The organism is Mycobacterium sp. NPDC003449 (assembly GCF_053588415.1).
Window position 1 is genome coordinate 1 of sequence record NZ_JBSFPX010000016.1, and the last position, 56909, is coordinate 56909.

The 56909-nt window shown below is 67.9% G+C and carries 53 protein-coding genes (1 of these 53 running past the window's edge); 23 read left to right on the plus strand and 30 right to left on the minus strand.

Features of this window, described 5'->3' with window-relative positions; translation table 11 throughout:
- Positions 1-39: 39 nt before the first annotated feature.
- Genes ACWDTP_RS07145 through ACWDTP_RS07160 form a run of 4 tightly spaced genes read right to left on the minus strand, consistent with a single transcriptional unit; the run spans position 40 to position 3782 of the window.
- Positions 40-1197 (minus strand): sulfotransferase family protein, encoded by a 1158-nt coding sequence (locus ACWDTP_RS07145; RefSeq protein ID WP_450017992.1) that lies wholly within the window; start codon positions 1195-1197, stop codon positions 40-42.
- A gap of 6 nt (positions 1198-1203) precedes the next feature.
- Positions 1204-2283, minus strand: coding sequence for a quinone oxidoreductase family protein (locus ACWDTP_RS07150; protein WP_450017994.1), 1080 nt, complete (start codon positions 2281-2283; stop codon positions 1204-1206).
- Positions 2284-2301: 18 nt separating this feature from the next.
- A complete protein-coding gene (locus tag ACWDTP_RS07155) occupies positions 2302-2943 on the minus strand; it encodes a TetR/AcrR family transcriptional regulator (RefSeq protein WP_450017996.1) in 642 nt (213 codons plus the stop codon).
- A 56-nt stretch (positions 2944-2999) separates the two neighbouring features.
- A complete protein-coding gene (locus tag ACWDTP_RS07160) occupies positions 3000-3782 on the minus strand; it encodes an AraC family transcriptional regulator (protein WP_450017998.1) in 783 nt (260 codons plus the stop codon).
- A gap of 87 nt (positions 3783-3869) precedes the next feature.
- On the opposite strand from ACWDTP_RS07160, the gene ACWDTP_RS07165 reads away from it, so the two are divergent.
- The gene (locus tag ACWDTP_RS07165; protein ID WP_450018000.1) at positions 3870-4562 is read left to right on the plus strand and encodes an O-methyltransferase; all 693 of its coding nucleotides are present in this window, start codon (positions 3870-3872) and stop codon (positions 4560-4562) included.
- A 49-nt stretch (positions 4563-4611) separates the two neighbouring features.
- Here ACWDTP_RS07165 and ACWDTP_RS07170 read toward each other — a convergent pair whose 3' ends face one another.
- Positions 4612-5418: a GntR family transcriptional regulator gene (locus ACWDTP_RS07170; protein ID WP_450018002.1), complete on the minus strand. Its 807-nt coding sequence runs from the start codon at positions 5416-5418 to the stop codon at positions 4612-4614.
- A gap of 85 nt (positions 5419-5503) precedes the next feature.
- On the opposite strand from ACWDTP_RS07170, the gene ACWDTP_RS07175 reads away from it, so the two are divergent.
- Genes ACWDTP_RS07175 through ACWDTP_RS07190 form a run of 4 tightly spaced genes read left to right on the plus strand, consistent with a single transcriptional unit; the run spans position 5504 to position 9536 of the window.
- Positions 5504-6904 (plus strand): MmgE/PrpD family protein, encoded by a 1401-nt coding sequence (locus ACWDTP_RS07175; RefSeq protein ID WP_450018004.1) that lies wholly within the window; start codon positions 5504-5506, stop codon positions 6902-6904.
- 9 nt (positions 6905-6913) lie between these two features.
- Positions 6914-7801 (plus strand): isocitrate lyase/PEP mutase family protein, encoded by an 888-nt coding sequence (locus tag ACWDTP_RS07180; RefSeq protein ID WP_450018006.1) that lies wholly within the window; start codon positions 6914-6916, stop codon positions 7799-7801.
- Entirely contained in the window at positions 7792-9039 is a 1248-nt protein-coding gene (locus tag ACWDTP_RS07185) for a 3-isopropylmalate dehydratase large subunit (protein WP_450018008.1), read from the plus strand. The genes ACWDTP_RS07180 and ACWDTP_RS07185 overlap by 10 nt, the downstream gene beginning before the upstream one ends.
- A gap of 8 nt (positions 9040-9047) precedes the next feature.
- Positions 9048-9536, plus strand: coding sequence for a LeuD/DmdB family oxidoreductase small subunit (locus ACWDTP_RS07190; protein ID WP_450018103.1), 489 nt, complete (start codon positions 9048-9050; stop codon positions 9534-9536).
- 79 nt (positions 9537-9615) lie between these two features.
- On the opposite strand, the gene ACWDTP_RS07195 is transcribed toward ACWDTP_RS07190, so the two are convergent.
- The 6 genes from ACWDTP_RS07195 to ACWDTP_RS07220 are packed head-to-tail and all read right to left on the minus strand — an operon-like array spanning position 9616 to position 16638.
- Complete coding sequence (locus ACWDTP_RS07195) at positions 9616-10974, minus strand: dihydroorotase (protein WP_450018010.1); 1359 nt, start codon at positions 10972-10974, stop codon at positions 9616-9618.
- Between the two features lie 14 nt (positions 10975-10988).
- Positions 10989-12485: an aldehyde dehydrogenase family protein gene (locus ACWDTP_RS07200; protein ID WP_450018012.1), complete on the minus strand. Its 1497-nt coding sequence runs from the start codon at positions 12483-12485 to the stop codon at positions 10989-10991.
- Complete coding sequence (locus ACWDTP_RS07205) at positions 12478-13482, minus strand: amidohydrolase family protein (protein ID WP_450018014.1); 1005 nt, start codon at positions 13480-13482, stop codon at positions 12478-12480. Before ACWDTP_RS07205 ends, ACWDTP_RS07200 begins: the two co-directional genes overlap by 8 nt.
- Positions 13479-14096 (minus strand): cysteine hydrolase family protein, encoded by a 618-nt coding sequence (locus ACWDTP_RS07210; protein WP_450018016.1) that lies wholly within the window; start codon positions 14094-14096, stop codon positions 13479-13481. The genes ACWDTP_RS07205 and ACWDTP_RS07210 overlap by 4 nt, the downstream gene beginning before the upstream one ends.
- A complete protein-coding gene (locus ACWDTP_RS07215) occupies positions 14093-15340 on the minus strand; it encodes an alpha/beta hydrolase family protein (RefSeq protein WP_450018018.1) in 1248 nt (415 codons plus the stop codon). The genes ACWDTP_RS07210 and ACWDTP_RS07215 overlap by 4 nt, the downstream gene beginning before the upstream one ends.
- Positions 15341-15363: 23 nt before the next feature.
- Complete coding sequence (locus ACWDTP_RS07220) at positions 15364-16638, minus strand: MFS transporter (protein ID WP_450018020.1); 1275 nt, start codon at positions 16636-16638, stop codon at positions 15364-15366.
- A 162-nt stretch (positions 16639-16800) separates the two neighbouring features.
- On the opposite strand from ACWDTP_RS07220, the gene ACWDTP_RS07225 reads away from it, so the two are divergent.
- Genes ACWDTP_RS07225 through ACWDTP_RS07240 form a run of 4 tightly spaced genes read left to right on the plus strand, consistent with a single transcriptional unit; the run spans position 16801 to position 21529 of the window.
- Entirely contained in the window at positions 16801-18066 is a 1266-nt protein-coding gene (locus tag ACWDTP_RS07225) for an MFS transporter (RefSeq protein WP_450018022.1), read from the plus strand.
- Between the two features lie 27 nt (positions 18067-18093).
- A complete protein-coding gene (locus ACWDTP_RS07230) occupies positions 18094-19749 on the plus strand; it encodes a thiamine pyrophosphate-binding protein (RefSeq protein WP_450018024.1) in 1656 nt (551 codons plus the stop codon).
- A 59-nt stretch (positions 19750-19808) separates the two neighbouring features.
- Positions 19809-20813 (plus strand): asparaginase, encoded by a 1005-nt coding sequence (locus ACWDTP_RS07235; RefSeq protein ID WP_450018026.1) that lies wholly within the window; start codon positions 19809-19811, stop codon positions 20811-20813.
- A 44-nt stretch (positions 20814-20857) separates the two neighbouring features.
- Positions 20858-21529, plus strand: coding sequence for a GntR family transcriptional regulator (locus ACWDTP_RS07240; RefSeq protein WP_450018028.1), 672 nt, complete (start codon positions 20858-20860; stop codon positions 21527-21529).
- Positions 21530-21604: 75 nt separating this feature from the next.
- On the opposite strand, the gene ACWDTP_RS07245 is transcribed toward ACWDTP_RS07240, so the two are convergent.
- The 5 genes from ACWDTP_RS07245 to ACWDTP_RS07265 are packed head-to-tail and all read right to left on the minus strand — an operon-like array spanning position 21605 to position 26416.
- Positions 21605-22171, minus strand: coding sequence for a pentapeptide repeat-containing protein (locus ACWDTP_RS07245; RefSeq protein WP_450018030.1), 567 nt, complete (start codon positions 22169-22171; stop codon positions 21605-21607).
- Between the two features lie 2 nt (positions 22172-22173).
- Positions 22174-22782 carry a GTP-binding protein gene (locus ACWDTP_RS07250; protein ID WP_450018032.1) on the minus strand — a complete coding sequence of 203 codons (609 nt, stop codon included), beginning with the start codon at positions 22780-22782 and terminating at the stop codon, positions 22174-22176.
- Entirely contained in the window at positions 22763-23128 is a 366-nt protein-coding gene (locus ACWDTP_RS07255; RefSeq protein WP_450018034.1) for a DUF742 domain-containing protein, read from the minus strand. Before ACWDTP_RS07255 ends, ACWDTP_RS07250 begins: the two co-directional genes overlap by 20 nt.
- 34 nt (positions 23129-23162) lie before the next feature.
- Positions 23163-23570 (minus strand): roadblock/LC7 domain-containing protein, encoded by a 408-nt coding sequence (locus ACWDTP_RS07260; protein ID WP_450018036.1) that lies wholly within the window; start codon positions 23568-23570, stop codon positions 23163-23165.
- Positions 23567-26416 carry an ATP-binding protein gene (locus tag ACWDTP_RS07265; protein ID WP_450018038.1) on the minus strand — a complete coding sequence of 950 codons (2850 nt, stop codon included), beginning with the start codon at positions 26414-26416 and terminating at the stop codon, positions 23567-23569. The genes ACWDTP_RS07260 and ACWDTP_RS07265 overlap by 4 nt, the downstream gene beginning before the upstream one ends.
- Positions 26417-26883: 467 nt before the next feature.
- Here ACWDTP_RS07265 and ACWDTP_RS07270 point away from each other — a divergent pair, with 467 nt between their 5' ends.
- Positions 26884-27348, plus strand: a complete 465-nt coding sequence (locus tag ACWDTP_RS07270) for a tRNA (cytidine(34)-2'-O)-methyltransferase (RefSeq protein ID WP_450018040.1) — start codon at positions 26884-26886, stop codon at positions 27346-27348.
- 87 nt (positions 27349-27435) lie between these two features.
- Here the strand turns inward: ACWDTP_RS07270 and ACWDTP_RS07275 are convergent, their stop codons facing one another.
- Positions 27436-28089 (minus strand): nitroreductase family protein, encoded by a 654-nt coding sequence (locus ACWDTP_RS07275; protein ID WP_450018041.1) that lies wholly within the window; start codon positions 28087-28089, stop codon positions 27436-27438.
- Between the two features lie 23 nt (positions 28090-28112).
- Between ACWDTP_RS07275 and ACWDTP_RS07280 the strand changes: the two genes are divergently transcribed.
- Positions 28113-28526 carry a TIGR03667 family PPOX class F420-dependent oxidoreductase gene (locus ACWDTP_RS07280; RefSeq protein WP_450018043.1) on the plus strand — a complete coding sequence of 138 codons (414 nt, stop codon included), beginning with the start codon at positions 28113-28115 and terminating at the stop codon, positions 28524-28526.
- 31 nt (positions 28527-28557) lie between these two features.
- Here the strand turns inward: ACWDTP_RS07280 and ACWDTP_RS07285 are convergent, their stop codons facing one another.
- Positions 28558-29271 (minus strand): GntR family transcriptional regulator, encoded by a 714-nt coding sequence (locus ACWDTP_RS07285; RefSeq protein ID WP_450018045.1) that lies wholly within the window; start codon positions 29269-29271, stop codon positions 28558-28560.
- Positions 29272-29373: 102 nt separating this feature from the next.
- On the opposite strand from ACWDTP_RS07285, the gene manD reads away from it, so the two are divergent.
- A complete protein-coding gene (gene manD / locus ACWDTP_RS07290; RefSeq protein WP_450018047.1) occupies positions 29374-30588 on the plus strand; it encodes a D-mannonate dehydratase ManD in 1215 nt (404 codons plus the stop codon).
- Positions 30589-30644: 56 nt separating this feature from the next.
- On the plus strand, positions 30645-31991 hold the full coding sequence (locus ACWDTP_RS07295) for an MFS transporter (protein WP_450018049.1): 1347 nt from the start codon (positions 30645-30647) through the stop codon (positions 31989-31991).
- A 100-nt stretch (positions 31992-32091) separates the two neighbouring features.
- On the opposite strand, the gene ACWDTP_RS07300 is transcribed toward ACWDTP_RS07295, so the two are convergent.
- Positions 32092-32664: an XRE family transcriptional regulator gene (locus tag ACWDTP_RS07300; protein WP_450018051.1), complete on the minus strand. Its 573-nt coding sequence runs from the start codon at positions 32662-32664 to the stop codon at positions 32092-32094.
- A gap of 251 nt (positions 32665-32915) precedes the next feature.
- Here ACWDTP_RS07300 and ACWDTP_RS07305 point away from each other — a divergent pair, with 251 nt between their 5' ends.
- Positions 32916-33860, plus strand: a complete 945-nt coding sequence (locus ACWDTP_RS07305; protein ID WP_450018053.1) for a hypothetical protein — start codon at positions 32916-32918, stop codon at positions 33858-33860.
- Positions 33861-33862: 2 nt separating this feature from the next.
- On the opposite strand, the gene ACWDTP_RS07310 is transcribed toward ACWDTP_RS07305, so the two are convergent.
- Both ACWDTP_RS07310 and ACWDTP_RS07315 read right to left on the minus strand, forming a co-directional pair.
- Positions 33863-37147 (minus strand): error-prone DNA polymerase, encoded by a 3285-nt coding sequence (locus ACWDTP_RS07310; RefSeq protein ID WP_450018055.1) that lies wholly within the window; start codon positions 37145-37147, stop codon positions 33863-33865.
- A gap of 32 nt (positions 37148-37179) precedes the next feature.
- Complete coding sequence (locus ACWDTP_RS07315) at positions 37180-38043, minus strand: helix-turn-helix transcriptional regulator (RefSeq protein WP_450018057.1); 864 nt, start codon at positions 38041-38043, stop codon at positions 37180-37182.
- An 88-nt stretch (positions 38044-38131) separates the two neighbouring features.
- Here ACWDTP_RS07315 and ACWDTP_RS07320 point away from each other — a divergent pair, with 88 nt between their 5' ends.
- On the plus strand, positions 38132-38908 hold the full coding sequence (locus ACWDTP_RS07320) for an SDR family NAD(P)-dependent oxidoreductase (protein ID WP_450018059.1): 777 nt from the start codon (positions 38132-38134) through the stop codon (positions 38906-38908).
- A gap of 78 nt (positions 38909-38986) precedes the next feature.
- The gene (locus ACWDTP_RS07325; protein WP_450018061.1) at positions 38987-40009 is read left to right on the plus strand and encodes a hypothetical protein; all 1023 of its coding nucleotides are present in this window, start codon (positions 38987-38989) and stop codon (positions 40007-40009) included.
- Positions 40010-40088: 79 nt separating this feature from the next.
- Here the strand turns inward: ACWDTP_RS07325 and ACWDTP_RS07330 are convergent, their stop codons facing one another.
- The 3 genes from ACWDTP_RS07330 to ACWDTP_RS07340 form a co-directional block, all read right to left on the minus strand.
- Positions 40089-41645, minus strand: a complete 1557-nt coding sequence (locus ACWDTP_RS07330; RefSeq protein ID WP_450018063.1) for an APC family permease — start codon at positions 41643-41645, stop codon at positions 40089-40091.
- Entirely contained in the window at positions 41642-42529 is an 888-nt protein-coding gene (locus ACWDTP_RS07335) for a universal stress protein (protein WP_450018065.1), read from the minus strand. Before ACWDTP_RS07335 ends, ACWDTP_RS07330 begins: the two co-directional genes overlap by 4 nt.
- Before the next feature lie 106 nt (positions 42530-42635).
- Positions 42636-43505: a MaoC/PaaZ C-terminal domain-containing protein gene (locus ACWDTP_RS07340; RefSeq protein WP_450018067.1), complete on the minus strand. Its 870-nt coding sequence runs from the start codon at positions 43503-43505 to the stop codon at positions 42636-42638.
- Positions 43506-43727: 222 nt separating this feature from the next.
- Here ACWDTP_RS07340 and ACWDTP_RS07345 point away from each other — a divergent pair, with 222 nt between their 5' ends.
- Positions 43728-44324 (plus strand): TetR/AcrR family transcriptional regulator, encoded by a 597-nt coding sequence (locus tag ACWDTP_RS07345; RefSeq protein WP_450018069.1) that lies wholly within the window; start codon positions 43728-43730, stop codon positions 44322-44324.
- Here the strand turns inward: ACWDTP_RS07345 and ACWDTP_RS07350 are convergent.
- Complete coding sequence (locus tag ACWDTP_RS07350) at positions 44321-45262, minus strand: LLM class flavin-dependent oxidoreductase (RefSeq protein WP_450018071.1); 942 nt, start codon at positions 45260-45262, stop codon at positions 44321-44323. The two genes, ACWDTP_RS07345 and ACWDTP_RS07350, sit on opposite strands and share 4 nt — an antisense overlap.
- Before the next feature lie 355 nt (positions 45263-45617).
- On the opposite strand from ACWDTP_RS07350, the gene ACWDTP_RS07355 reads away from it, so the two are divergent.
- Both ACWDTP_RS07355 and ACWDTP_RS07360 read left to right on the plus strand, forming a co-directional pair.
- Positions 45618-47627, plus strand: coding sequence for an SDR family oxidoreductase (locus ACWDTP_RS07355; RefSeq protein WP_450018073.1), 2010 nt, complete (start codon positions 45618-45620; stop codon positions 47625-47627).
- A 35-nt stretch (positions 47628-47662) separates the two neighbouring features.
- Positions 47663-48688 carry a nucleoside hydrolase gene (locus ACWDTP_RS07360; RefSeq protein WP_450018105.1) on the plus strand — a complete coding sequence of 342 codons (1026 nt, stop codon included), beginning with the start codon at positions 47663-47665 and terminating at the stop codon, positions 48686-48688.
- A 51-nt stretch (positions 48689-48739) separates the two neighbouring features.
- Here ACWDTP_RS07360 and ACWDTP_RS07365 read toward each other — a convergent pair whose 3' ends face one another.
- Both ACWDTP_RS07365 and ACWDTP_RS07370 read right to left on the minus strand, forming a co-directional pair.
- Positions 48740-50326 carry a DNA polymerase Y family protein gene (locus ACWDTP_RS07365; protein WP_450018075.1) on the minus strand — a complete coding sequence of 529 codons (1587 nt, stop codon included), beginning with the start codon at positions 50324-50326 and terminating at the stop codon, positions 48740-48742.
- A 3-nt stretch (positions 50327-50329) separates the two neighbouring features.
- Positions 50330-51040, minus strand: coding sequence for a hypothetical protein (locus ACWDTP_RS07370; protein WP_450018077.1), 711 nt, complete (start codon positions 51038-51040; stop codon positions 50330-50332).
- A 291-nt stretch (positions 51041-51331) separates the two neighbouring features.
- Here ACWDTP_RS07370 and ACWDTP_RS07375 point away from each other — a divergent pair, with 291 nt between their 5' ends.
- The 4 genes from ACWDTP_RS07375 to ACWDTP_RS07390 all read left to right on the plus strand — a co-directional run bounded on the left by ACWDTP_RS07375 (position 51332) and on the right by ACWDTP_RS07390 (position 55272).
- A complete protein-coding gene (locus tag ACWDTP_RS07375) occupies positions 51332-51631 on the plus strand; it encodes a hypothetical protein (protein WP_450018079.1) in 300 nt (99 codons plus the stop codon).
- Positions 51632-51737: 106 nt separating this feature from the next.
- Positions 51738-53345, plus strand: coding sequence for a S53 family peptidase (locus tag ACWDTP_RS07380; RefSeq protein WP_450018081.1), 1608 nt, complete (start codon positions 51738-51740; stop codon positions 53343-53345).
- A complete protein-coding gene (locus ACWDTP_RS07385) occupies positions 53342-54556 on the plus strand; it encodes a zinc ribbon domain-containing protein (protein WP_450018083.1) in 1215 nt (404 codons plus the stop codon). The genes ACWDTP_RS07380 and ACWDTP_RS07385 overlap by 4 nt, the downstream gene beginning before the upstream one ends.
- Complete coding sequence (locus ACWDTP_RS07390; RefSeq protein ID WP_450018085.1) at positions 54553-55272, plus strand: hypothetical protein; 720 nt, start codon at positions 54553-54555, stop codon at positions 55270-55272. Before ACWDTP_RS07385 ends, ACWDTP_RS07390 begins: the two co-directional genes overlap by 4 nt.
- Here the strand turns inward: ACWDTP_RS07390 and ACWDTP_RS07395 are convergent.
- The 3 genes in view from ACWDTP_RS07395 to ACWDTP_RS07405 are tightly spaced (at most 34 nt apart) and all read right to left on the minus strand, a layout consistent with a single transcriptional unit that may run on beyond the window.
- The gene (locus ACWDTP_RS07395) at positions 55269-55715 is read right to left on the minus strand and encodes a nuclear transport factor 2 family protein (protein ID WP_450018086.1); all 447 of its coding nucleotides are present in this window, start codon (positions 55713-55715) and stop codon (positions 55269-55271) included. The genes ACWDTP_RS07390 and ACWDTP_RS07395 overlap by 4 nt on opposite strands.
- A gap of 34 nt (positions 55716-55749) precedes the next feature.
- Positions 55750-56499: an SDR family NAD(P)-dependent oxidoreductase gene (locus tag ACWDTP_RS07400; RefSeq protein WP_450018088.1), complete on the minus strand. Its 750-nt coding sequence runs from the start codon at positions 56497-56499 to the stop codon at positions 55750-55752.
- Positions 56500-56512: 13 nt separating this feature from the next.
- Positions 56513-56909 carry the 3' portion of a VOC family protein gene (locus tag ACWDTP_RS07405; protein WP_450018090.1) on the minus strand. Its footprint extends 524 nt past the window's final position, so the window shows 397 of its 921 coding nt (coding positions 525-921); its start codon lies off the right edge, out of view; the stop codon is at positions 56513-56515.

The following is a 56909-nucleotide window of genomic DNA, read 5'->3' on the forward strand; positions in this document are numbered from 1 at the left end:
GACATAAAACTGCCCACTTTCCAACGAACGTGGGCAGTTTTATGTCTGCTCGGCCGGGATGTCGTAACGCTCAACATACTCGGCGAAGCGCTCCCGCAGTCCCGCTGCGTGCAGTCCGAAATCCGCCAGTCGGTAGCCATGGGTGCCGAATCGTCCCCTGGGGTTGGCATCGATGCATGCCGAGATGGCGGTGCGTGCCGTGGCCGCGAACTCTCGACCGCATGCCGCGTAGATGCCCTCGACGGTGCCCATCGGATCGCTGATGAGGTCGGCGTACTGCACGTCGACGATCTTCGACTCGGGATGAGTCTTGCGGAAGGTCTCTATCCGCTCAACGGATTCCGCGAGCAGCTGTGTCCAGTGTTCGGCGATGTAGCTGGTGTGGTCCGCATCGCTGAAGGTGCTCGTGAGGGTGGAGATGAGGCTGCACGCAGAGGCGCAGAGCACCGTGGGATCGCGGTGCAGGAGAATCAACTGCGCGTCGGGATACGCCTCGATCAACGCATTCAGTGCGATCGCGTGGTTGGGGCTCTTCAATGTCCATGCTCCACCCCTGCCTCCGCTCTGCAGAACCTGCAACACCAGGCGGTGGTACTCATAGGCGGATCGATAATCGGACCCCAGTAGCCAGGCACTGTAGGCAGGCACATTGGCCATCGCCTCCCAGGTGAGGCTTTTGAAGTCCTGCCCCAGCAGGGTGATGCACTCCGTCGGGCTGTCAGCGTCCTCGTGGTGGACGACCTTCATCTGCGGATTGAGCGATTCAAGCATCTCGATTGCGGTGTTGGCCGCATCGACCCGCGGCCCCGATCGGTACGTATCCGGCGACGGAGGAGGGACACTGTCGGCTGCCTCCCATCGCAGCAAGGCCCGGTTGCCGGGATCCTGGTCCAGCAGCTGGCTCAGGAACGTCGTGCCCGCCCGGAACATGCCGACAACCACAAGCGGCGCATCGATGCCTTCGTCCAGGAGGGCCGGGTACCGGCGAGCCCAGTCGTGGACCCGCAGTCGATTCACCAAACCGCCGATCATGTTCTGCTCCAACGCGAACCGGCCCAGTTCGCTCAGCTGTGCCTCATCACTGAGCGACCCGCACAGCACGGTGAGACCTTCGACGAAGTCATCGGGTCCGAAGTCGTCGGACCCGGCCAGTTCGACTGCGGCAGCCATCACATCATCGGGGTTGATCGCGGGCATCGTCAGCTATCCGCGCCCGACCGTGACGACCGTGCGCCCCATGGTCCGTCGCTGTTCGTGATCGTCGAGGGCGCCGGCCACCTCGTCCATCGCGATCCGCCGGCCGATCACCGGACGAACTGCGTCCGCGGCCAGCAGGTCCAGCAGCGCACCATGGACGTCCCTACCGACCTGTGCGGGGAACATGTTGAGGCCGAACCGGCGGAAATCGGGGGGCAATTCGCCGTAACCGAGGATCACGCCGAGCACCGTGATGTTGCCCATCGATACCTTGCGCAGCGGACGGCCGGTGAGACCCGACTGGGAGTCGTCGTTGAAACCGACCGGCAGATACCGGCCTTCCCGAGCCAGACAGGTCCAGATGACCTCGGTTTGGTCACCGCCGACAAGGTCGACGGCTACGTCGGCGCCGCGCCCGTCGGTGCGGGCGTTCACCTCGTCGAACAAGTCGTCGCCGGCGGTGTGGTCGATCGCCGAAGCACCGAGTTCCTCACACAGCCGCCCCTTTTCGGTACCTCCGGCTATCGCGATGACGTTCGCGCCGGCCGCGACACCGAGCTGGATCACCGCCGTCCCGACCGCGCTGGCACCACCCACCACCAACAGGGTTTCGCCTGCGGTCAGTTTCGCGCGCCTGTGCAGCGCGAGGTACCCCACATGGAACGGCAGCGTGAAAGCCGCGGCCGTAACGTCATCCAGGTCGGGGGGAGCATCGAAAGTGCTGGTTGACGGGGCGATAGCGAAGTCGGCCAAGCCACCGAGGGATTGTTTGGTCATGGCGACAACGCGCCGTCCCATCCACCCGGCGGCGCCGTCGCCGGCCCTGTCGACGACACCGCAGACGTCCATGCCGAGCGTGAAGGGCAGCTGCCCCATGACGCTGGCCACGGTCCCACGGCACCGGGCGATGTCGCCGAAGTTCAGTGAGGCGGCGGATACGGCTATTCGCACTTCTCCAGGTCCAGGAGTGGGTTCCGGTACATCCTGAACTTCAATGGCTTTCGCAGGATCACCATGACGAACGACGCGAACGGCTTTCACCCGGCGACCTCCAGCCTGTCGTGCACCGGCGCACACAACGGTCACTGTAATAAGCAGGGGTGCTTATGTCAACGGGGGGCACGGCGCCGACATGGCGGCGGCAGCCATGGCAACGAGATTGCGCACAAACGGTTCCCGGTCCAGCTGTGGGCGCCCGTGCCGGGTGTGCCGCTCCAGGAGGCGTGCACGGTCGGCCACGGCGCGCAGGATAAACATCACCATCAGCGAAAATCGTTCGGTACGTAGGGAATCCGTGAGATCTGCGGTCCGCCGCGTGAGCAGTCGGTAAACCTCGTTGCCGCCGGTGCGGGCGAGCACGTCCTGCAACTCCGGGCTGTACTGCGTCCTGTCTTCACCGGTCAATTCGGCAATGATCAGCAGGCAGCAGCGGCCCTGCCAGCCACCGTCGGCAAGCTCGGCGGCGGGGCGTACCAGGGCCTCGATAACGGGCTCGAGGCCAGCGGCCCGTTTGGCGGCCTCGAGCAGCTCGCCCTCCCGGTGCGCCAGGAAGGCTGTGTGGCGGTCGATGACGGCGCACAGTATGCCGTCGCGCGAGCCGAAGTGGTAGCTGAGTGCGGTCCGGTTGCGCTGGCCGGCCTGGCGGGTGATGTCGATCAGCGACGCGTTGAACACCCCGTCGCGGGCAAACGCCCGGGCTGCACTGTCGAGCAGCTTGGCCCTGGTCTTCGATGCGTCCGGCGGCACCCGTCAGATCCTAGAAGGTCGACCCGCCCACGCCCCGCAGATGCAGGTCGTTGACGCTACCCGCTGCCGCGCAGCTCGGACTTGTAGCGGCCAGGGGTCTGGCCGACGACGGCGGTAAAGGCCTCGATGAAACTCGTGGGATTGGACCACCCACAGTCCATCGCCGTGTCAGCGACGGACCGACCGTTGGTGAGGTGGATCAGGGAGTGATGGACCCGCAGCATGGTGCGCCAGCGGTGGAAACTCATCCCGAACTCGGCGTGGAACAGCCGACTCAACGTCCGCTCACTTGCTCCCGCTGTCCGTCCCAGCTTGCCCAGGGTCGCGCTCTGGGCAGGATCGGCGTACAGCAGATCAGTGACGGTGCGCAGTCGATCGTCCCGCGCTTGCGGCAGGTGCAGGGACTGCGCGGGGGTTTCGACGAGCTCATCGATCACCACCCCGCGTAGCCGTTCATGGGCGCCAGGGCGAGCTTTCCGCCGATCGGTCAACGCCAAGAATGCCTCTCGCAGCAGCGGACTCACCGCGAATACGCCGGGATGTGCCGCCAGCGCACCGCACAGTTCGACGGGGATGACGACGACGCAGACATCCGTCCTGCCGTAGAAGCGGTGGGAGTGGGCGAATCCCGGCGGCGTCCACGTCACCCGGTTGGCCGGCGCCAACCATGTACCGCGCTCCGTTGTGGTGGCCAGTGCGCCGCAAGCCGGGTACACCAACTGGCCGTCGGCATGACGGTGGGCATCGATGCGAAAGCCATGGGTGAGCCGACCTGCGCCTTGCAGTGGTCCCGCCGGGTACTCGGGAGGCGGCGGGACAGATTGGCGGGTTTCCAGCATCGGTTGTCAGGTTACCGGTGGAACACGCCGATTAGTTAGGTAAGGCTTGCTTTATCAACACAGGGACCGACACCAAGGAGAAATGCCATGGACACACTGACCTCTACACCGGTCGCCGGCGTGTTAGCCCGGTTGTTCGACGAGGCGCAGGCCGCCGACGGACCGCTTGAGGCTCGATTCGCCGAACAGCTGGCGGACCGCGGTGATGCGTTCGCGGAACTACTGGAACAGGAGGCGGCGGACTACCGGGGCGTCTATCACGAGTTCGCCGGCAATTTTCTGAACATATCGGCCGAGTTCGGACGATTCCTCTACATCTGCGCGCGAGCCCGCCAAGCCAAACGCATCGTGGAATTCGGCACGTCGTTCGGCATCTCGACCATCCATCTCGCCGTGGCGCTGCGCGACGGTGGCGGCGGTCAACTCGTCAGCACCGAACTGGAACCGACCAAGGCCCAGCGCGCACAAGAGAACCTGGCGGCCGCGGGTCTGGCCGATATCGTCGACATCCGCGTCGGCGACGCCCTGGAGACCCTCCGAGACGGTGCCGGCGGCAATATCGACCTGGTGCTCCTGGACGGGGCATGGACGCTGTATCTGCCGGTGCTCAGGCTCCTCGAAGCCCATCTGAGCCCGGGGGCTCTGGTGATCGGGGAAAACGCGATCGAAGAGTCGGGCGATTACCTCACCTATGTGCGCACCCCCGACAACGGCTATCGCACCATCCCCCTGCCCTTCGAACCGGGCCGCGGCAACGAAATGTCGGTTCGCACCGTGTGATCGACCGACCCGTTCATCGCCTGCCCGCCACACCGCACGAGGGCTGCGGTCAGGTGTCCGGCCGACGCACATCGTGGGCGATCGCCATGCCGACGCCCGACTCCACATCGATGTCGGCCCGGTTCAGCACGACGCGGCTCCGGCTCGGCGACAACAGGATCGACAGCACATGATGGGGCGCGCCGGCGACGAATGCGAAGCGGTTCACCCGGATCAACGGCGCACCGATCGCCGTGTCCAGTAGCGACGCGGTGCGGGGGCCGGCGATCTCGGCCGTCAGCTCGTGCGCCACCCGCTCCAGGGTCACACCCACGTCGGACAGCAGTTTGTAGAGCGGAGCGCCGGCCAGCGCCGACTCGGTGATCGCGCCCTCCAGCTCCTCGGGGAGCCAGACCTCGGTCAGCATCAACGGTTCTCCCGTTCTGCGCTCACGCCTCAGCCGCAGCACGTACAACCCACGCTCGCGCGGATCCAACCGCTCGGCGACGGCACCCGGCAGCGGCCGCGGCCCGAACTCGATGATGTCGACGTCGGTCTCGAACTCGACCTGACGCAGCTCGTCCAGATAGGAGCCGCCGCTGCCATGGTGGCGGACGGAACCACGCGTCGTCACGAACGAACCGACACCGTGGCGGCGCTCGATCAATCCCGCTTCGGCCAGATCGGCCAGAGCCCGGCGCACGGTGATGCGGGACACGCCGAACTGATCGCCCAACGACTGCTCGGTCGGCAGCGCGTCACCCGCGGCGAGCACTCCCCGGCCGATCTCGTCGTGCAGGACGAGGAAGAGCTGCCGATGCAACGGCACCCCGGCGGCCGCACTGACGACTGCGGCGTTGTCTTTCCGGTCCTCCATGGTCACCGACCTTTTCACACCAGTCCTTGCCAGATCGCACAACTAGTTGTTATATACCTATAACAACTAGTTGTGAGGAGCGACGATGGGACGCGACGCCACCGACCCCGACGGGCCGACGGGCCGACTCGCGCACTGGGTGGCCGACCTGCGGCTCCCCGATGTCCCGCAGGTGGTCCTGGAGCGCGCCACGTACCTGCTGCTCGACGGGATCGGATGCGCACTCATCGGCGCGCAACTCCCCTGGTCCAGGGTGGCCACCGACGCCGTCCTCGCGCTGGAAGGTGACGGCGACACCGTGGTCATCGGCACCGGGCGCACCACCGGCGCGCCGGCATCGGCCGTACTCAACGGGACCTTCATCCAGGGTTTCGAGCTGGACGACTTCCACCCCATCGCCCCGCTGCACAGTTGCTCACTGGTGATACCCGCGCTGCTGTCCACCGCGTCGCTGGTGCCGGATGTTCGCGGCACCGACCTGTTACTGGCCGCGATCGCCGGATTCGAGGTCGGCCCCCGGGTCGGGCACACCCTGCACGGCGCCCAGATGCTCGACCGCGGCTGGCACTCCGGGCCGGTATTCGGTACACACAGTGCCGCAATGACATCCGGCAAGCTTCGCGGCTTGCCGCCGTCCGGGTTGGAGGATGCGCTCGGACTGGCAGGCACCCAGTCGGCCGGGCTGATGGCTGCGCAGTACGAGGCCATGAGCAAGCGCATGCACCACGGGTTCGCGGCCCGCAACGGCTTCTACGCGGCCGGGCTCGCGGCTTCCGGATACACCGGTATCAAGCGGGTGTTCGAACGCCAGTACGGCGGATTCCTCAGCGTCTTCGGTGAGGGACACGATCCCGACGCATCCCGCTTGACCGATCAGCTCGGCGAACGCTGGGAAACACAGACCATCATGGTGAAGTCCTACGCCGCGATGGGCGGCCTGCACGGCGCGATAGAAGCTGCCCGCGGCATCCGGAAATCGATTGCCCCCGACGATATCTCGCGGGTGGACATCACGGTCGGCGAAACCGTCTACCGGCACGGCTGGTGGCAGCCGGAGCGGCCGCTGACCCCCATCGGGGCGCAGATGAACATCGGCTACGCCACCGCCGCAGCGCTGCTCGACGGCAATGTGCTGCCCGAGCAATTCACGCCGGACCGGCTGGACTCCGACGACATCTGGGCGCTGCTCGACGCCACCGAGGTACACCTCGACGAGTCGCCGTCCGAACGGTTCCGCACCGACGTCGCGGTGACCACCCGCGACGGCACCGTGCACCACGCCCGGGTCCGGCGCCCGCACGGCGCACCAGGCGATCCGGTCACCAACGACGAGGTGGTCGCCAAGTTCCACGCACTCACCGACCGGGTCACCAGCCGCTCCCGCGCCGAGGCGATCGAGCGGGCGATCTGCGGCCTGGCCGACCTCGACAACGTCGGCGATCTCATCGACCTGCTGGCGGACCCCGTCGCCGGCGCCCTGGACTAGGAGCCCGATATGGCAACCACTTCCGCGCGGCGGACGCTGCGCGAACTGCTCGGCCGGCGCGAACTCATCGTCGCGCCAGGCGTTTTCGACGGCATCTCGGCGCAGTTGGCCAAACGCACCGGACACGTCGCGGCCTATCTGACCGGTGCGGGCGTCGCGGCGTCGGGGTTCGGGCTCCCGGACATCGGACTCGTCACCGCCGGCGAAATGGCCGAACGCGCCCGGGTGCTCGTCGGCGCCCTCGGTGACATTCCGCTGATCGCCGACGCCGACACCGGTTACGGCGCCCCGATCAACGTGGCGCGCACCGTCCACCAGTACGAGGCCGCCGGTGTGGCCGCCATCCAACTGGAGGACCAGGCCTTCCCGAAGCGCTGCGGGCACCTGCCGGACAAGCGGGTCGTCGACGCCGCGGTGTTCGAGCAGACACTGGCCGCCGCCCTGGACGCCAGATCCGACGACAACCTGCTGGTGGTCGCACGCACCGACGCGCGGGCCTCGTTCGGACTGGACGTCGCCATCGAGCGGGCCAACCGCTACGCCGCCGCAGGCGCCGACGTCATCTTCGTCGAGGCGCCGCAGGGCACCGATGAGATCGAGCGCATCGTCCGCGAGGTCGACGCACCCCTGCTGATCAACCTGGTGCTGGGCGGGCTGACGCCGATCGAATCGGCGTCACGATTGCAGGAGTTGGGTTATGCCATCGCCATCCACCCGAGTGATCCCCTCCGCCGCGCGACATCGGCCATGCTCGAAGGGCTCTGCGCGCTCAACGGCACCGACGTCGCCGACTTCGCCCCCACCACACCCGCCGACTTCTTCAACCTGGTCGGCATGGCCGAGTGGTCCGCACTCGACACCAGACTCGCAGCCACGGAGGACACCTCATGGGCATGACCGTCATCGAGAAGATCCTGGCCCGCAAAGCGGGTCTGGACACCGTCAGCGCCGGTGACACCGTCGTCGTCGACGTCGACATGACGGTGCTGATCGACCTGCAGTTCGCCACCACGTGGATGCAGCCGCTCAGGATTCACGACCCGGACAAGCTGGCCATCGTGATGGACCACGCCGTCCCGGCCCCGACCTTGAAGGACGCCGCCGGTGGGCCACACGCCCGCAAGTTCGCCGCCGACTTCGGCATCGACCGCTTCTACGACGTCGGCAGGCACGGCATCTGCCATCAGGTCATCGCCGAGAACGGACTGGCCCGGCCCGGGGAAGTGCTGGCGTGTACCGATTCTCACACCTGCGCGGGCGGTGCCTACAACACCGCGGCCCGCGGACTCGGACCGGCCGAGGTGTACTCCATCATGTGCACCGGGAGCACCTGGTTCCAGATCGCCCCGACCATCCGCTACGAGCTCCACGGCACCATGCCGGACGCGGTCAGCGGCAAGGACATCTTCCTGCACATCGCCGACGAGTACGGCGACGCGGCCAACCTGAACCTGGAGTACGGCGGGCCCGGCCTGGCCGGTGTGCCGATGCACGACCGGCGCACCATCGCCACCCAGGGCGCCGAGGTGTCCGCCGACTTCAGCACCTTCGAACCCGACGACCTGCTGACGTCATTCCTCGACGAGCGTGGTGTGACCGGATACCGCTCGGCGACAGCGGATCCCGATGCGGCCTACCGTGATGTCCGCAGCGTGGACCTGAGCGCGCTCGAACCCTACGTGGCCAGGCCGGGCACGGTCAGCCGCAACGGCGTGCCGGTGTCGCGGCTCGGCAGGCAGAAGGTCGACCAGGCGTTCATCGGGTCGTGCGCCAACGGGCAACTCGAGGATCTGGAGATCGCGGCAAACGTGTTGGGCGGCAGGATCGTAGCGCCGGGGGTACGACTGCTCGTCACCCCCGCCTCCCAGGCGGTGTACCGGGAGGCGATGCGCCTGGGCTATCTGCAGGCCATCGCCGACGCCGGTGGCGTCGTCACCAACTCCACCTGCGGCGCCTGCTTCGGCTACCACATGGGCGTGGTCGGTCCCGGCGAGGTGTGCGTCACGTCGAGTACCCGCAACTTCACCGGCCGGATGGGCAGCACCGAGGCCGAGATCTTCATGGCCTCCCCGGCCACCGTCGCGGCGTCGGCGATCGCCGGCTACATCACCGACGCGAGGAGCGTGACCGCATGACGCTCAAGATCACCGGCACGGTGTGGGTGTTCGGCGACGACCTCAACACCGACGCCATGTACCCCGCGTTCGCGATGAAGATGGATCCGCCCGAGGCGGCCAGGCACGTCTTCTACGAGGTCCGCCCCGGCTGGACCGACCGGGTCGCGCCGGGCGATATCGTGGTGGCGGGGCGCAACTTCGGCGTCGGATCGTCGCGGCCCGTCGCGGCCCTGTTCACCGAGCTCGGCGTCGCCGGGCTGGTGGCCGAGGAGTTCAACTCGCTGTTTTTCCGCAACGCGGTCAACGCCGGCCTGCCCGCCATGACGTTGCCCGATGCGACATCGCTGTTCACCGACGGCGACACCGGCAGCTTCGACCTGTCCGACGGCGCCTGGCGAAACGACACCACCGGAGCATCCGGATCGGTGCCGCGCCTACCCGACCTGGTCCTCGACATCATCGCCGAGGGCGGTGTCATGCCCCGGCTGGCCGCGCAGGGTTACCTGCCCGCCTGACTGCCCGCGCCCCCGCCGAGCAGACATAAACCTGCCCATTTTCCAACGAAAGTGGGCAGGTTTATGTCTGCTCGCGGGGTTAGGAGGGCGGCTGGAACCCGGCTCCGGGCAGGAATCCGCCGGTGCGCTCGTCGGCGGGCTTGCCCTCCTCGGCGATCAACCGCCCCCGCAGATAGGTCCGCACCACCCGCCCGGTCATGGTCCGGCCGTCGAACGGGGTCCAGCCCGCCTTGGACAGCACATCGGCGTTGCGCAGCGCGCGGGTCGCAGCCGGATCGACAAGCACCACATCGGCATCCGCGCCTTCGGCGAGCCGGCCCTTGCGCGGCCACAGACCGTAGTTGCGGGCGGGCGCCTCGCTGTACACCCGGGTGATGTCCTCGTAGGACAGGTGCCCGCGCGCGGCCGCATCGAGCAGCACCGCCATCGTGCTGTCCAGCCCGGGCAGGCCGAAATGCACCTCCCAGATGGTGCCGGCGTTCTTCTGCTCCAGCGTCGACGGCGCGTGGTCGCTCGACATATGGGTGAGTACACCCTTGCGCAGCAGCCGCCACAGCGCCGCCTCGTCGTCATCGGTGCGGGCCCGTGCCGGCGGGGTGAACTTGCGCAGCGCGCCGTGGTCGTGCACCTCGTCCTCGCGCAGCAGAAAATACTGCGGGCAGCCCTCCGCGGCGATGGTGGCACCCCGAACTCGCTCGGCCGCAACGTAATCGGCCACCTCATCGTTGCTGACGTGGGCGATCGTGGCGCGTGCCCCGGTTCGGCGGACCAGCAGGGCGGCGACCGCGGCGGCCACCAGTTCGGCGTCCCGGTTGCGCCATTCCGGCAGGATGCCGGGATCGTCGCGGCCCTGGGCCTGCAGGGTGGATTCGGCCACCTCGGTGAGCGACTCGTCCTCGCAGTGCATCAAGCTGACCGCCCCGGCCAGCGCCGACGCCTCAAGATGGGCCTTCAGCGCCGCCGCATCGTGGCCCGACACACCGTGGGTGGTGCAGGTGAACACCTTGAAGAAGGCGACGCCCGCGGCCCACAGCGCCTCGACCTCACCGGCCTGGCCGGGCCAGGCGTGCGCGGCCAGGCCGAAGTCGACGTTGGAGCGGTCCCGCAGGTGCCGCTTCTTGTCGGCCAGGTCCGATACCGACCGGACCGGGCGCCCGTGCGAATGCTCGACGATGGTGGTGACCCCCGACGCGGCCGCCGCGCTGGTTCCGGTCGGGAAATCCTCGCGGGCCGGGTCGCCCGGATCCATCAGGTGCACATGGGTGTCGACGCCACCGGGCAGCACCAGCATGCCGGTGGCGTCGACGACCTTGCGGGCGTCGGGTTGCCGATTGCCGATCTCGACGATGCGGCCGTCCGATACCGTGACGTGTGCCCTGCGCCTGCCGGTGGGGGTGACGACGGTGCCGCCCGCGATCACCAGATCCGCCTGTGCCATGAATGTCTCCTTCGTTACGAGTACCGCAGGTCTTCGACGGTGGCGAACCAGTCGAACCCGGCGTCGGAGGTGTTGATCACCAGGCTCTGCTGGCGGGTGTAGGCGCGGAACGAATCGAGGCCGTTCTCCGAACCGATACCGCTGTCCTTGAATCCGCCCCACGGCGAGGCCGGGTCGATGCGGTGGTGGTCGTTGATCCAGACGATGCCGATGTCCAGGCGCCGGCTCACCCGCAGGGCCCGGCCGACATCGCCGGTCCACACCGACGCCGCGAGGCCGAACTGCGAATCGTTGGCCAGTCGCACCGCGTCGTCCTCGTCGTCGAAGGCCGCGACCACCGACACCGGTCCGAAAACCTCGTCCCGCCAGAGGTCGTCGCCCAGTTTCACATCGGCCACGATGGTCGGTTCGTAGAACCAGCCGTTTCGGTAGGCGTCGCCGTCGGGCGCGTTCCCGCCGGCCAGCACCGTGGCGCCCTGGTCGCGGGCCCGGTCCACCGCGTCGGCGGTCTTGGTGCGTTGGGCCTGCGACACCAGTGGGCCGACCTGGGTCTGCAGGTCCAGCGGGTCACCCAGCCGCAGCCCGCGGGTGCGCGCCACCAGCTTGTCGACGAACTCCTGATAGATTTTGCGCGACACCAAGATTCGAGCACCCTGCACACAGGTCTGGCCGGTCGCGATGAAGGCCGCGAACAACGCACCGGCCACCGCGTTGTCGATATCGACATCGTCGAAGACGACGACCGGCGCCTTGCCGCCCAGTTCGGCCGTCACCGGGATCAACGACCGCCCGGCCGCCGCGGCGATCACCCGGCCGGTCTCGGTGCCACCGGTGACGTCGAGCTTGGCCAGCCCGGAATGTTCGGTCAGCGCCTTGCCGGTGCTACGGCCAAGGCCGGGAACGCAGTTCACCACGCCCGGGGGCAAGCCCGCCTCCTCCAGCAGGGTGACCAGCTCACCAGGAACCACGGGGCCGAGCTCGCTGGGCTTGATCACCAGCGAGTTACCGGCGGCCAGTGCCGCCGACAGCTTTTTCATGGTGATCAGCAGCGGGTGGTTCCACGGCGTGATGAGCCCGACGACACCGAGCGGCACCCGCCGCACCACGTTGAGGTGGCCCGCGCCGAAGTCAGGGCTGGTGCCCTCCTGGGTCTGGGCCACCGCGCCGAAGTATTCGAGCCACTCCGGCAACCGCTTGAGCTGGGCCCGCATCTCCCGCAGGGTCCGCCCGATCTGCAGCGTCTCCAGCCGGGCGTAGTCGTCGATGCGTTCGGCGAGCAGCCCCGCGGCCCGGTTGAGGATGCGGGCCCGGTCCCGGCCGGCCATGGCGTGCCAACGGCCGTCGGCGAATGCGGCCTGCCCGGCCCGCACCGCCGCGTCGACGTCGGCGGCCGTGCCGTCGGCCACGGTGTAGAGGTGTTCGCCGGTCGCCGGGTTGTGTACCTCGAATTCGCCGCCGTCGCTCGCCGCGACGTTCTTGCCGTCGATGTGCAGCAGAATCTGCTCAGCCACGGGTGAGGTCTCCGTTCAGTGAGAAGAGCCGGTCGGCGTTACCCGACGCGACCGCGACGAGGGCGGCTTCGGATCCGGTGAAGCCGTCCAGTTGTTCGGTGAATGTGCCGCCCGCCATGTCGAACGGTACGTCGGTGCCGAACAGCACCCGGTCGGATCCGACCCGGTCGATCAGCCACCCGGTGGAGTCGGTGCTGTGGGTGAGCGAGTCGTAGTGGAACCGGCGCAGGTATTCGCTCGGGGTGTGCGCGGGCCCGCGGGCCTCCGGCCGGACGCGGTACCCGTGATCGAGCCTGCCGATCTGATACGGCAGGTGACCGCCGCCGTGCACCAGGACCAGATCCAGATCGGGCAGGGTGTCCAGGGTTCCGGAGAAGATCAGCCGCGATGCGCTCAGCGCCGTCTGCCACGGATTGCCCTGCAGGTTGGTCAGATAGAAGTCGTCGAGTCCCGGTGACGAGCCGACATAGTAGGGATGCAGCACCAGCGGCACCCCGAGTTCCTCGGCGGCCCGCAGCACCGGGCGCAGCGATTGGTCATCCAGCGGTGTGCCGTCGATGTGCGGGCCGATCTGCGCGCCGCGCAGGCCCAGTTCAGCCACACTGCGCCGCAATTCGACGGCAGCGGCGGCCGGGTCCTGCATCGGCAGGGTGGCCAGACCGGCGAACCGGTGCGGGGCCTGCGCCACCATCTCGGCGATCGCATCGTTGATGGTGCGGGCCGCTGCCGCCGCGCCGTCCACCCCGGCCCAGTACAGGAACAGTGGCGGCGCGATCGACAGGACAGCCAGATCCGTTCCGGCACTGTTCATCTGGTCCAGCCGCGCGGGAACGTCATGGAAGGCGTCCAACAAGGGGTAGCGGTAGCCCTGCCGGTGCACCACCCAGGGCTGGTCCCCCGATTCGTCGAGCACGATACCGTCGGGCGCCGAACCCGACCGCATCAGGTTCACCAGTGCCGGTGGGATCACATGGGCGTGGACGTCGACAACTCTCACAGTGCCTCCAGGATCTCGTCCGCCGTGGCGGTCCAGCCGAACGCCTGCCGGATCAGTGCCAGCGCCGGATCGTGCAACGAGCGGTCCATGGTGTCGACGCAGTCCTCGACGACGACCGCCGCGTAGTCGCGGGCGTTGGCCGCCACGGTGGTGGCCAGCACGCAACTGTTGGTGTTCACCCCGGTGAGCAACAGGGACTCGATCTGGCGGGCCCGCAGCACGTGATCGAGTTCGGTGGCGACGAAGCAGTCGTAGCGCTTCTTGTGGTACACCACCACATCCGCCTCGTCGAGCAGCCCGGGCATCACCTGCAGTCCCGGGCTGCCGGGCAGCTGATGGTTGAGCACATTGGATCTGGTGGCGTCGGTGCCCGCGACCCGGCGCCACCACGGATTGGACGCGATCTCGGCCACGTCGTGATAGCTGGTGACGACGTGCACGACCGGGATGCCACGGGATCTGGCGCCGTGGATCAGGTGGGCGTTGGCGGCGGTGACCCTGGCCGCGGCCTCGGCGGGCAGCGGCATGGTGGCGACCGTCGGGTCGAGGTGGCCGCGATGCATATCGATGGTGACCACCGCGGTGGCCGTGGGGTCGAGGAGCGGCAGGGTCATGCGAGCATCTCCTTCGGATGCGGGCGCCGCTGGATGTCGCCGGTGGGCAGCACATACTCGACGCATTCGTCGACGGCTTTACCGTCCACCCGGTCCAGCAGCCAGTCGGCCGAATACGTCAGCCAGTTCGGGCCGGAGGCCACCGACGGAGTCGGTAGCGAAAGTGCGTGCCGCCCTTGTTGATATACCAGCATCGCGGATGGGCTTGCGCACCGCGCGAGCAGGTCGTAGCTGTGCTGGATCGGCGACAGCTCATCCTCATCGCCCGCCACCACCAACCACGGCACGGTCATCTGCCCCATCACCGGACCCAGATCGATCCGGGTGACCATCTCGTCGAAGGCGGCCTCGTCGTTTTCGAGCCCCGACATCCACATGTAGCGGGCCTTGAAGCTGGGCGACGCGCATTCGAAGATGGTGTGACACCCCGGCTCGTGACACACCAGCCCGACCGCGGCGCCCTTCAGGTCGGGCTGCGATGCCGCGATCTGCGACATCCAGTACGAGCCGAACGAGAGCCCGAGCCCGACGATCCTGTCGTTGTCCACCTCATCGCGTTGCCGGCACCACTCCATCACCGCCGCACCGGCATCCACCCACGCGGTCGGGGTGAAGTACAGCCCGCGGATGGGCGCCTCGCCCTGGCCGGGCCCGTCGAAGGACAGCACGGCGAAGCCGCGCTGCAGCAGCTTGTCGCCGTACAGGTTGACGTTGAGTTCCTTGGGTGCGTCCATCCCGCCGCAGAACAGCACGGTGGGTACCGGCCCGCCGGCGTAGCCGGGCGGCAGGTGGAACCAGGCCGGGATGTAGGACCCGTTCAGGTCGATCTCGACCCGTTCGACGAGGTGGTCGGCCAGCCGCGCGTACGCCGAGAAGCAGTCGTTCTTGCGGTCGTCGAGATCGAGCAGCTCCTGGGTGTTCTCCCAGATCGGCCATTCCGCCGTGGCGTACAGCAACGCCGCGTGAAAGTAGTGCTCGCGCGCCGACTCCGGCCTGATCGCCTTCTCGGCGGCGACCGCCAGCGCGTGCCGGCGTTCGGCCCGTTCGGTGAACACCGGGACGATATCGGCGAATTTGGAGATCCGCGAGGTGGCGACCGCGAAATCCGGTGTGGCGTCGACCCCCATCGGCCGCAACGTGTAGGCGACCCGCGGCTGATCCCATTCCAGCCCGTCGGTGCGCAGTACCGAATCGATGATCCAGCGCTGGTCGTGCCAGCGCCGTGGCCCCGAGGGACGTGTCATATTCCTCTCCTTCATCGGTGGTGTCAGTGGCCCGCGGCCGTCGAGGCGCCCGCCAGCTGTTTGGGGTTGACGAAAAGCAGCGCGACCACGCCGATCATGGGCAGGATCGTGAGCTGCCAGAAACCCGCACCGCCCCAGCCCTGCGCCTCGACCAGGTGTGAAAACAGGTATCCCGCAACGGAAGCCGGGATGTAGAAGCATGTGACGTAGAACCCCGATGCCCGGCCGACCAGTTCGGGGCGTACCGAGCGCTGCAGGCCCGCATACACCCCCACGAAGCAGAAGCCGCTGGCCACCGCGCCCTCGGCGAACGACAGCACGTACTGCCAGCCGGGCGTCGTCGGCCCGTTGAAGATCAGGTAGCCCACCACCGAACCGATCAGCATCGCCACGATCAGGACGTTGCGCACGTTGAGCCGGTCCATCAGGAACCCGGCGGGCAGACCCATCATGGCGCCGAGGCCGAACATACTGGCGATCACACCGGCCTCGCCGAGCCCGAAATGCAACTCGGACTGCAGGAACGAGGGGTAAAGACCGATGAAGCCGTACATCGCCACACCCACCACGACCGCGGTCAGCCCGAGCAGGATGGTGTTGCGGTTCCAGAACCGCTCCGGCACAGAATCATTGACATCGGCAGCGGCCACCACGCTGTCCGGCTCGACCTGCTCGGTGAATCGGTGCCGGATGGCGGCCCAGATGACCGCGACGAAGACGAATCCGACGACACCGTAGACGAAGAACGGCACCCGCCACGATCCGAACGCCTCGGCGAGGTGGGCGCCGAGCATCGGGCCGACGAAGCCGCCCACCCCGTAGGCGAAGTTCAGGCTGCCGATCGCCAGGGCGCGGTGGGTGAAGAAGTACGCGCCGACCGCCGAGAACAGGGCAGCGTTCTGCATGGCCTCGCCGACGCCGGACAGCGCCCGGTAGGCGAACAGGTCCGCAAAGCCGATGCCCAGTCCGGTCAGCAGGGTGAACGCCGAGTACACGACGATGCCGAGCAGAATCACGGCCTTGCGGGACAGCCGGTCCAGCAGATATCCGGTCGGCACGCCGGCCAGCCCGATGCCGAGGGTGAAGATCGTCGCGAGCAGCCCGCCCTGCGCCAGGCTGAACCCGAGATCGTCGCTGATCTGCGGCAACACCACCGGAAAGACCTGCCGGTCCATGGCGTTGACGACGTAGGACAGGGCCAGGACCACCAGGCTGGTCAGCGCGACGGCCCGGCTCAGCCGGGGAAGCCCGCCCTGGACCGGCACCGTCCGGTCGATGCCCTCGATGTTGTGGCCCATGCGCGCACTCCTCGATGTCTGACCTCGCACGGTAATGCAGTCTCGCACGATGGATTGTATATAGTGCATTATGCGTCGTGCGGCCTGGGTCACAAAATGCCTCGACCGTGACGCCATGCACCGCCAGCCGGGGCGCGCAACCCCTCATCCGAAAGGCAGACCATGAGCGAGGTCACCACTGCCGCAGCGACCGCGCGGGGGCGCTACGGCACCATCGCCGGGTTCGGCCTCTACCTGTTCATCGCGTGCTCCTACATCGTCAACGCGATGGACCGCCAGGTCTTCTCGAACCTCAACACCTACGTCAAGGAGGACCTCAACCTCAGCCTGGCCCAGAGCGGCTTCATCACCACGATCTTCGCGCTGGGATTCGGCATCACCGGTGTGTGCGCCGGATTCTTGCTGGACCGGTACCGCCGCAAGACGGTCCTGATCGCGGGCATGCTGGTCTACTCCGTCTTCACCATGATCATCCCACTGTCCCAAGGGTTCTGGGATATCACGGCCTACCGGGTGGTCACCGGCATCGGTGAGGCGATGCAGCAGACCGCCATCTTCACCATGGCCGGGGTGGTGTTCTCCCGCTGGCGCAACCTGTCCCTGGGCGGAATCAATGCGGCGTACGGAATCGGCTCGTTCCTCGGGCCGGTCATCGGGATTCAGCTCTTCCTCGCCGGCTCACACGACTGGAAACTGCCGCTGTACGTGTTCGGCGCCATCGGCATCGTCTATGCACTGCTGCTGTTGTTCTTCCTGCCCACCGAATTCAGCGAATACGGCAAAACCGCCGCGGAGCCATCCGACACCGGGGCACCCGAGCCGGCAGCGCCCGGGAAATCGGGGTGGATCACCCGCAACCTGATCCTGCTGGCGGCCGCCAACATCCTGCTCGGCGTGGTGAACTACAGCTACCTCGGGCTCTACCCGGCCTTCCTCAAATCCGAGCTGGCCTACACTCCCGAGGCCGCCGCCCTGGCGGCCAGCATGTACGGGGTCGGCGCATTCGCCGGCCTGCTGTCGGGCTATCTGGCCGACCGGTTCGGCGAGCGGCGCCTCATCTTCATCGCCATCGCGGGCTCCATCGTGGTGGGTCTGCTGATGTTCAACGTGGCCGAGGCACAGTGGCAACAGATCGCACTGAGCCTGCTCTTCGGCATGTTCAACAGCGGCTTCCTGTTCGTCAACGTGTACGCGCTGACCCAGCGCGCCGTCGACGTCGAGCACATCGGCAAGGCATCCGGCGTCGCCTCCAGCGCCCACTACATCGGGGCCGGGTTCTCCGGCGCGATCTTCGGCGGCATCGTGCAGGCCACCGGATGGGGCTTCGGCGGGCTCGTCGTCCTGGTGATCGTGCCGGTGATCGCTGCGGCATGCGTCGTCGGCGTCCGGCTCGCCGACAAGAGCCCCGCCGGGCCACAGCCGGCCTGACATCACACCATCGACGAGAGGACAATAATGAAAGTCTGCGAGGCCATCGCGCAGTGGTGCGCCGACATCCAAACACCGTTCGTCGCCGGAATTCTCGGCAACGGCCTGCTCGAGATCGCCGACCGGCTCGATGCCGGGACCGAGGTGCCCTTCATACTCACCCGCCACGAGCAGGGCGCGGCGATGATGGCCTACTCCTACGCATTCCAGACCGGCAGGCCCGCCGTCGTCACCGCATCCAAGGCGCCGGGGGCGACCAACACCTCGATCGGGGTGATGGGCGCGTTCGTCGAATCCCTGCCGATGGTGGTGATCAGCGCACAGGTGAGCAACGAACACGAGCGCTACGAGGCATTCGAGGAGATCGACCTGGCCGCGTTCTACCAGCCGATCACCAAATGGTCGGTGCAGGCCAACAATCCGAACCGGGTCCCCGAGCTGCTCAACGAGGCCTACCGGCGCACGCTGTCCGGCCGCCCCGGCCCGGTGCACATCGCGATCCCCTACAACTTCATGCAGCGCGAAATCGAAAACTATGTACCCCCAACGCTGCCCGAGGCACACACCACGATCGACCGGCAGACCCTGGCCGGCGTGGTGGACCGGCTGTCGTCGGCGCGCCGGCCGCTGATCATCGCGGGCGGCGGGGTCCCGTTCGACGGTCAGCCCGATCTGCTCGCCCTCGCCGAGGGTCTTGGCACGCCCGTGGTGTCGTCCTGGCTGCGCAAACCGGTGCCCGACCGGCACCCGCACTTCGTCGGGATGGCCGGGATCGGCGGTTCGCCGGCCGCGCGCCGGGCCATCGCCGAGGCCGATACGGTGCTGGCGCTCGGCTGCCGCTTCTCCGAGCAGATGACCGAGCATTACAAGATGCGCTTCGCGCCCGGCGCCGCGCTGATCCACGTCGATATCGACCCGGCGGTGATCGGGCGGATCTATCCGGTCACGACCGGCATCACGGGTGATCTGCGCCAAGCGCTGCCGCTGTTGCGGGCCGGGGCGGCGGGCGCGACCGCCGCATCGACCGACCGGACCGACTGGCTGGCAACGCTGCAGACCGAACACGGCCGCTACCGTCGGCAACTGACCGAAGCGCAGACCGCTGGCGATGCGATCGGTGGCCGGGAACTGGTCCGCGAACTACGCGACCTGCTCCCCGACAACAGCAGGCTCATCCTGGACTCCGGCAACTATCTGCACTGGGCCGACCAGTACTTCCCGATCACCAGGGCCGGCGAGTTCCATTACCCCACCTCGGGCACAATGGGTTTCGGAATCCCGGGGGCCATCGGGGCCAAGTTCGCCCACCCGGACAAGACGGTGTGCGCCCTGGTCGGCGACGGCGGGTTCGCCATGACCATGGGCGAACTCGAGACCGCGGTGCGGCTGCGCACGCCGATACTCGTGGTGATCGTCAACAACAGCACCCTCGGGCACATCCGGATGCGCCAGGACGCCGCCTTCGGCGGCAGGCGCATTGGGGTCGACTTCCTCGAGCAGCACTTCGCCCATGTGCCAAAGGCGTTCGGCGCGTTCGGCGCCGAGGTGTCGTCGCACGCGGAACTGCAGCCGGTGCTCAAGCAGGCCATCGCCGAGATCGAAGCGGGCCGATCGGCGGTGGTCGACGTCCACGTCACCGATGAACTGGCGCCGGGCCCGCTGGCGCCGTGGTGGCACGATTGAACCCGCGCAAACGATGCGGCCCGCCCCCGGGCGGGCCGCGGTAAGGAGAGAGGCCCGACATGGCCAGACCGCGGGTAGCCGCAGCATCCCTCGGCGGAACCATCGCGATGACGTCGGACAGCGCCGACGGCGTGGGGGTACGCCCCTCGCTGAGCGCCGAGCAACTGCTCGGCGCGGTACCGGCGCTCGCCGATATCGCGGAGTTGCGCGCGACGACGCTGAACACCATGCCCGGACCGTCGTTGGCGTTCGATGATGTTCTGCGCGCGCTGAACTGGGCGCGCGCAGCGGTCGTGGACGGAGCGGACGGCGCGGTGCTCATCCAGGGCACCGACACCATCGAGGAATCCGCCTACCTGCTCGACCTCTACTGGGACCAGGAGGCGCCGCTGATCGTCACCGGGGCGATGCGGTCCCCCCAGATGCCGGGGGCCGATGGGCCTGCCAATCTGGTCGCCGCGGTGCGGGTGGCGTGCGCCGGGGCCTCCCGGCGCCGGGGCGTGCTGGTGGTGCTCAACGACGAGATCCACCCGGCCCGGTGGGTGCGCAAGATCCGGGCCAGCGGGCCCGATGCGTTCGCCTCCCCGTCGTTCGGACCGGTCGGCTACGTCGACGAGGGCGTGCCCGTATACGCCGGGACGGCCGAACACCCTCGGCCGCTGCGCCTTCCCGACCCGTTCGGCACCCCCAGGGTCGCTCTGCTCGAGACATCGCTGGGTGACGCCGGGGAGGTCCTTGCAGCGGTCTGCGACGCGGGGACGTTTCACGGCGTCGTGCTGGCCGGGTTCGGTGTCGGCCACGTGTCGAGCGCGTTCGCCGATGTGGTGACGAAGGCCGCCGAGTCGCTGCCCGTGGTGTTGACCACCAGAACCGGCGCGGGCAGCGTGCACCGCAACAGCTACAGCTTCGACGGGTCGGAATCGGACCTGATGAACCGTGGGGTCATCTCGGCGGGATGGCTGGACGCCAGGAAATCCCGCATCCTGCTGACCTGTCTGATCGCCTCCGGAGCAACCGGGGACGACATCAGGGGCGAATTCGTCCGCAGAGGTGGGGGCTGGTGACGTTAGCCTTACATCAGCACGACCGCAACGCCGAAGGGGCATCGATGACATTGGGCCTGAACGCCGGGCAGAACCGGGCCCAGACCGCGCACGTCTACGTGCGCGAAACCCTGAGGGAAGCCATCCTCAACGGGACACTGGCCGCGGGCACCCGACTCATCCAGGCCGACCTGGCCACCCAGCTCGATGTCAGCAACACCCCGGTCAGGGAGGCGCTGCGGGATCTGGCGGGCGAGGGACTCGTCGTGTTCGATCCGCACCGCGGTTCGCGGGTGCGCAGCCTCGACCTGGCCGAGGTGCGCGAACTCTACGAGATGCGCATCGCGCTGGAACCACTCATGGTGCGCAGGGTGATGGAATCGATCTCGCCGGAGACCGTCGACCGGGCCGAGGAACTGTGCCACGAACTGGAGCGGACGACGAGCCTGTCGGCTTGGTCCGAACTCAACCGGCAGTTCCACTCGCTGTTCGCCCTGCCCGACAAGCAGAGCAGGCTGGCCGCGGTGCTCAGCGGTCTGCGCGACAGCGCCTCGATGTACGTCGCCCTGTCATTGGGCGCCAACTCCGACCGGATCTCCGAGTCCAACACCGAACACGCGCGACTCGTCGAGTGTTACCGGGCCGGCGATGTCGAGCGCGCGGTCGATGTCACCGTCACCCACCTGCGCGCGACCCTTGCCGATATCGAAGAGGCGCACCAGAACAACGTGCTGTGACACCCGCCGAGCAGACCCAAACCTGCCCCTTTTCACCCGAAACCAGGCAGGTTTATGTCTGCTCGGCCGAAAGGGTCAGCCGCTGACCACCAGGCCGTGGGCGGCGGCGTAGGCCAGCGCCTGGGTGAGGTCGATCTTGGCCCCACTCACCTTCGCGGTGGTCCAGAACGTGGGGTCGACGCGGGCTCCGAGCAGATCGGCCTCGTCGAGCTTGGCGTCCTGTACCCGGGAGCCGGTGAGGTCGGCACCACGCAGCACGGCCTTGCGCAGATCCGTTCCGACCAGGCTGGTCTCGCGCAGCCGGCAGTCCGACAGGTCCACACCCCGCAGATCGCAGCCGCCGAGCGAGGCCAGGGTCAGATCCGATTCCACGAAGGTGATCGGCCGTAGCCGGCATTCGGTGAACACCGAGCCGAGCAGGCTGCAGTTGGTGAATGTGCTGTGCCACAGCGTGGCCCGGCGGAACACGCAGTTGCGGAACGCCGAGCCGGAATGTTCGGACTCGGACAGGTCGACGCCGCTGAAATCGCATTCGGTGAAGACCACCCGCTCGGTGCGCAGCCGGCTCAGTGCCCCGTCGTATTCGTCGGCGCGGAAGTCCACCCCGACGAACTCGTCGTCGGCCCAGGCGAGTTCGGCCACGCTCAACCGGGCAGCGCGGTCAGGGTGTTCAGCGAGTATTCGGTGATCGCGATCAGCGCGGACTTCGCCGAGTTGCGGTCGCGGGCGTCGACGCTGATCACCGGGATGTGATCGGGTAGCGCCAGGGCCTTGCGCACCGCCTGGCTGGGATGTTTGGGGGCGCCGTCGAATTCGTTGACCGCCACCAGGAACGGCAGCTTGCGGGCCTCGAAGAAGTCCACCGCGGCGAAACTGTCCTGCAACCGCCGCACATCGACCAGGACGATCGCACCGATCGCGCCGCGCACCAGGTCGTCCCACATGAACCAGAACCGGCGCTGCCCCGGGGTGCCGAACAGGTACAGCACCAGGTCCTCGGCGAGGGTGATCCGGCCGAAGTCCATCGCCACGGTGGTGGTGCGCTTGTCCGGGGTCCCGTCCAGGGCGTCGACCCCTTCGGACACGTTGGTGACCAACGCCTCGGTCCGCAGCGGCATGATCTCCGAAACCGCCCCGACGAATGTGGTTTTGCCCGCCCCGAATCCGCCCGATATGACGATCTTCGTCGACGCCGTCCTGCGGGGCTTGCGGCCGGCTGGGACCGAGCGCCGTTCAGAGTGCTCGTAGGCCACGCAGGGTCCTTCCTATCAGTTCGCGTCGTTCGTCGAAGGTCGCCGAATCGTCGAGGGTCGTCTGCACCCGCAGATAACCCTGTGTCACCAAGTCCCCGATCAGCACGCGCGCCACGCCGAGCGGTAGAGACAGATGTGCGGCGATCTCCGCCACAGAGGGGCTGTCCGCGCATAACTCTACGATCTGCCCGCGCACATCGCGGCCCGACCAGTCCGGTTCGCGTTCCGTGTCGACGGATTCGACCGGTGCCTCCAGTGGCAGATGGATGCCGGAGTCGGTGCGGCCCGCGGTCAACGTGTATGGCCGCACCAGACTCGGGCGGTCGTCGGGTTCGATTTCGTCCATCGGCAAACTCACCAGGTCGGTCAGAAGAGTGCGGTCATGAGGGCTGCGGTGCGCGTCGCGACGACTGCACCACGGCGCCGACGCGTTCCACCAGGATCGCCATCTCGTAGCCGATCTGCCCGATATCGCAGGACCGTGCGGCCAGGGTCGCCAGGTTCGACCCGTCGCCGACCCGCATCAGCAGCAGGTAACCGTTCTCCATCTCGACCACCGACTGCAGCACATAGCCGCCGTCGAACAGCTGGGAGGCACCGGTGGCCAGACTGGCCAATCCCGATGCGACGGCGGCGAGTTGGTCGGCGCGTTCGATCGGCATCTGCTCGCTCGCGGCCATCAGCAGGCCGTCGGCCGAGACCAGCACCGCATGGGACACCCCGGATACCTCGCGGGCGAACTTGGACACCAGCCAGTCCAGTGAATCGCGCTGTGACGGACGGGTCATTCGTTATCGGTTCCTCTGGTCTCACGGGCGTGCGAACGTCCGGCGTGCACCCCGCCGAAATGGTTGCTGATGCTCGCCCGGACAGCTTCGGGATCACGCGGCCGGAACGCCTCGAACATATCGCTGTCAGCTTCGTCAGCAGATGCTACCGCCCCGGCGCCGTTGTCGTTGCGGTGCGCACCGCCGTTGCGGTGCCGGCCGTTGGTGCGTGCGGGCTCCCCGACCACGGCGGCCACGCCGCCCGGCACCAGGCGGGCGCCCGGCGTCCGCATCGGCAGACCTTCCTCGGTCCGCTGCTCGACCGGGGCGTCCTGGGCGGCCGCGGCCACCGACCAGCCCTTCTCCCATACGGTCTGCCAGTCCAGGTCGGCGCTGCGCGCGTGGGTGGTCGGGTCGATCTCGAACTCCGACACCATGGACTGGTAGATCGAATCCCCATCCGGGGACGTCGCCGACACCCCCGCCGGGTCGGCCGGCTCGGGGATTTCGGCGGCCAGGTCATCACCCACGGGCACGTGCGCGCCGTTGCCGGCGACCTGGGCCCGCGAGGCGAAGAACGACGCGGTGTTGGTGGGGACCGCACGTTCCGGTTCGGCCTCGGCCGGGTCGACGCCCTCGGCGGCCTCCGTCGGCCATTGCTGCGGCCATTCTTCCCCGGCCTCGGCGCCGGTATCTGCCGCGTCCGCTGCACCGGCCGCGGCGTCCCTGGCCACGGGCTCCGGCGCGAGCGTCCCTGGCAGCTCCGATATGCCGCTGGCCCCGGGATCGCGCTGCGGCAGCAGCAACCCGAACGGGACGTCGGCGTGGCCGTTGAGGTGGCGTTCGGCCGGTGCATCCGCGCCGAATCCCGCACCGCCCGACGACAACGCCGCCGCGATCCCGGCGGGCGGGTCCACCGGCCTGCCGTAGGGCAGCTCGTCGGCACCGGGGTCGGATGCCTGGCCCTCGCGGACCAGCAACCCGGTCGGTACGTACACGCCCGCGGTGGTGCCCGACGTCGGCTCGTCGGGGATGGTGCTGCGCAGCCGGACCACCAGACCGTGCTGGGTGGCCAGCCGACCCACCACGAACAGGCCCATGTGCCGCGCGGTGTACGGGTTCACCTCGCCACCGGACTGCAGGCGGGTGTTGGCGACGCGCAGATCGGAATCGGTCATGCCGAGGCCGATATCGCTGACCTCGACGACCAGTCCGCCGTTGCCCGCGTATACCGCCGATACCCGCACCTGCGAGACCGGGGGCGAATACTGCAGCGCATTGTCGAGCAGTTCGGCCAGCAGGTGGATCAGGTCACCCGCGGCCGAGCCGACGATCTCGGCGTCGGCGACGGTCGCGGTGGCGACCCGGGTGTAGTCCTCGACCTCGGAGGCCGCGGCGTTGATGATCGTCGCCAGCGCCACCGGCTGGGTGTGCTCACGCGTCACCTTGGAACCGGACAGCACCAGCAGGTTGGCACCGTTACGTCGCATCCGGGCCGCCAGGTGATCCAGCCGGAACAGGTTCTCCAGCCGGTCCGGGTCGTCCTCGTTGCGCTCAAGTTGGTCGATCAGTGTTAGCTGTTGGTCCACCAGCGAACGGCTGCGCCGCGATAGCGTCTCGAACATGTCGGCCACCTGCAGCTGCAGCTGGGCCTGTTCACCGGCCAGGAAGACGGCCTGTTCGTGGAGTTCGTCGACGGCGTGTGCCACCTGGCCGACCTCCTCGGTGGTGTACACCGGCAGCGGGGTGACGGCGCTGAGTTCACCGCCCCCGCGAACCCGCTCGATCTCCTTGGCCAGATCCTCGTGGGCCACCTTGAGCGCGCCGTTGCGCAGCGTGCGCAGCGGCCGCACCAGCGAGCGGGCCACCAGCAACACGATCACGATGGCGCTGATGATGGCCACCGCCACCAGGATCGCGCCCCGGATGACGGCGCCGCGGGCGTTGTCGGCCTCGGCCTCGAGCGCGGCGGGAACGGCCGTCGTGGTGTCGTCGATGATCTGCTCGGCGATCTTGTTGGTGGCCTGCAGCGAGGCCAGCAGGTCGGGATTGCCCACCAGCGGGACGCTCGGGTTGGACATCATCCCCATCCGCTTGACCATCTCACCGCGCAGCGTCGCCGCGTCGTCGGACGCTCCGCCCAGCAGCTTGGTCAGCGCCGACACGGTCGACGGTTCGGTGCCCGCCATCGTGATCATCGATGTGCGCAGCACCGGTTCGGGCTGGTCACCGCCCCGGGTGACCAGCATCTGCTGGATGGCCATCTGGCCGCGCGCGCCGATCGCCCGGGACAGCGCCTCGACCTGAGCCTGCACATGCTGGTCGTCGCTGTGCGCCGATCCGGTGATCGCGGCCTCGGCGGTGAGCAGCAGCGGGGCGTAGGTCAGGATGCCCTGCCGCAGATCGACCGATTTCGACGTCACCGCGTCGACCAGCTCCTGGCCCTGACCGGTCAGGTTGTCCACGGCCTGCCGCACATCGCCGGACACGTCGGTGGAATCCAGCCGCTGCTGCAGATCGGATTTGCGATCGCCGAAGGTGTTCAGCGCGTCCTGGCTGTCGCCGCCCGAGGTGGCCGCCACCATGACGTCCTGCAATGAGGCCATATACCTGTCGATGTCGGGGATCATCTCGGCGCGGTCGGCGGCCAGCCGGAGGTCGGAGGCCTCGGTGGCGCTGGAGTAGATCCGCAGTCCACCGAACGTCGCCGCCAGGATCAGCGGCACCAGAACAATCGCGAACACTTTCTGCCGAACCGGCCAGTTGGCCGGCGACCAGCGTGCGGGGCGTTTCGGCGGTGCCGGCGGAGCCGGGGTGAAGTCGACAAGGGTGCCGTCGGCCTGTTTCAGCTGGGTAAAGGCGGTCATCGGCGCCCAACCGTGCTATCGGCGGTGCGGCCGCATTTCAGTACTGGAGCGTGCGTCATAGGGCTTCCTGCTGTTTCCGCCCACGCTCGGGCGGGCGTAAGTACGCCTGGCAATTGCACGAGTATGACAGCCAGCCGCGAGCGTTTCCACAATTCTTACTGAACAGACAAAGTTCGTGACCGAGCCGTAGCGGAGTTGTGTGGTAACTGAGCAAACGGCGCAGCGATGGCTAGCGGATAGCCGTCGTTCGGCGGCGCACACCCCGCCCGCGACGCCCCTGGCCACGACACGGATCTGCTGCCATGGCGACCCGGTTGCCCGCAGCGACAGCAATCCATCTCGGCTGTGACGGTTGAGAGGAATTCTCAACAGTCACTTACGTTTCAGCTGCACCGGATGCTCCTTCGGAGCCCGCCCGACCTGGACGTAGTCTGCCTGGAACGCGAACCACGGGAGGGCCAGGTCTCTTGTTCAGAGTCATGTTCTATTCGCCGCGGATCGCCCCGAACACCGGAAACGCGATCAGGATGGTCGCGGCGACGGGTTGCGAACTGCATCTGGTGCGACCGCTGGGATTCGACCTGTCCGAACCCAAGTTGCGTCGCGCCGGCCTGGACTACCACGACCTGGCCTCGGTGACCGTGCACGATGACCTGGCGGGCGCCTGGCGCGCCGTGCTGCCGGCCCGGGTGTACGCCTTCACCGCACACACCTCGACATCCTTCGACGCCGTCGCCTACCAACCGGGCGATGTGCTGCTGTTCGGCCCGGAACCCACCGGCCTGGACGCCGACACCCTGGCCGATCCGCACATCACCGAGCAGGTGCGCATCCCGATGCTGACCGGGCGGCGGTCGCTGAACCTGTCCAACGCCGCCGCCGTGGCCGCCTACGAGGCGTGGCGCCAGCACGGGTTCGCCGGGGCCGTCTGAGCTCACCTCCCGGATCGGAGCACATCGTCGAGCCAGTCGAAGATCACCTGGTGGGCCCGGTGAGGGATATGCTCGCCCCGGGCTGACTCACCAACTGTCCCAGTGGGTAAACTGTTCGGCCGGCAGCCGCTTGGCCTTCTTGAAATCGGTGCCCTTGGTGTAGGCGATCGGGAACAGCCCGGCCTGCGCGTACCCGTCGAACGGGATGCCGAGGACCTCGGCGGCCTGCTTCTCGCCGTCGCCGAGCAGATGCAGGGTCGTCCACGCCGAGCCCAATCCCCGCGAACGCAGGGCCAGCATGAAACTCCACACCGCAGGCAGCAGCGAACCCCAGAAGGACGCACTCATCCCGGCCGGAGACCCGTCCGGGCGCCCCTCCAGGCACGGCACCAGCAGGACCGGCGCCTGCTCGAAGTTCTCGTTGAGATAGCGGGCCGAGCTCTGGACCGCCTCAATCTGGTCGTCGCGGATATCGCCGCGCTCGGGCTTGGGCAGATCGAGGTAGGGGTTCGCGTTGGTGCGGTAGATGTCGGCCAGCGCCTTCTTCTTTGCCGGATCCTCGACGAAAACCCATTGCCAGCCTTGCGCATTCGATCCGGTGGGGGCCTGCAGAGCCAGGTCCAGACATTCCATCAGCACCGCGCGCGGCACCGGCTTTTCGAAGTCGAGACGTTTGCGCACCGATCGGGTCGTGGTGAGAAGATCGTCAACTGACAAGTTCAGCGTCGGTTCGGCTGTCATGCCGCGAGACTACATTCGCTTCCATGAGCCCCCAGTTGACTTCCGACGTGACCCGGCGTCTGGCATCCGATCAGTACGCCTGGCTGACCACCGTGGCAAAATCCGGGCAGCCGGTGCCGCGTCTGGTCTGGTTCTACTTCGACGGCACCGACCTGATCGTGTACACGATGCCGGGGGCCGCCAAGGTCCGTCACGTGACGACACATCCGCGGGTGAGCCTGAACCTGGACTCCGACGGCAACGGCGGCGGGATCATCGCGATCGGCGGTGAGGCGGGCGTGGATGCCACCGGCACCGACCCCCGCGGGGACGGCCCGTACTGGGCGAAGTATTCCGACGTCGCCGAACGGTTCGGCCTGACCGACGCCATGGCCGCCTACGACACGCGGCTGCGGATCCGCATCGACAAGGTCTGGGTCACACCGGCCGAAGGGTGACGGCGCGCCGTGCCCGCGGAGACGCGACCGGTCAGGCCCAGGCGGTGATGGTCTTGCGGACCGGGCGCTGGTCACCGTCCGTGGCGAAAAGTTCGGGGGATCGGTTACGGATCCGCTCGACGTCGGAGAAGACCAGCTGCAGGTGCGTACGCATCGCCTGGACGCTCGCATCGAGGTCGCCGGCCGCGAGGTGATCGACGATCGCGGTGTGCTGACGGATCAGCGCGGGCACCGGACTGACCATCCGCAACCCCAGTCGCCGGGCGCGATCGAGGTGGGCCTTGGCCGATACCACGGTGCGCCAGGTGTTCTCGTGCCCGCCGGCGGCGAGCAGCAACTGGTGGAACTCCTCGTCGAGCCGGAAGAACGCTTCGACGTCGTGTTCGGCCTCGCGCTGGGCGTCGAGCACCTGCCGTAGCGCCGCAAGCGTCCCGTCCTCCAGCCGCCGGACGGCGTCGGCGAGCGAGGCGACCTCGACGGCCTCGCGGACGAACTGGGCGTCGGCCACCCGCCGCGGATCGACGCGGGAGACGAACGTGCCGAGCTGTGGGAAGACCTGGACCAGCCCCTCCTCGGCGAGCAGCAGCAGCGCCTCGCGTACCGGGGTGCGGCTGACCGACAGCTCGGCGGCGAGCTCGTTCTCCGACAACGGTGCGCCAGGCGGCAGCCGCAGGGTGACGATCCGGTGCCTCAGCTCCCGGTACACGACCACCCGCGCCGACGGTTTCGCTGTTGCGCTGGCCATTCTCTTACCTTAGCGGGCGGCAACCCCTTGACAGTCGACGTATTCCAGTACTTGTATGGCAGTGCTCATATGGCGGAGAGTCACCACCCGGAGGACACCCTCATGACCAAAATCGTCACGGCCGACGTACTCGTCACCGCGCCCGGCCGCAACTATGTGACGCTCAAGCTGACCACCGACGAAGGCGTCGTCGGCTGGGGCGACGCGACACTGAACGGTCGCGAGCTCGCCGTCGCGGCCTACCTGCGCGACCACGTCTGCGGGCTGCTGCTCGGCCGCGACGCGCACCGCATCGAGGACGTCTGGCAGTACCTGTACAAGGGGGCGTACTGGCGGCGCGGCCCGGTGACGATGACCGCGATCGCCGCCGTCGATGTCGCATTGTGGGATATCAAAGGCAAGCTCGCCGGGCTGCCGGTGTACCAGCTGCTCGGCGGCGCCGCCCGCGACGGCGTGATGGTGTACGGACACGCCAGCGGAGGCGACATACCCGAGCTGCTCGACGACGTCGCGCGGTATCTCGACCAGGGTTATCTCGCGGTGCGTGCGCAGTCCGGCATCCCGGGACTGGACACCACGTACGGCCTTCCCGGCGAGGGCCAGGCCGTGTACGAGCCGGCCTCGAGTGCGCGGCCGCGGGAAGATCTCTGGGATACCGAACCGTATCTGCGGTTCGTGCCGCAGATGCTTGGCGCGCTCCGCGAGCGGTTCGGCTTCGGATTCCACCTGCTGCACGACGTGCACCACCGGCTCAGTCCGATCGAGGCGGGCCGGCTGGGCCGCGACCTCGAGCCACACCGGCTGTTCTGGCTCGAAGACCCCACGCCGGCCGAAGACCAGGAATCCCTGCGGCTGGTACGGCAGCACACGACGACACCGCTCGCCGTCGGCGAGGTGTTCAACTCCATCTGGGACTGCCAGCATCTGATCACCGAGCGCTTGATCGATTACATCCGCGCCTCGGTCTCGCACGCGGGCGGTATCACGCACCTGCGCCGGATCTTCGCCCTCGCGGAGCTCTACGGCGTGCGCACCGGTTCGCACGGCGCGGGCGACCTTTCACCGGTGTCGCTGTCGGCCTCGTTGCAGGTGGGCCTTTCGGTGCCGAACTTCGGGATCCAGGAGTACATGGGCCACGCCGAGCCGGCGAGCGAGGTCTTCCACACCTCGTACACGCTGTCGCGGGGCTATCTGCATCCGGGCGACCTGCCCGGGCTGGGGGTGGAGGTCGACGAGACCGCCGCGGCGAAGTTCCCGTACGACCCGAAGTACCTGCCGGTCAACCGCCGCCGCGACGGGACGGTGCACGACTGGTGAACCGCTACGGTTCCCGACCATCCTTGTCCGCAACCACTGAAAACAACGGAGTTCCGATGTCGACCACGTCCCCCCTTGGCCGCAACCTGCGCTGGTACATGGCCGGGTTGTGCAGCCTGTCGTTCGTCGTCAACTACATCGACCGGACCACGCTGAGCGTGGCGCTGCCCTTCATGTCCGAAGACCTCCGGCTCACCCCCGGTGAACAGGGATTCGCACTGAGCGCGTTCTTCATCACGTACTCACTCGCACAGTTGCCCGCCGGAGCGCTGATCGACAAATACGGCGTGCGGCGGGTTTTCGGCATGGGCGCATTCGTCTGGGGCGCGGTCACCATGAGCGTCGGCCTGGTGCGCGACGCCGCGCTGCTCGTGGCCGCCCGACTGGTGCTCGGCCTCGGCGAGTCGGTCGGCTATCCCGGTTGCGCGAAGGTGGTCAGCAATTGGTTCCCGCGTTCGGAACGCAGCTTTGCCAACAGCGTGTGGGACAACGGTTCCCGGATCGGCGCGGTGCTGGCACTGCCGGTCGTGTCGGCGGCGGTCGCGGCGACCAGCTGGCGTTGGGCGTTCGCGTTCACCGGTGCGCTTGCGCTGCTGTGGGTGGTGCTGTGGTTCGCCACCTACCGCGACCCGGACCAACACGCCAAACTCACCGCCGAGGAGCGCGCGAAGCTCGTCGAGGGCGGTGCCCGCTTCGCCGACGAGACCGCAGACGAGGGTCCGAAGGTGCGCTGGCGCACGCTGTTCCTCTACCGCACGGTGTGGACGATGATGGTCGGCTTCTTCTGCCTCAACTACGTGCTGTTCTTCTTCATCACCTGGTTCCCCAGCTACCTGGTCTCGGCGCGCGGTTTCGACCTGCTCAAGCTCGGAGTCTTCGGCACCATACCGGGGATCGTGGCGATCATCGGGTCCGCGCTCGGAGGGTATTCCTCCGACTCGCTGGTGCGCCGCGGCTGGTCGCTCACCCGCGCGCGTAAGACCTGCCTGGTCGGAGGCCTGCTGCTGTCATCGGTGATCGGCGCGGCCGTGCTGGTGGACAGCGCCGGAGTCGCGCTGGCATTGCTTTCGGTGAGCTACGCCAGCCTCGTTTTCGCCGGTGCGTCGGTCGCGTCACTGCCCGCCGACGTCGCGCCGACCCCACGCCAGGTGTCATCACTGGCCGGCATTCAGAACTTCGCGTCGAACCTCGCGGGCGTCAGCGGGCCACTGATCACCGGCGCGCTGGTGGCGCTGGCCGGCGGCTCATACGTGGTGCCGCTCCTCGTCTCGGGCGCGGTCGCGGTGATCGGCGCCCTCGTCTACAGCTTCGGCCTGCGGACGGTAGAGCCACTTCCATTGCCCGGCGAGGCTGCATCGGTGCCACAGGAACGAAGCGGCGGTGCCGCCGCACGGTCCGCCTGATATCCGATTCCGTACCACCATGCTTTGCCGGCCGGCGCGAACAGCGGTGAGCCACAGCGCAACACAGCAAACCGATCAGCGTTGCGCGCCGCTGCGTTGATCAGCTGGCGTTCTCGGTCAGCAGTGCGCCGTCCCAGTCGTTGACCTGCTCATCGCCGGACCGGTCGAAGTCACCGTGGGACGGCACCGCATGGATGCCGTGGTCGTCGCCGGGCAACCCACCAAGGGCCGCGATGGTGTCCCGAATCCGCGCTGCCTCATCGTCGGTCGGCATTGCGCCCTCCTCGAGTTCGTCGAGCAGGCCGTCGCGGAGCCCGGCGCCGTTGGCCACTTCCTGCGCCGACAGCTTGTGGTGGATCCGGGTGACATAGATCTGCTGACCCAGCGTCGAACCCGGAGCGGTCGCGGCATGGGCCATCAGCGAGTCGTATCGCCGCCGAACGCCGCTGAGCGCCACCACCACCGCGGGCGAGGGCCTGCCGCTTCCCGCGGCCTCGGTGAGCCCGGCGCGCAACTTGCGCAGACCCGAGAGCACGACATCGGCGCGTTTGTGAAACTTCTTGTCCTCCGGGAACGGCAGTGCGTCGATCGCGGCCGAATACATGTGCATCGCCGCCTCGGAGAGGCTGACGATGATCGATGAATCACCTTCGAGCGATGCGTTTTGTCCCATGGGCCCTCAATCCTCCAGGCAGTCAAATCCGTTGACGGTCAGCCGACGGCATGCGGTAGCCGATCTCACCGCTCGCGAGTACGCCGATGACACTAGCGGTTCGACGGCGTCCCGTCATCGTTAGGGGCAGTCAATATCGGACCGGATCCCGGCGGAGCCCGCGGGTGCGGTGTAACCGGTGGCGCCGGCCCGCCACGGTACCCATAATCTGAACCCGGCACGGTGGGAGGCTTGGTCGATGGGAGGTCACGATGACCGGGACAACTGAGTCGACAAATGCTGAATCGACATGGGCCGCCATATCTTCGGAACAGGCCGGCGATCGGACCGAACCGATCCCGGTCATCGTCACCGACAGCGAACCCCCGCAGTCCCCTGGCCCGCAGGAGCGCCGGAATACGATCGCCTGGCTGGTCTGCGGCGCAGTGGGCGCCGTGGCGATCGCGTGGTACATCCTGCTGAGCCCTGGCGAACTCGGGAACAAGTCCGAGTGGTTCTTCGGCGCCGTGGTATTCGTGGTCGTGCTGGTGACGATGTGGCAGACGCTGACCATCGCCCGCCAAGCCAGACAGGACACCGCCGATGCGGCCGAACGGCTGCGCCGTGAGCTCGCCGCCGCCGACGAGCGGTCCTCGCTCGAGCTGGCCCTGACCCAGAAATGGCACCGGGCCGAGATCGAGGCGCAGCAGAAGCTGCACCGCGCCGAACTGAGCGCCCAGCAGGAACTGGCCCGCGTCGAACGCGCCCACCTCGTCGAGCACCTGCAGAAGCAGGCGGTCATCGAGGTGTCACGCAGTGTCGGGACACAGACCCGGATGCTGGCGGTGCTGTGGAGCGAGGGCGCGAGAACCCTGCGGCTCGGCGACCGTGACGAACGCGAGCAGGCGATGAACGCGATCTTCGAACAGATCAGCCAGGTGGTCAACGATGTGTCCGTCGAACTCGACAACGCCCACCTGCTGTGCCAGGACGACCGCCTGCAACAGGCCCTCGACCGGGTCAACGAGGCCGTTCTGATGGCGATCACGGTGGCCGAGGAGGTCCAGGCCGGCGTGATCGAAGGGACTGCCCCGCAGCCCAATCCGATTCCCGCAGTTCAACGCCTGCTGCAGGAGAGAACCGTCGAGGCACGGCGGCTCGCATGGTCGTTGCTGCGGACCGGGCTGGAGGACCGGGTGCGCACCGCCGGAGCATAGGCTCAGCGAAAATCGCGGGACCGGGACCCGACCCTGAGGTTGACCGGCGCCATCCGGTCGGCGAGGACGGTGACCGCACCGGTGGCGTTCTGCACGATGCCCCGCACGATCAGCGCGGAAGCCGTCTGGGCCAGTTTGCGGTGGCGCGTCCACACTCCCGGTGCGCACAGCACGTTGACCATGCCGGTTTCGTCCTCCAGGTTCATGAATGTCACCCCCTGCGCGGTAGCCGGACGCTGCCGGTGAGTCACCGCTCCGGCCACCAGGATTCGGGTGCCGTCGGGGACCGCCAGCAACCTGTCCGCGGGGATCACGCCCAGCGCGTCGAGATCGGCGCGCAGGTACTGGGTGGGATAGCTGTCCGGCGAGATGCCGGTGGCCCATACGTCGGCGGCGGACAGCTCGAGTGCGCTCATGCCGGGCAGCGCCGGGATCGACGATGACGACCCCACCCCCGGCAGCCGGTCCGGCCGCTCGGTGGCGGCCGCACCCGCCGCCCACAACGCCTCGCGGCGGGTGATCCCGAAGCAGCCGAGCGCACCCGCGGTGGCCAGCGCCTCGGTCTGCGGGACCGACAGCTGCACCCGACCGGTCAGATCCAGCAGGTTTGCGAACGGCCCGTTGGCGTCTCGCTCGTCTACCATCCGCTGGGCCAGCTCGTCGCCGATGTGGCGGACACCGCCGAGCCCCAGCCGCACCTCCAGACCGGAGTTCTCCAGCGTGGCGTAGGCCAGGCTGGCGTTGACATCCGGACCCCGGACCGTCACCCCGTGCCTGCGGGCATCGGCGACCAGCGACTGCGGCGAGTAGAACCCCATCGGCTGGGCTCGCAACAGCGCCGCGCAGAACGCCGCGGGGTGGTGCAGTTTGAACCATGACGAGTAGAACACCAACGATGCGAAGCTCAGCGAATGACTCTCCGGGAAACCGAAATTCGCGAAGGCCTCCAGCTTCTCGTAGATCCGCTCGGCCATTTCGCCGGTGATGCCGTGGCGGTCGCGCATCCCGTCGTAGAACCGGCCGCGCAGCCGTCGCATCTTCTCGGTGGACCGTTTTGACCCCATCGCCCGGCGCAACTGGTCGGCCTCGGCCGGGGTGAAGCCCGCACAGTCGACCGCCAGTTGCATGAGCTGTTCCTGGAACAGCGGTATCCCCAACGTTTTCCGCAACGCAGATTCCATCGACGGGTGGTCGTAGGTCACCTCTTCCTGTCCGTTGCGCCGCCGGATGTACGGATGCACCGAGCCGCCCTGGATCGGCCCCGGGCGGATCAGCGCCACCTCGACCACCAGATCGTAGAACTCGCGGGGTTTCAGCCGCGGCAGGGTGGCCATCTGAGCCCGGGACTCCACCTGGAACACCCCGACCGAATCGGCCTTCTGCAGCATCTCGTAGACCGCGGGCTCGCTCAGGTCCAGCTTCGCCAGGTCGACTTTGACGCCCTTGTGCTCGTCGACCAGGTCGATGACATAGTGCAGCGCCGAGAGCATGCCGAGCCCGAGCAGATCGAACTTCACCAATCCGATTGCTGCACAGTCATCTTTATCCCATTGCAGGACGCTGCGATTCTCCATCCTTGCCCATTCCACCGGGCACACGTCGGCGATCGGTCGGTCACAGATGACCATGCCACCGGAATGAATGCCCAGATGCCGTGGCAGATTGGCGATCTGGCCGGCCAGGTCGACCACCGACTGGGGGATGTCTTCGACGTCGGGCGAGTCCGGTCTACCGTTCCACCGGCTGATCTGCTTGCTCCAGGCGTCCTGCTGTCCCTGGGAGAACCCCAGTGCCCTGGCCATATCGCGGACCGAACTGCGGCCGCGGTAGGTGATGACGTTGGCCACCTGGGCGGCGTACTCCCGTCCGTAACGCTCATAGACGTACTGGATGGCCTTCTCCCGCAGGTCGGATTCGATGTCGATGTCGATATCGGGCGGTCCGTCGCGGGCCGGGGACAGGAACCGTTCGAACAGCAGCTCGTTGGCGATCGGGTCGACGTTGGTGACCTTGAGCGCATAGCAGACCGCCGAGTTGGCCGCCGAACCCCTACCCTGACACAGGATGTCGTTGTCGCGGCAGAACCGGGTGATGTCGTGCACCACCAGGAAGTAGCCGGGGAACTTCAGCTGTTCGATGATCCTCAGCTCATGCTCGATCTGCGCATAGGCCTTCTCGGCGTTCCCGACCGGACCATAGCGCTCGGCCGCACCCGCCATCACCAGGTGCCGCAGCCAACTGTCCTCGGTATGCCCGGCGGGCACGTCGAACGGGGGCAGCTGCGGGGCGATGAGCGCCAGCCCGAACGCGCACTGCTCTCCCAGATCTGCCGCTGCCGTGGTGATCTCGGTGCCGAACAGCCGGGCCATCTCCTCCCCCGAGCGCAGGTGCGCCCCGCCGAGCGGGGCCAGCCAGCCGGCCGCGGCGTCCATCGAGTTGCGGGCCCGGATCGCCGCCATGGCCATGGCCAGCCGTCCCCGGTCGGGGACGGCGAAATGTGCGGCGGTGGTGGCGACGACGTCGAGGCCGAACCGGGGTGCCAACTCGGCCAGCACGGCGTTGCGTTCGTCGTCACGGGGTTGACCGTGATGGGTGAGCTCGACACTCACCCGATCGGCCCCGAACCGGTCCACCAGCTCGGCGAGCGCTTTGCTCGCGGCCTCCGGACCGCCATCCGACAATGCCTGGCGGACATGACCTTTACGGCACCCGGTGAGGATGTGCCAATGCCCGCCGGCGGCCTCGGTGAGCCCGTCGAAGTCGTAGCGGGGTTTACCCTTCTCCCCGCCGGCCAGGTGCGCCCCGGCGATCTCCCGGGACAGCCGCCGGTATCCCTCGGGCCCGCGGGCCAGCACCAGCAGGTGCGGGCCGGGCGGGTCGGGATGTTCGGTGCGCGGGGTGTTGCCCAGGGACAGCTCGGCACCGAACACCGTGGCCACGTCGAGTTCGCGGGCCGCCTCGGCGAACCGCACCACACCGTAGAGCCCGTCGTGATCGGTCAGCGCGACGGCCCGCAGACCCAGCCGGGCGGCCTCCTCGGCCAACTCCTCCGGCGTGCTCGCCCCGTCGAGAAAGCTGTAGGCCGAATGCGCATGCAACTCGGCGTAGCGGATTGCTCCACCGCCGCGGGCCACCTCGGGCGGTTGGTACCGCACGCGCTTACGCGACCAGGCCGGACTGTCCCCACCGTCACCGGCCTGCTCCAGCGGCAGCCCGGATCGCCGCGGCTTGCCGGTAAGCACCCGCTCCATCTCGGCCCAGCTCGGTGGCCCGTTGTGCCAACCCACCGGCCCAGTGTATCGAACAAACGTTCGAAGCGTCAGCCGAGCACATCCATGCGTTGGGTGCCGAGCACCGCCAGCAGCCGCAATGCCTCCTCGGCCGGCGAACCGGGGTCCGGCGTGTAGATGTACATCCGCTGGTCCCGGTCAGCGATGTCGAGCACATCGCAGTTGACCGCGATCGGCCCGACCGTCAAATGGGCGAACGTCTTGCACAGCATCGGCCTGGCGTTGACATCGTGCGAATCCCACAGCTGGGCAAACTCGGAACTGCCGGAACGTAATTCGGTGATCAACTCGATCGTCTCGGGATCGTCGGGGTAGCGGGCCACGGTGGCACGCAGGTTCTGGGCGCAGGTGCGGGCGAACACATCGGCATCGGACACGCCGTACAGCCGCTGCCCGCCCGGTGACGGGGGTCCCAGGAAGGCCCGGCGCACCAGATTGCGGTCCCGGCGCGACAGCGCCGAGAAATCCTCCATCAGCGCGCAGGCCAGGTCGTTCCAGGCGATCACCTCGTAGGTCGCCGACACCACGATCGCCGCGGCCTGAGGCAGCCGCCGCAACAGATCGAGGATGCTCTGGCGAACCACCCGCGGCGGACCGGTCGGTCGATGCGGCTCGACGCCGGCCAGTAGGTACAGGTGCACACGCTCGGCATCCGAGAGCCGCAGTGCCCGAACCAGACCCGACAGGACTTCACCCGACGGGTGCGGGGCGCGGGCCTGCTCCAGCCGGGTGTAGTACTCGGTCGAGATATACGCCAGGTGCGCGACCTCATCGCGCCGCAGGCCCGGCGTGCGGCGGCGCGGGCCGACCGGCAGGCCCACATCGGAGGGCCTGATCCGCTCACGCCGGCTGCGTAGGAACGCGCCCAGTTCACGCTTGTCCACGGCTTCCATTGTCCCCCGCCTTTGCCGGCCACACCGGGCCAAGCCAGGTATCACCGCTACCTGGCTATGGTCTTCGGGACCATGCACGCTCGTCACCATGACTTCTCCGACGAAAACCGGCCTGTTGGACGGCAAGATCGCATTCATCACCGGCGCGGGCCGCGGCATCGGTGCGGCCGCCGCGCGGCTGTTCGCCGTCGAGGGCGCCAACGTCCTGCTGGCCGCCAGGACCGAGAGCCAGCTCAAGACGGTCACCGAGGACATCCGGGCGGCCGGAGGCACCGCCGAATACGTGGTATGCGACCTGACTGGCGGGCCCGGCGTGCGGGCCGCCGTACAACACGCTGTCCACCTGTGGGGCCGGCTCGACATCGCCTTCAACAACGGCGCGACGATCCAACCGCCGGGACCACTCGACCAGATGACCGAAGCCGACTTCGACCACGTCTACACCGTTAACCTCAAAGGCGTGTGGCTGGCGCTATCGGCCGAGGTCACCGCGATCCGTGCCACTGCGAAAACCGGTGCCATCGTGAATAATTCCAGTATCGGCAGCTTCCACAGCAACCCCGATCTGCCGGCCTACGGCGCGATGAAGCGGGCCGTCAACAGCCTCACCGAATCGGCCGCTGTCAGCTACGGTCCCGAGGGCATCCGGGTCAACGGCGTGGCACCCGGCCCGACCCTGACCGACATGATCCAGGAATGGGACGACGCCAGCCCGGGCACCCTCGACAGTCTCATCGCCGACACCCCGCTGCGCCGCGCTGCCAGGCCCGTGGAGATCGCACAGGCCGCGGCGTGGCTGTGCAGCGACCGGGCCTCGTTCGTCACGGGCGCGACGGTGCGGGTCGACGGCGGCAAAAAGGTGTAGCGGAAGCTACGCACTGCCGAATCGGCTCCCACCCCCTACGATCCCTCTGGGCTGGGGATCGGCTGTGAAGGGACGGTAATGGCGTCAACGAGGTACGTCGGCTACGTCGGTGGTGTGGCGGTCGCGGTGGGTGTCGGTGCGGCCGTGGCCGCGGCGGGCCAGGGAACCGCCCATGCCGACTCAACCGACAGCGGGTCGGCGGGCAAGGAGTCGACGAGCAGCTCGAGCCCAAACACCGGGCCGAAGAAGACCGGCGCCCAAAAGCCGGACCGGACGAAATCCGAGCGGACCAAGCCGCTGTCGAAGATCAACGACGGCATCCAGAAGACCACCGAGAAGGCCGTCTCGCACGTCAGCTCACAGGTCAACCGCACCGTCGGCTCGGTGTCCAAGTCGATCTCGGATTCGCTGAACAAGGCCGGCGCCAAACCCGACAAGCCCACCACCAGGCCCGCCAAGCCGAACGGGGCGGCCTTCGAGTCCGAGCAGGCCGAGCGGCTCAGGAACCTGTTCGCGCCGAAGCCGGCGGCCACCCCGAAACCCGCCGACGAGTCGGCCGAGGAGCCCGACGCGAAGCCCGTCGGCAAGATTCCGACCGTAAGGACCGCGGTCGAGTCCCAGGTCGACACCACCGCCGATGCCCCGTGGAGCCCCAACCCGTTGCGGCCCGACGCCGAGGAGCCCGAGCCGACCGACATTCCCGAGCCGATCATGCAGTTGCGGGACAGCCTGATCAACGTCACCCCGCAGGCCCTGGACGCGTTCGACCCGTTCATCCGGGAGGCCACCGAGCAGATCTACCGGGGTACCCAGATGGTGCCGTGGGTCAACGCCGTCATCCCGGTCGCCAAGATCCTGCCGAACCTGGCGCCCGCGGTCGGGGACGACTCCGCGGCACGGGATTCCCGGCAGATCATCATCAACGAGCTGATCAAGACCCTGCCGATCGGATCGGCCGCGTACTACGGCTACGACATCGCCGCGGATCTGCTCAACCTGGAGACCCCCGGTGCGGAGCTGAAGCAGGGCGCGTTCACCACCGTGTGGGACCTGCTCGACCCGTTCGAGCTAGCGCACAACACCGGCACGTCCGGCATCTGAGGAGCCACCCCCACACCGAGTTCGACGTAAACGTCGCAAACGCTCTGCGCGCGCCGCGTTTTCGTCGAATTCGGGGTGCCTACTCCACCAGCGACGGGGTGTCGCGGTGCAGCGTCTCACCCCGGAAGAACTCCGGGCTGCGCGACCGCCAGACGAACATGAGCACCGCGCCGAGCAGCAGCACACCGAAGCCGATGAAGAACACCAGCCCGACACCGCCGATCGCGGCGCCGCTGGCGTTCTCCGGATTCATGCTCTCGCCGATCGAGATCACGAACACCACCGCCAGCATGAGGCCGCCGAGCAACGGGAAGAGGAACTTGAACACCACGTTGTGGACGCTGGTGAACAGCTCGTGCCGGAAGTACCAGATGCAGGCGAACGCGGTGATGCCGTAATACCAGCAGATCATGATGCCAAGGGCGGCAATGGTATCCAGCAGCGCACTCTCCGACAGCAGGCTCACCACCGTGTAGAACACCCCGGTCACCACACCGGCCGTGGCGGTCGAGAAGCTCGGAACCAGATAGCGCGGGCTGACCGCGGCGAAGCGCGGCGGGAACGCCTGGTAGGCGCCCATCGCCAGCATCGCACGGGCCGCGGGCAGGAATGTGGTCTGCAGGCTGGCCACCGATGACGCCAGGATGGCCAGGAACAGCAGCGGCCCCGCCCAGGTGCCCATCACCGGATCGGCGAGCGCCGCGAACACGTTCTCCGCGTTGTCCGGATTGCCCAGTCCCAGATCGGTTTCCCCCACCCCGGCGTACATCATCACCGCGACCGCGACCAACAGGTAGGTCGCCAGGATCGACAGCACGCACAACAGACCCGCCCGGCCCGGCACCCTGGTCGGGTCCTTCGACTCCTCGCCAAGGGTCAGGCAGGTGTCCCAGCCCCAGAACGCGAAGATCGACCCGGTCAGCCCGACCACGAAGGCGCTCAACGCAAGTCCGGTGAACGGGTTGAACCAGTCGAGGTCGAAGGCCAGGCCCGCGGGCGCATCGCCGCTGCCGACGTGGACGAACGCCAGCACCACGAAGACCGCCAGCACCACCATCTGGAAGCCGACCAGCACGTACTGCACGCGCTCGCTGGTGGTGATCCCGCGGCTGGCGACCCCGGTGGCGATCGCCAGAAACACCAGGGTGGTGATGATGTTGACGGCCTTGTTCGACGCGAGGTCGGCGATCGAGGGGTTGCCGGCCACCCGGCCGATGAACAGGTAGAAGAACTCCACCGCGATGGCCGCCAGGTTCGACAGCACGATGATGGTCGCCACCACCATGCCCCAGCCGCACATCCACCCGACGTAGGGGCCGAATGCCTTGGTGGACCAGGTGAACGACGCGCCACAGTCCGGGGCGCTGGAGTTGAGCTCGCGGTAGGCGTATGCGGTCAGGAACATCGGAACGAACCCGGCGATGAGGATGGCGGGCATCTTCAGCCCGACCGCCGCCACGATGAGGCCGATGCTGGCGGTCAGGGTGTAGCCGGGCGCCACCGACGAGATCCCGAGGATGGCACCGGAGAAGGTGCCCACCTTGCCCGCCGCGAGGCCCTTACCGACCAGCCCGGCGGACTGCTCGGCGAGTTCCAGCCTGCGGTGCGACTCGGATTCCGAAGCGGATTCGGTCATGACTCGCCGTCCTTGCGCTCGTCTCTTGGCACCACCACCATCGGCACATCCAGCACCCGCAGCATCTTCGCCGCGGTCGATCCGAGGAAGATCCGTCTCGGGGCGCTGAGCCGGCTGGATCCGACCATGATGACGTCGCCGTCCTGCCAGTCCAACCGCTGCACCGCGGCCTCGACGGTGGGCCCGTTGACGATCGTCGACGTCACCGGGAACCCCTCGGGCAGTTCACTCTTCGCGGCCTCCAAGGTCTCGCGGGCATGGCCCGACGCGTGCTCGCGCACCGCCTCGTCGTCGGAGCGCAGCGAGCCGAACGTCGGGTCCAGCGCCACCAGCGATACCAGCCGCAGCGGGGTCCCTGCGGCACGGCTGGCCCGGACCGCGGTGTCCAGCAACAGGTCCGAGCCCTGGCGCCGGCCGATCGCGCAGGTGACCTCCCGTACCCGTTCGACCGCGGAGTCCCTGGTCCCACGCGGCGCCACCGCCACCGGAACCGGCGACGAGTGCAGCAGCTCGCTGACCACCGAACCCAGCGAATAGCTGCCGGCCAGACCACCGCCGGACCCGCCGACCACGATCGCGACCGCCTCAAGGCCCAGCGCCTCGCGAATCAGCCCGTCGGTGAACGATTCGTCGAAGCTCAGATGGCCGTGTGCGACAACGTCGTCGGGCACCGTCGCCAGGGCGTCGTCCAGCCAGCGCTGCCCCTGCTCGGCCAGCAGGTCCTCATATCCGCCCTTCGGCACCAGGCCGGGCAGCCTGGTATCGGGCGGCAGCACGATGCAGACCTCGACCTCGGCATCCAGAGTTCTGGCGAATCGGACGGCCAGCGCCAGGGCATCGGCACCGCCCGGGGTGGCGAGGTAGCCCACGACCAGTTTCGTCATCTGTCACCACCAATCCCGCACGGACCGTGCGACCGTACTGGGAACGATCCTGTCAACCCGTGGATGCGGTTAGCAGCGGTTCGGCCGAAATCGACGCCCCGCGGCCCTAACCGCTGTATTCGGCGGCCCCGTCCTCCAGAACCAGCCGGGCGCCCGAACCGTCCGGGTTGGCCGCCTCGGTCCGGAACACCGCCCGCCCGGGTTCGGTGCGCCAGATCGACGTCGTCAGCGTCTCGCCCGGGAACACCGGCGAGGTGAACCGCGACGCCACCGCGTGGACCTTGGTCGCGTCCCCGCCGCCGAGTTCGGCGACCAGCGCGCGCCCGGCCACGCCGTAGGTGCACAGGCCGTGCAGGATCGGTTTGGGGAAGCCGGCGAGATTCTTGGCGAACCACGGATCGCTGTGCAGCGGGTTGCGGTCCCCGGACAGCCGGTAGAGCAGCGCCTGGTCCTCGCGGGTGGGCAGGGCCACCCGAGCGTCGGGCTCGCGATCGGGAATCGCCGGGGCGGCGGGACGTTGGCCGGGCTGTCCACCGAAGCCGCCCTCACCGCGGATCACCGCCGTGGTGAGCGTTTCGACGATGACGTCACCGCTGTCCGGATCGGTGCCGACGCCCTTGAGCATCACCACCGCGTTCTTGCCCTCACCCTTGTCCTGGATGTCGGCGACCTCGGCGACCACGGTCAGTTTCCCGGCCGGCGGCAGCGGTTTGAACACCCGGATCTCCTGCGAACCGTGCAGCAGCATGCCGAAGTTGAAGGTCCCGATCTTGGCGGCCGCCGCGAACGGTGAGCAGGCGATCACCGCGTACGTCGGCAGTACCTGCTGCTCGATCTCGTGACTGTTCTCGGTGGTGAGCGCCAGATCCCCGGTTCCGGCGCCCACCCCGACCGCGTACAGCAGGGTGTCCCGGTCGGTCCATTGGAACTGGTGCGGTTCGGTCGTTTCGCCGATGGCGTTGGGATTGATGGGCATGGGTCGGACGATAGCCGCTTGGAAGGCCCGGTCGACAGCCCGGTTGACGCAGGTTCTCAAGTTCCGTCTCATATGCCAGGCAACATTCTGGGCATAACCGGACACACCGAGAAGTGACATGCCGTTGTCGATAGTCGCCGGGAGAAAGGCACCCAGGATCGCACCCTGTATCGACCCGACCTAAAATAGGGCGATTACGCCCGTCACGGTGGGAGCCAAGCCATGAAAGGCAGCACGGTCCGCAGAGACGGCATGAAACGGCCATTGCGTGCCGATGCACAGCGCAGCAAGAATCTGATCGTGGCGGCAGCTGCACCAATATTCATGCGCGACGGAGCGTATGCCTCCCTCGAGGAGATCGCTCAGAGCGCTGGTGTCGGATCGGCTACTCTGCATCGCCACTTTCCGTCGAGGTGGGATCTCCTCGAATCGGTTTTCGCCGAACGAGTTCGGTCACTGAGCAATGAGGTATCCCGTGTTGCGGAGAATGCCGCGCCTCGAGATGCACTGATTGCGTGGTTGCACTCAGTGTGTGCCCATCTGGCCGATACCCGCGGCCTCGCTGATGCACTGCTGGAGGCCAATGGGCCGGTTGGCCGGGAACGCACTGAGTCATGCCTGCAGATCCTTGCCGATGCCGGCGCGCCGCTACTCGAACGCGCGCACGGTTCAGGTGTGGTGTGCACCGATATAACGATCACCGAGCTACTGCTGCTCGCCGGCGCCATCGCGGTGGCGGCCGAGCACGGCCCCGTCGGGATTGATCGTTTGTTCCGATTGACGATCGAGGGGATTGCACCACCCCCGGTACCGGGCTAACTCGCTGATCGCCGGATCGCAGTTACCTCGACGGCGACTTTCTCAAGTCGGTCAATCACTTCGGCGAAAGTAGCTGCCACGGGCTGAAGTATCACGTGGTCGGCACCCGCATCGAGATGGCGTCGGACCGCAGCCGCGACGGAGCCAGGTGAGCCGTATGCGGTGATGTCGTCGATGAGGCGTCGGGACCCGTCAGTCCGTTCTTGCTCGGTGTAGCCCAGTCGCTCGAGGTTCCGCGCATACGGCGATTGCGGAAACCCGAGGGAGCGGGTGATATTGGCTGAGGCTGCGGCCCTGGCCGCAGCCTCGTCGTCGTCGATGAATGCAGTCAGTCCGACTACAAGCAATTTATCCGGGCCCAGAATTGACCGTATCTGCCTCGTGTACGCCGGCGGTATCAACGTCGGCAGGACGCCGTCGGCGATTTCAACTGCTTGCGTGATGGATTTAGGCCCATTGGCGGCAAGCAGGGTTGCATAGTTGACCGGTGGGGCCTCAACTACCGGCGTCGGTTCTGGCATGCGCGAAACGTAGGTACGCAGACTGCGCAGCGGACTTCCGTACTCCAGGCCCACCATCGAGGCCATGAAGTCGTAACCTGCGCCAAGGCCGAGAACGAAACGCCCGGGGTATGCCTCGGCCAGTTGTCGGGAAGCGGCGTGAGCGACCATTGGGGGCCGTGCCCACATAGGGCTGACCGAGGTTCCGAAGACCATACGTTCAGTCTCTGCAAGCAAAATTGCGAGCTGAACGAACACGTCTTTGGCTCCGACGCCCTCGTTGGCCCAGCCATTCTGGTACCCGACCTTCTCCAATCTGCGCACGGCAGCACGCTGTAGATCCACCGCAGGCACCGTGGTCAGGCCGATACTGGGCATGGAAAATCCGACCGGCGCCAGCGATTTGCGCGTAGCTTCGATGATTTCTTGAGCCGCCAACAGTGGCTCCCTTCGGGTCGAAAATAAGTGGTGGAAGCCCCCACTTATACGACCGTACACGACCGGCCAGCACAGAAATGGATACCGTAGAACTGTCCACACGGCCCGGCGGCAGCCGACCGACTTGCCAGGATCCGGACTCCCGACCCGCTGCCCCACGCCCTCCAGACTGAGTCCGCGATGTACCCGAAAGTGGTGATGCGCGAACCGACGCCGCTGCGCCGAAAGTCTCGGGTCCGCGGACGGCTCGCCTCAGCTTCGTGTCGTAGATGACATCGATGCAACGCTCGACGCGAGAGTACGAGACCGGCCCTGGAAATTGACGTAGGCCCGATCTAGGGCCACGATAGCTCGCATGCGCTATGTCGTTACCGGCGGTACCGGGTTTATCGGCCGCCGCGTGGTGTCCCGGATCCTGTCCCGTGACCCCGGCGCCGAGGTGTGGGTGTTGGTGCGTCGCGAATCGCTGACCCGCTTCGAGCGGCTGGCGCAGGACTGGGGCGATCGGGCGAAACCGCTGGTCGGCGACCTCACCGCGGCCGACCTGGGACTCAGCGACGCCGATATCGCCGAGCTGGGCGACGTGAGCCATGTGGTGCACTGCGCGGCGATCTACGACATCACCGTCGACGAGGCCGAGCAGCGGGCCGCCAATGTCGAGGGCACCAGGGCGGTGATCGGCCTGGCCCGGCGACTGGACGCCACGTTGCACCATGTGTCCTCGATCGCGGTGGCGGGCGATCACCGGGGCGTGTTCACCGAGGACGACTTCGACGTCGCCCAGGACCTGCCCACGCCGTATCACCAGACCAAGTTCGAGGCCGAGATGCTGGTGCGGTCGCAGGCGGGGCTGCGCTACCGCGTCTACCGGCCCGCGGTGGTGGTCGGCGACTCGGTCACCGGCGAGATGGACAAGGTCGACGGCCCGTACTACTTCTTCGGGGTGCTGTCCCGGCTCGCCGCGCTGCCGCGGTTCACCCCGGTGATGCTGCCCGACACCGGCCGCACCAATATCGTCCCGGTGGACTATGTCGTCGACGCGGTGGTGCACCTCATGCACACCGATGGCCGCGACGGCGAGACGTTCCACCTGACCGCACCGAAAACCATTGGGCTGCGCGGCATCTACCGCGGGATCGCCGAGGCGGCCGGGCTGCCGCCGTTGCGCGGTTCGTTGCCGCGGGTTGCGGCCGCGCCGGTGACCAGGGCCCGCGGGCGCACCAAGGTGGTCCGCAATATGGTGGCCACCCAGCTGGGCATCCCCGGCGAGGTGCTCGACGTCGTCGACCTGATGCCGACGTTCACCGCCGAGCGCACCGAGCGGGCGTTGCGCGGCACCGGGATCGCGATGCCCGAATTCGCCTCGTACGCACCGAAATTGTGGGAGTACTGGGCCGAGCATCTGGATCCGGACCGGGCCCGCCGCGACGATCCGGCCGGGCCGCTGGTCGGCAGGCACGTCATCATCACCGGCGCGTCCAGCGGCATCGGCCGGGCCTCGGCGATCGCGGTCGCCGAGCGCGGCGCCTGTGTCTTCGCGCTGGCCCGCAATGCCGACGCACTCGACGATCTGGTCGCCGAGATCCGGGCGGCCGGCGGTCAGGCCTACGCGTTCACCTGCGACGTCACCGATTCGGCATCGGTCGAGCACACCGTCAAGGACATTCTCGGCCGGTTCGGCCATGTCGATTATCTGGTCAACAACGCCGGCCGGTCCATCCGCCGGTCCGTGACGAACTCGACCGACCGGCTGCACGACTACGAGCGGGTGATGGCGGTCAACTACTTCGGCGCGGTGCGGATGGTGCTGGCATTGCTGCCGCACTGGCGCGAACGCCGGTTCGGTCATGTGGTCAACGTGTCCAGCGCCGGGGTTCAGGCCAACACCCCGAAGTACAGCTCCTACCTGCCGACCAAGGCCGCACTGGATGCGTTCTCCGATGTGGTGTCCACCGAAACCCTTTCCGACCACATCACCTTCACCAACATCCACATGCCGCTGGTGAGGACCCCGATGATCGCCCCGTCCCGCCGGCTCAACCCGGTGCCGCCGATCTCGGCCGAGCATGCCGCGGCGATGGTGGTGCGCGGCCTGGTCGACAAGCCGGTCCGGATCGACACCCCGCTGGGCACGTTCGCCGATTTCGGCAACTACCTGACCCCGAAACTGTCGCGCCGCGTGCTGCACCAGCTCTATCTCGGCTATCCGGATTCGGCGGCGGCCCGCGGGGTGGCCGCCGCCGAGCCCGCCCCCGAACGCCGGCCCAGGCGGCCGGCCCGTACCGGTCGCTCCCTGCGGGTGCCGCGTGCGGTGACGCGGCCGGTCAAGCTCGCGGTGCGGCTGGTCCCCGGGGTGCACTGGTAGGCCCTATCGTTGGTCGGGTGAACGGCCAATCATCTATGCCCGTATTCGCCGATGTGGATACCGGCGTCGACGATGCGATGGCGCTGGTGTACCTGCTGGCCAGCCCGGAGGCTCGGCTGGTGGGCATCGCCTCGACCGCGGGAAACGTTCCGGTGGACGCGGTTTGCGCCAACAACCTGGGCCTGCTGCGGTTGTGCGGGGCGGATGCGATCCCGGTGTCCAAGGGCTCCGAGCATCCGCTGAGCGGACCGCTGCGCACCGCCGAGGACACCCACGGCCCCTCGGGTCTCGGCTATGCCGAACTACCGGCCGGCGACCGGCCTCTCACCGCCTACGACTCCGCGCAGGCCTGGGTGCGCGCGGCGCACGCCCACCCGGGTGAGCTGATCGGGTTGGCCACCGGGCCGCTGACCAATCTGGCGCTGGCCATGCGCGCCGAGCCCGAGTTGCCGAGGCTGTTGCGCCGCCTGGTGATCATGGGCGGCACCTTCGACTACAAGGGCAACACCACACCGGTCTCGGAATGGAACATCAGCGTCGACCCGGAGTCCGCCGCCGAGGTGTTCGGCGGCTGGAGCGCGGCAGATCCCGCGCACCTGCCGATCGTGCTCGGCCTCAACGTCACCGAGCACATCGCGTTGACACCCGCGCTGCTGAACCGGTTGGCGGCCACGGCCGGTGCACCGTCGGCACCGATGAGTGTGAGCGATGCCCGGGGCGGTCGGTCGGCGTCGGGTAACCCGTTGCTCCGCGTGATCGAGGACGCGATGCGGTTCTACTTCGAGTTCCATTTCGACACCGGCGACGGGTATCTGGCCCACCTGCACGATCCGCTGGCCGCCGCGGTGGCACTCGACCCGGACTTGGTGCAGTGCCGCGAGAGCACCGTCGACGTCGAACTGACCGGCGCACTGACCCGCGGTATGACGGTGGCCGACTGGCGCGGGCACTGGGGCCGCCGCCCGAATGCACTGATCGGCGTCGGTGTGGATCCGGCGGTGTTCTTCGACCGGTTCATCGACCGGGTCGGCGCGTTCGCCGGTTCGTTGCGCCCACTGTGAGCTTGTTGTCGAGATTCGGCGGAAATCTCGAACACGAGCTCACGTTCGCGGTTACTCATAGGCGCCCTCCAGGTACCAGCGCCGCTGCCGGTAACACAGCAGCAGAGCCAGGCCGCCGTCGTCCCCGTCTCCTTGGCTCAGCAACACCTGGGCCCGCGCAGTCCGCCCCGCCCCCCGGTTGTCCGGATCCCACCATCGTTCGTCGACCGGCCACGGCCCGGCCCACCAGCACAGGCTGCCGTCTCGTTGACCCGCCCCGGCCAGCCGAGCCGGATCCGCCGAGAACATGCCACGGTTGGTGACCCGCACCGGATTGCCCTGCAGATCAAGAAGTTCCACCGGGTCGTCGAGCAGGACCGTCGGCGAGGGTTCGGGCAGCCGGCCGGGCCAGGGCTGGCGTGGATCGGCCCGCGGCACCGGCTCATCCCCCAGCGGCGTGAAGGTGATGCGTTCGGCCGGGCCCCGCCCCCCGCTGAGCACCGGCACCTGCACCGCCTCCGGGCCGAGCAGCCCCTGAACCCGCACCAGGGCACGCCGGGCGCGCAGCCGGTCCTCCTCCCCGATGCCACCCCACAGCGGCAACTGCAACGCCGCGGCAGACACCACCTCCACCGGGCGCAGCCTCAGCACGGTGATCGGCGCGGTGGGGCGCTCGTCGCTGCGGCGGTTCAGCCAACCGTCCAACTGCCAGCGCACCCGGTCCGCGGTGGCGTCCTCGGTCAACGGTTCCGCGCACCGCCAGACCCGCTCCAGCTCTTCGCCGTTGGCGGTGACGGCATGGATGGCCAGCCTGGTACACCCGACACCCGCCGCCTCAAGGCTGCGATGCAGGACACCGGCCAGCGAGCGACCGGCAAAGGCCGCGGCGTCCACCCGCTCGATCGGCGGGTCGCAGTCCATCACCGCGTCGAGTTCGGCCGCCGGATCCCGCCCCGACGGCCCCCGGTCCGGCTCACCGCGGGCGAAGGCGTGCGCCACCACCGCATCGGCCCCGAACCGGGAGGCCACATCGGTTCGGGGCAGGGCCGCGAACTGCCCCAGGGTCCGAATACCCATCCGCCACAGCAGATCCGACAGATCCTCCCGGCCGGGTGCGGCCAGGGCGGGCTCGGTGGCCAGCTGCCGGATCGACAGCCCGGACAGGAACGAGGCATCCTGGCCCGGCTCGACGATCCGGCCCGCCCTGGCCGCGAAGACCGCGGTGGACAGTTGATCGGCGATACCGACCTGGCACTCCGCCCCCGCCGCGGCCACCACATCGACCAGCCGCTCGGCCGCGGCCGGTTCGGAACCGAAATACCTTGCCGCACCGCGCACCGCGAGCACCAGCAGGCCCGGCCGCAGCACCTCGGCGCGCGGCACCAGATCGTCTACCGCGACCGTCACCTCCTCGAAATGGCGGGAGTCGCGGGCCGGATCGGCCGTGACGACGTGCAGGTGCGGGCACCGGGCCTGCGCCTCCCGCCGCCTCAGCCCGCGCCGCACCCCGGCGGCCCGCGCCGACGCCGAACAGGCGATCACCCGGTTGGCCAGTGTGACCGCGACGGGAACCGTCGGCGACAGACCGGCCGCCGCGGCCGCGGCCACCGCGGGCCAGTCCATGCACCACAGCGCCAGCACCCGAGAACTCCCCGGCATGGCCTATCCGCCTGCCGCATATGCCGATCCCACGGGACCCTGCATGGCCAGCCGGACCCGACCGATCCGGCCCCGCCCCGGTGTGGGGGCAGCCCGGCCCGCGCCGGTCACCTCGTAACCGCTGACCCTGGCCGCCAACCGGGTGGCCGAGCCCCGCCAGTCGCCGTCGACCACCAGCAGGGTGCAGCCCTTCTGCCTGGCCCGGGCCGCCATCACCCTGGTCCGGCCGGGCGGCACCGAACGCCCGCCCAGCCCGAGCACCACCAGGTCCATCCCGTCCATCAGCACCGCGGCCACTTCGACCGGATCGGCACCGGGATCGGGAATGACCGCGAGCCTGCTCAGATCGGCGCCCATCTCCACCGCCGCGAGCAGTCCCGCATCGGGCTGCCCGACGATCGCGGCATGCCCGCCCGCGGCCGTCACCCCCGCAACCAGACCCAGCGTCAACGACCTGGCCCCGGCCGCCACGGCCACCGTCCCGCGCGGCAACGTCGTCGGTAACGTCGTCGGCAACCGCTCGGACGGCTCCCGGGCCTGCGGACCGATCACCGACAGCAAAGGATCCTGAGCGAACGGCGGGCCGTCGGACGACGACGGCCCGCGGCGCGCCGGGCCCACCTTCCCCGATACCGAAGCGATCCTGCGGCGAAGGTGTTCTACCTGTTCAGAACGGGTAAGCAGGTGCAGATCGGGACCAACCGCAGCCGTCACACAAGTACCTCCAGCACCACCCGAATCCGATCGGTTTCGAATATATGTTCGATGACTCGAGTAAACACCCGACCCCCGATACCGTCAAGCCGCGCACGGCTTCGATGTCACCGATCGGTAATGCCAGCTGTAATGCCTCTGCGCAGGTCGGCGCACTAAGTTAGAGTTCGGTTCGTCAGAATCCGCTTGGGATGGGATCTGGTGCCCGTCTGCGTTTGCAGACAGTGGGAATCGCAACGCGATTCACACGCCAGCTTATGTAACTCCGGGGGACAAGTGAGGACAAGGATCATGAAGTCAGGGCAGTTGGCGCGCCGGCTCACCATCGCCGCGGGTGGCGCTGCGGTCATCGGGATGATCTCGTTCACCGCAGCCTGCGGTACCGAGGAGAAGGCACCCGAGACCACAACACCGACCACCACCACGACGACGACCACGACGACGGCACCCCCGGAAACCCCGGCTCCGCCGCCGCCGGTCGAGCCGACCGAGAAGTCGATCAACCCCACGGGCGGCAACCTGTTCACCCCGTCGGTGAAGGCACCCGGTCCGGCCACGGCCATCCCGGGCAACCGGGAGAACACCGGATAGAACCGGCATTCGACACATCGCCGAAGCCGACCGGTGCGCCATGACCGGTGAGCGACGTCGTTCCGCCACCTTCGGGAAGGGCACCAGCGCCTCCGGGCATGGGTCAATGCGTTGGCCCATCGCCCGGTGGCCGCTGGCACTGATCATGGTCGGCGCGCTGCTGGTGTCCGACCTGCGGGAGACACCGGCTCCAGGGGCGTACGGGCCCGCCGAGATCGCCGGCCCGTACGCCCAATTACTCGCCGCCTCAGCTGATCTCGGCCCCTCCGACGGTGGGCCGGTTCAGCTCACCATGACCCTGAGCCATCCGGGGCGTCCGGTGGCGCTGTTCGGATGGGCCGACGCGCACCAACTCTCGGTGCGGTGGCGTCCCGGGGATCACTGGGCGATCGTGGAGGGTGCACCCGCCGACGTGGCGACCGCATTCGGCGTCGACATCCACGACTACCGGGGCAAACGCGGCCAGGAGTTCTACGCCTCACCGCAACAGCCGTCGGTCCCCGAACCGCTGCGCGGTGAAATCACCGAGGCGGGACGCATTCTCGGCTACACCCCGTACCGGATGTCGGCCCCCGACCTGCGCAACCTGCCGCGCGACGTTCCGGATCGGGGTTTGACGCCCCAGGCGCTGCTGAACACCTACAACCTGCGCCGGCTGGCCGACCAGGGCTACACCGGCAAGGGCCAGACCATCGTCTTCTTCGCCTTCGACGGTTACGACCAGGCCGATCTGGACACCTACGCCACCACGTTCAACCTGCCCAGATTCACCCCTGTCCTGGTCGGCGGGCAACCGAGCGCCCCGCGCGGCGAGACCACCATGGATCTGCAGGTCGCCCATGCCATCGCTCCCGACGCGCGCAAGGTGGTGATCAACGCCCGCCCGACGGTCCATGGCGATGGGGCCTACGAGAAGATCGGGCAGATGTTCGAGGACGCCGACCGGCAGTTCCCCGGCGCGGTATGGAGCCTCTCGATCGGCTGGGGTTGCGACAAGCTGCTCACCGCAGCCGATCTCGCACCCGTGCGCGCGGCGCTGGCCGCCGCCCATACCGACGGCACCACCGCATTCGACGCCAGCGGAGATCTGGCCGGCCTGGAATGCCGGGGCGGGCAGGACTGGTCGTCCCCGCCCGGCCCCGACGACGTCGGCCTGGATTCGGTTGCCTCACTGCCCGAAATGACCAATGTCGGTGGCACCACACTGTCCACCGACACCGGCGGCGGGTGGCTGGCTGAGCAGGCCTGGTTCGACGTCCCGCTGTCACAGGGCACCGGCGGCGGCATCTCGACGCTGTTCGACCGTCCGGAGTGGCAGCGCGGGCTCTCCGCCCCCGACGACAACGATGAGCAGAAGCGGTTGACCCCCGACATCGCCGCAGTGGCCGACCCGTTCACCGGCGTGAAAATCGTGCTGGACGGCCAGGTTCTGGTCGGCGGCGGCACATCACAGGCGGCACCGCTGTGGGCCGGGATCGCCGCGGTGATGAACCAGTACCTGATCGACAACGGTGGCCGCGCCCTCGGCGACCTCAACCCGATGCTGTACCGCATCGCCCAGGGCGCGCCACGGCCCGCGTTCCGCGACGTCACCCTCGGCGGTAACGCGGTCGCCTCCGCCGGCCCCGGCTACGACATGGCGACCGGACTGGGCACCCCCGACGTGGACAACCTCGTCAACAACCTTCTTCTCCTGCAGAAGGCGAACCAATGACCGAAACACCCGAGAACGACACCGCCGACGACGATGTGCCGACCACCGAATGCCGGGTCTGTCAGACCGACGTCCCCGACGGCAACTACTGCGGCCTGTGCGGTGTGCACCTCAACGAGCAACCCGGCGACGGACCGGAATGGCTGCGCATCAGCGCATCCTGTGTCGCGCCCGACGAGCACCTGCTGCGCCCGTCGATCGCCAGCTCACTGTTTCCGCACCTGTCACAGCGCTCCCGCGGCCTGTTCCGGATCGCGATGCTGATCCTGGTGGCGCTCATGGTCGTGTTCTGCCTGCTGCGGCTGCCCGCGGCACTGATCGCGGTCGCCGCGCTCGGGCTGCCGCTGCTGTTCCTGATCTACCTCTGGGAGTCCGACGCCTTCCTCGACCTGCCAAGGGGGACCCTGACCATCACCGCGCTGCTGGGGATCGCACTGGGCATCGGCTGGGTGCTTCTCACCGGCGCGATGATGGCCCGGTCCTACGGCGTTCCCCTCGGCACGGGCGTCACCGCCGACCGGATGATGCGCAACGGCCTCGGCGTACCGGTGGGCGGCCTGCTGCTCATGCTGGTGCCGGCCGTGGTGGTGCGACTACTGCGGCCGTCCAGCCGGGAATCGTTGGACGGGTTCATGATCGGCGCGCTCGGCGCCACCGCGTTCACCGCGGCGGCCACGCTGACCCGGCTGGCTCCCCAACTGACCACCGGCATGGTGAACCACAACCGCCCGCTGTCCAGCCTGATCGTCGAGGCCGGGATCCGCGGCATCGCGGTGCCGTTGACCGCGGCCGCGGCCGGCGGATTGATCGGTGCCGCACTGTGGTTCACCCGGCCCGCCAGCAAGGTCCACAAACACGTGGGGTTCGTCCGCCTCATCTTGTTCACCTGCGGGTTCGCCGTACTCGTCGTCTACGGAGCGGTCGGGATGATCGACGTCGCGCGGATTCCGCAATGGGCGCAACTGGGTGTGCATCTGGTGGTGGCGCTGCTGGCCGTGCTCACACTGCGGGTGGGCTTGCATCTGGCCCTGCTGCACGAGGCCCAGGACGAGATCGCCTCCGACCAACCCATCCTCTGCCCGCGTTGCGGCGGCGTCGTACCCGATATGTCGTTCTGCGCGCTCTGCGGCGCAGCCACCCATGCGTCGTCGCGGTCGTCCCGGTCCGAGCGCCGCGCGAACCGGCCGATGCGTGAGTCGGGTACCGGATGACCACGTTCTTCCCCGGCTATGCGGTGCCCATCGCGACGGGCAGAACCAGGGGCGTCCGGGGCACCTCGTGGCTCAAGGTGCTCGCGATCCTGTGCATCGGTATCGCGGTGGTGGCCGCCGTCCTGGTGTCGCTGTCGGGTGTGCTGAGCAAGCCACCCGCACGCTATATGTGCCCACCGGACTGCGGCCAACCACCGACCGGACAACCGGTGACCATCAACCCGGTGTTCACCGCGCCGGACGGCAGCTTCTCGGTCTCCTACCCGGTCTCCGGGGCCGCCTACGACGTCAACACCGATCCCAAAGGGGTGACGGCCAAATTCCTGGCCGGTGACGGCGGCATGCTGCAGTTGATGAGCCAGCCCGCCGCGGGCCGCGCACCGCAGGACATCGCCAATACGCTTATCGGCAAGACGTTCCCGGACACCAGAACGGCTTATGAGATCCCCAACGCGATGGTCGGCTACCACCCGGGGTACGGACTTGTCGCCGACTACTGGCCCCAGGGTGCCACCAGCAGCTACGCCCGGATGCGGCTGATCGTGATGGTCGCGGTCAAGGACGACCTCGCCCTGATCGCCTCGGCGGTAGGGCCCTATCACGAGTTCGGCCCGCAGTCCGGCGCGAGCAAGCCGTCCGGTGCCAACCTGCAGCTCGCGCTCGATATGGGTAAGTACGTCAACAGTTTCCGCTGGCGCGGTGACCCGCCCCGCTAAGCCGGTTCTGCGCCGAGCGGCTCGATGATCGCCGCGGTGTCCCAGTAGAAGGGCTGCATCTCAAGGATCAGTCCGTCCTTCACTGTGATCATCTGCAGCAGCGGCCAACTCAATGCCGCCCCGTTCGCGCGTGCGGTCGCGTGCACCGTCGAGCGGACGAACACGACATCGGTACCGGAGACGTAGAACGTGGGGTCGGTCACCACCAACGTCGACCACGCAGCACCGAACGCCGTCATCCACCGTTCGAAGCCGTCATGGCCCTGCCAGCGGCCGCCATAGGGCAGTGAATCAGGTTGATGCATCACACAATCGGGGTGCAGGACCGCGGCGATGATCGAGAAGTCCTTCGGCTCGGACTCCAGATACGTCGTCTCCGCCGCATAGAACCGGTGCAGAACCTCGATGACTTCGGGTTCGGCCTGACGTTGCTCTTTGCTCATCTTTCCCTCGCGCTCGTACTTCGACGCAAAACCACTACTGCGCAACCCATCCGCCATCGACCAGGATGCTGCTGCCGGTGACCAACGACGCGGCGGGCGACACGGCGAATGCCACCACTTCGGCCACTTCCGCAAGGGTCCCCAACCGGCCGATCGGAATCTTCGAGACCAGCGACCGATGGGTGTCGGGGTCGGCGAGAAATGCCCGGGTCATCGCCGTCTCGATGAACGTCGGTGCGACCGAAACCACGCGCACCCGCATCGGCGCCAACTCGACCGCCAGCGCCTTCGTCAGCCCCTCGACCCCGTGCTTGGTGGCGCAATACAGACTGCGGTCGGGCGCGCCGACATGGCCCATCTGGCTGGAGATGTTGACGATCACCCCTGTCGCCGCACGCTCGACCACATTGCGGACGAAGAGCTGTGACACCCGGAACATCGCCCGCAGATTGAGGTTGATGAGGGCATCCAGGTCATCGGCATTGACGTCCAGGAACGGCTTGGGCCGGTTGACGCCCGCGGCGTTCACCAGAATATCCACCGGCCCGATGCCGTCGAAAACACCTTGCAGTGCGTGGTCGTCGTTGACGTCGACCACCAGACCCGTCGCACTGCCCCCGCGTGCGACGATCTCTCCCGCGGCATCGTCGAGGTCGGATCGGCTGCGGGCCAACATGATCACTTCTGCGTTGCGCCCCGCGAGAAGCTCGGCGACTTCCCTGCCGATCCCCCGGCTGGCACCGGTGATCACGGCCCGCTGTCCGGCCAGACTCAGACCTCCCATCAGCCCATCCATGTCAGCTCGGGTGGCCGCTGATCATCAGCTCGGCCAGATCGTCAGGATTGATGAACGACGGTGGCGGCGGCGGGCCCCATTCGAACAATCCCTTCGCCCCCTCCAGGATCTCGGGCGTCCAGAGAGCGTCCTCGGGGATGTGGTCCATATCGCTGTGGTACTCCGCGAAGTTTCCGGCAGGATCCCTGAAGTACCAGAAGAAGTTCGATCCCGCGTAGTGCCGACCGAGCCCCCACACGTGGCGCTCCGGGTGCTCTTCGAGCAGGGCGGTCGCTCCCCTACCGACGGCGTCGACGTCGTCGACCTGCCAACTGCTGTGGTGGATGAAGGGCACCGGGGCACGCTGGACGAGAACGTTGTGGTGATCGGTGGAACACCGCAGGAACACCCCGACATCG

Coding starts and splice junctions, on each gene's coding strand:
- ACWDTP_RS07145 (WP_450017992.1), bottom strand. CDS start 1,197: ATGCCCGCGATCAACCCCGATGATGTGATGGCTGCCGCAGTCGAACTG.
- ACWDTP_RS07160 (WP_450017998.1), bottom strand. CDS start 3,782: ATGCTGGAAACCCGCCAATCTGTCCCGCCGCCTCCCGAGTACCCGGCG.
- ACWDTP_RS07165 (WP_450018000.1), top strand. CDS start 3,870: ATGGACACACTGACCTCTACACCGGTCGCCGGCGTGTTAGCCCGGTTG.
- ACWDTP_RS07170 (WP_450018002.1), bottom strand. CDS start 5,418: ATGGAGGACCGGAAAGACAACGCCGCAGTCGTCAGTGCGGCCGCCGGG.
- ACWDTP_RS07175 (WP_450018004.1), top strand. CDS start 5,504: ATGGGACGCGACGCCACCGACCCCGACGGGCCGACGGGCCGACTCGCG.
- ACWDTP_RS07180 (WP_450018006.1), top strand. CDS start 6,914: ATGGCAACCACTTCCGCGCGGCGGACGCTGCGCGAACTGCTCGGCCGG.
- ACWDTP_RS07185 (WP_450018008.1), top strand. CDS start 7,792: ATGGGCATGACCGTCATCGAGAAGATCCTGGCCCGCAAAGCGGGTCTG.
- ACWDTP_RS07195 (WP_450018010.1), bottom strand. CDS start 10,974: ATGGCACAGGCGGATCTGGTGATCGCGGGCGGCACCGTCGTCACCCCC.
- ACWDTP_RS07210 (WP_450018016.1), bottom strand. CDS start 14,096: ATGACCCTGCCGCTCCTCGACCCCACGGCCACCGCGGTGGTCACCATC.
- ACWDTP_RS07215 (WP_450018018.1), bottom strand. CDS start 15,340: ATGACACGTCCCTCGGGGCCACGGCGCTGGCACGACCAGCGCTGGATC.
- ACWDTP_RS07220 (WP_450018020.1), bottom strand. CDS start 16,638: ATGGGCCACAACATCGAGGGCATCGACCGGACGGTGCCGGTCCAGGGC.
- ACWDTP_RS07225 (WP_450018022.1), top strand. CDS start 16,801: ATGAGCGAGGTCACCACTGCCGCAGCGACCGCGCGGGGGCGCTACGGC.
- ACWDTP_RS07230 (WP_450018024.1), top strand. CDS start 18,094: ATGAAAGTCTGCGAGGCCATCGCGCAGTGGTGCGCCGACATCCAAACA.
- ACWDTP_RS07235 (WP_450018026.1), top strand. CDS start 19,809: ATGGCCAGACCGCGGGTAGCCGCAGCATCCCTCGGCGGAACCATCGCG.
- ACWDTP_RS07240 (WP_450018028.1), top strand. CDS start 20,858: ATGACATTGGGCCTGAACGCCGGGCAGAACCGGGCCCAGACCGCGCAC.
- ACWDTP_RS07255 (WP_450018034.1), bottom strand. CDS start 23,128: ATGGACGAAATCGAACCCGACGACCGCCCGAGTCTGGTGCGGCCATAC.
- ACWDTP_RS07260 (WP_450018036.1), bottom strand. CDS start 23,570: ATGACCCGTCCGTCACAGCGCGATTCACTGGACTGGCTGGTGTCCAAG.
- ACWDTP_RS07265 (WP_450018038.1), bottom strand. CDS start 26,416: ATGACCGCCTTTACCCAGCTGAAACAGGCCGACGGCACCCTTGTCGAC.
- ACWDTP_RS07275 (WP_450018041.1), bottom strand. CDS start 28,089: ATGACAGCCGAACCGACGCTGAACTTGTCAGTTGACGATCTTCTCACC.
- ACWDTP_RS07280 (WP_450018043.1), top strand. CDS start 28,113: ATGAGCCCCCAGTTGACTTCCGACGTGACCCGGCGTCTGGCATCCGAT.
- ACWDTP_RS07285 (WP_450018045.1), bottom strand. CDS start 29,271: ATGGCCAGCGCAACAGCGAAACCGTCGGCGCGGGTGGTCGTGTACCGG.
- manD (WP_450018047.1), top strand. CDS start 29,374: ATGACCAAAATCGTCACGGCCGACGTACTCGTCACCGCGCCCGGCCGC.
- ACWDTP_RS07295 (WP_450018049.1), top strand. CDS start 30,645: ATGTCGACCACGTCCCCCCTTGGCCGCAACCTGCGCTGGTACATGGCC.
- ACWDTP_RS07300 (WP_450018051.1), bottom strand. CDS start 32,664: ATGGGACAAAACGCATCGCTCGAAGGTGATTCATCGATCATCGTCAGC.
- ACWDTP_RS07305 (WP_450018053.1), top strand. CDS start 32,916: ATGACCGGGACAACTGAGTCGACAAATGCTGAATCGACATGGGCCGCC.
- ACWDTP_RS07315 (WP_450018057.1), bottom strand. CDS start 38,043: ATGGAAGCCGTGGACAAGCGTGAACTGGGCGCGTTCCTACGCAGCCGG.
- ACWDTP_RS07320 (WP_450018059.1), top strand. CDS start 38,132: ATGACTTCTCCGACGAAAACCGGCCTGTTGGACGGCAAGATCGCATTC.
- ACWDTP_RS07325 (WP_450018061.1), top strand. CDS start 38,987: ATGGCGTCAACGAGGTACGTCGGCTACGTCGGTGGTGTGGCGGTCGCG.
- ACWDTP_RS07330 (WP_450018063.1), bottom strand. CDS start 41,645: ATGACCGAATCCGCTTCGGAATCCGAGTCGCACCGCAGGCTGGAACTC.
- ACWDTP_RS07335 (WP_450018065.1), bottom strand. CDS start 42,529: ATGACGAAACTGGTCGTGGGCTACCTCGCCACCCCGGGCGGTGCCGAT.
- ACWDTP_RS07340 (WP_450018067.1), bottom strand. CDS start 43,505: ATGCCCATCAATCCCAACGCCATCGGCGAAACGACCGAACCGCACCAG.
- ACWDTP_RS07345 (WP_450018069.1), top strand. CDS start 43,728: ATGAAAGGCAGCACGGTCCGCAGAGACGGCATGAAACGGCCATTGCGT.
- ACWDTP_RS07355 (WP_450018073.1), top strand. CDS start 45,618: ATGCGCTATGTCGTTACCGGCGGTACCGGGTTTATCGGCCGCCGCGTG.
- ACWDTP_RS07360 (WP_450018105.1), top strand. CDS start 47,663: ATGCCCGTATTCGCCGATGTGGATACCGGCGTCGACGATGCGATGGCG.
- ACWDTP_RS07365 (WP_450018075.1), bottom strand. CDS start 50,326: ATGCCGGGGAGTTCTCGGGTGCTGGCGCTGTGGTGCATGGACTGGCCC.
- ACWDTP_RS07375 (WP_450018079.1), top strand. CDS start 51,332: ATGAAGTCAGGGCAGTTGGCGCGCCGGCTCACCATCGCCGCGGGTGGC.
- ACWDTP_RS07380 (WP_450018081.1), top strand. CDS start 51,738: ATGCGTTGGCCCATCGCCCGGTGGCCGCTGGCACTGATCATGGTCGGC.
- ACWDTP_RS07385 (WP_450018083.1), top strand. CDS start 53,342: ATGACCGAAACACCCGAGAACGACACCGCCGACGACGATGTGCCGACC.
- ACWDTP_RS07390 (WP_450018085.1), top strand. CDS start 54,553: ATGACCACGTTCTTCCCCGGCTATGCGGTGCCCATCGCGACGGGCAGA.
- ACWDTP_RS07395 (WP_450018086.1), bottom strand. CDS start 55,715: ATGAGCAAAGAGCAACGTCAGGCCGAACCCGAAGTCATCGAGGTTCTG.
- ACWDTP_RS07400 (WP_450018088.1), bottom strand. CDS start 56,499: ATGGGAGGTCTGAGTCTGGCCGGACAGCGGGCCGTGATCACCGGTGCC.